General features: G+C 66.8%; 52 protein-coding genes and 2 pseudogenes (1 of these 54 cut by a window edge). 24 read left to right on the top strand and 30 right to left on the bottom strand.

Annotated features, from left to right (window positions below; all coding sequences use genetic code 11):
• The first annotated feature begins 60 nt into the window (after positions 1-60).
• The 4 genes from ABD115_RS05760 to ABD115_RS05745 are packed head-to-tail and all read left to right on the top strand — an operon-like array spanning position 61 to position 4,183.
• On the top strand, positions 61-1,446 hold the full coding sequence (locus ABD115_RS05760) for a branched-chain amino acid ABC transporter permease (protein WP_343959126.1): 1,386 nt from the start codon (positions 61-63) through the stop codon (positions 1,444-1,446).
• 4 nt (positions 1,447-1,450) lie between these two features.
• Entirely contained in the window at positions 1,451-2,437 is a 987-nt protein-coding gene (locus ABD115_RS05755) for a branched-chain amino acid ABC transporter permease (protein WP_343959124.1), read from the top strand.
• Positions 2,430-3,362, top strand: a complete 933-nt coding sequence (locus ABD115_RS05750; RefSeq protein ID WP_343959122.1) for an ABC transporter ATP-binding protein — start codon at positions 2,430-2,432, stop codon at positions 3,360-3,362. The genes ABD115_RS05755 and ABD115_RS05750 overlap by 8 nt, the downstream gene beginning before the upstream one ends.
• Positions 3,359-4,183 (top strand): ABC transporter ATP-binding protein, encoded by an 825-nt coding sequence (locus ABD115_RS05745; RefSeq protein WP_343959120.1) that lies wholly within the window; start codon positions 3,359-3,361, stop codon positions 4,181-4,183. The genes ABD115_RS05750 and ABD115_RS05745 overlap by 4 nt, the downstream gene beginning before the upstream one ends.
• A gap of 128 nt (positions 4,184-4,311) precedes the next feature.
• Here the strand turns inward: ABD115_RS05745 and ABD115_RS05740 are convergent, their stop codons facing one another.
• The 3 genes from ABD115_RS05740 to ABD115_RS05730 all read right to left on the bottom strand — a co-directional run bounded on the left by ABD115_RS05740 (position 4,312) and on the right by ABD115_RS05730 (position 10,260).
• Entirely contained in the window at positions 4,312-5,574 is a 1,263-nt protein-coding gene (locus tag ABD115_RS05740; protein ID WP_343959118.1) for an ABC transporter substrate-binding protein, read from the bottom strand.
• 160 nt (positions 5,575-5,734) lie between these two features.
• Complete coding sequence (locus ABD115_RS05735) at positions 5,735-9,496, bottom strand: AAA family ATPase (RefSeq protein ID WP_343959116.1); 3,762 nt, start codon at positions 9,494-9,496, stop codon at positions 5,735-5,737.
• 113 nt (positions 9,497-9,609) lie between these two features.
• A complete protein-coding gene (locus ABD115_RS05730) occupies positions 9,610-10,260 on the bottom strand; it encodes a hypothetical protein (RefSeq protein WP_343959114.1) in 651 nt (216 codons plus the stop codon).
• A 334-nt stretch (positions 10,261-10,594) separates the two neighbouring features.
• Between ABD115_RS05730 and ABD115_RS05725 the strand changes: the two genes are divergently transcribed.
• Complete coding sequence (locus ABD115_RS05725) at positions 10,595-12,088, top strand: MFS transporter (RefSeq protein ID WP_343959112.1); 1,494 nt, start codon at positions 10,595-10,597, stop codon at positions 12,086-12,088.
• Between the two features lie 4 nt (positions 12,089-12,092).
• Entirely contained in the window at positions 12,093-12,947 is an 855-nt protein-coding gene (locus tag ABD115_RS05720) for a helix-turn-helix domain-containing protein (RefSeq protein WP_343959110.1), read from the top strand.
• A gap of 77 nt (positions 12,948-13,024) precedes the next feature.
• Here the strand turns inward: ABD115_RS05720 and ABD115_RS05715 are convergent, their stop codons facing one another.
• The 3 genes from ABD115_RS05715 to ABD115_RS05705 all read right to left on the bottom strand — a co-directional run bounded on the left by ABD115_RS05715 (position 13,025) and on the right by ABD115_RS05705 (position 17,884).
• Entirely contained in the window at positions 13,025-16,678 is a 3,654-nt protein-coding gene (locus tag ABD115_RS05715) for an efflux RND transporter permease subunit (protein WP_343959108.1), read from the bottom strand.
• Positions 16,679-16,792: 114 nt separating this feature from the next.
• On the bottom strand, positions 16,793-17,179 hold the full coding sequence (locus tag ABD115_RS05710) for a DUF4260 family protein (protein ID WP_343959106.1): 387 nt from the start codon (positions 17,177-17,179) through the stop codon (positions 16,793-16,795).
• A gap of 144 nt (positions 17,180-17,323) precedes the next feature.
• Complete coding sequence (locus tag ABD115_RS05705) at positions 17,324-17,884, bottom strand: OsmC family protein (RefSeq protein WP_343959104.1); 561 nt, start codon at positions 17,882-17,884, stop codon at positions 17,324-17,326.
• Between the two features lie 192 nt (positions 17,885-18,076).
• Here ABD115_RS05705 and ABD115_RS05700 point away from each other — a divergent pair, with 192 nt between their 5' ends.
• The 4 genes from ABD115_RS05700 (at position 18,077) to ABD115_RS05685 (ending at position 21,046) form a co-directional block, all read left to right on the top strand.
• Positions 18,077-18,829, top strand: coding sequence for an alpha/beta fold hydrolase (locus ABD115_RS05700; protein WP_343959102.1), 753 nt, complete (start codon positions 18,077-18,079; stop codon positions 18,827-18,829).
• Positions 18,826-19,791 (top strand): HAD family hydrolase, encoded by a 966-nt coding sequence (locus ABD115_RS05695; protein WP_343959100.1) that lies wholly within the window; start codon positions 18,826-18,828, stop codon positions 19,789-19,791. The genes ABD115_RS05700 and ABD115_RS05695 overlap by 4 nt, the downstream gene beginning before the upstream one ends.
• A gap of 131 nt (positions 19,792-19,922) precedes the next feature.
• Positions 19,923-20,537, top strand: coding sequence for a GNAT family N-acetyltransferase (locus ABD115_RS05690; RefSeq protein WP_343959098.1), 615 nt, complete (start codon positions 19,923-19,925; stop codon positions 20,535-20,537).
• A gap of 35 nt (positions 20,538-20,572) precedes the next feature.
• Complete coding sequence (locus tag ABD115_RS05685; RefSeq protein ID WP_343959096.1) at positions 20,573-21,046, top strand: GNAT family acetyltransferase; 474 nt, start codon at positions 20,573-20,575, stop codon at positions 21,044-21,046.
• A 30-nt stretch (positions 21,047-21,076) separates the two neighbouring features.
• Here the strand turns inward: ABD115_RS05685 and ABD115_RS05680 are convergent, their stop codons facing one another.
• Entirely contained in the window at positions 21,077-21,541 is a 465-nt protein-coding gene (locus tag ABD115_RS05680; RefSeq protein ID WP_343959094.1) for a MepB family protein, read from the bottom strand.
• A 155-nt stretch (positions 21,542-21,696) separates the two neighbouring features.
• Here ABD115_RS05680 and ABD115_RS05675 point away from each other — a divergent pair, with 155 nt between their 5' ends.
• Both ABD115_RS05675 and ABD115_RS05670 read left to right on the top strand, forming a co-directional pair.
• Positions 21,697-22,344, top strand: a complete 648-nt coding sequence (locus ABD115_RS05675) for an ArsR/SmtB family transcription factor (RefSeq protein ID WP_343959092.1) — start codon at positions 21,697-21,699, stop codon at positions 22,342-22,344.
• Positions 22,341-23,588 (top strand): MFS transporter, encoded by a 1,248-nt coding sequence (locus tag ABD115_RS05670; protein WP_343959090.1) that lies wholly within the window; start codon positions 22,341-22,343, stop codon positions 23,586-23,588. Before ABD115_RS05675 ends, ABD115_RS05670 begins: the two co-directional genes overlap by 4 nt.
• Positions 23,589-23,658: 70 nt before the next feature.
• Here the strand turns inward: ABD115_RS05670 and ABD115_RS05665 are convergent, their stop codons facing one another.
• The gene (locus ABD115_RS05665; protein WP_343959088.1) at positions 23,659-24,288 is read right to left on the bottom strand and encodes a GyrI-like domain-containing protein; all 630 of its coding nucleotides are present in this window, start codon (positions 24,286-24,288) and stop codon (positions 23,659-23,661) included.
• A gap of 29 nt (positions 24,289-24,317) precedes the next feature.
• Complete coding sequence (locus ABD115_RS05660; protein ID WP_343959086.1) at positions 24,318-24,941, bottom strand: DUF1648 domain-containing protein; 624 nt, start codon at positions 24,939-24,941, stop codon at positions 24,318-24,320.
• Between the two features lie 78 nt (positions 24,942-25,019).
• Here ABD115_RS05660 and ABD115_RS05655 point away from each other — a divergent pair, with 78 nt between their 5' ends.
• Complete coding sequence (locus ABD115_RS05655) at positions 25,020-25,790, top strand: DNA methyltransferase (protein ID WP_343959084.1); 771 nt, start codon at positions 25,020-25,022, stop codon at positions 25,788-25,790.
• A 61-nt stretch (positions 25,791-25,851) separates the two neighbouring features.
• Here ABD115_RS05655 and ABD115_RS05650 read toward each other — a convergent pair whose 3' ends face one another.
• Positions 25,852-26,022, bottom strand: a complete 171-nt coding sequence (locus tag ABD115_RS05650) for a hypothetical protein (protein ID WP_343959081.1) — start codon at positions 26,020-26,022, stop codon at positions 25,852-25,854.
• A gap of 175 nt (positions 26,023-26,197) precedes the next feature.
• On the opposite strand from ABD115_RS05650, the gene ABD115_RS05645 reads away from it, so the two are divergent.
• A complete protein-coding gene (locus ABD115_RS05645) occupies positions 26,198-26,506 on the top strand; it encodes a chorismate mutase (protein WP_343959079.1) in 309 nt (102 codons plus the stop codon).
• On the opposite strand, the gene ABD115_RS05640 is transcribed toward ABD115_RS05645, so the two are convergent.
• From ABD115_RS05640 to ABD115_RS05630, 3 genes are all read right to left on the bottom strand, one after another.
• A complete protein-coding gene (locus ABD115_RS05640; protein WP_343959076.1) occupies positions 26,503-27,021 on the bottom strand; it encodes a mycothiol transferase in 519 nt (172 codons plus the stop codon). The genes ABD115_RS05645 and ABD115_RS05640 overlap by 4 nt on opposite strands.
• 50 nt (positions 27,022-27,071) lie before the next feature.
• The gene (locus tag ABD115_RS05635; RefSeq protein WP_343959074.1) at positions 27,072-27,233 is read right to left on the bottom strand and encodes a hypothetical protein; all 162 of its coding nucleotides are present in this window, start codon (positions 27,231-27,233) and stop codon (positions 27,072-27,074) included.
• Positions 27,234-27,359: 126 nt separating this feature from the next.
• The gene (locus ABD115_RS05630; RefSeq protein WP_343959072.1) at positions 27,360-28,952 is read right to left on the bottom strand and encodes an isocitrate lyase; all 1,593 of its coding nucleotides are present in this window, start codon (positions 28,950-28,952) and stop codon (positions 27,360-27,362) included.
• A 293-nt stretch (positions 28,953-29,245) separates the two neighbouring features.
• Here ABD115_RS05630 and ABD115_RS05625 point away from each other — a divergent pair, with 293 nt between their 5' ends.
• Together ABD115_RS05625 and ABD115_RS05620 are read left to right on the top strand one after the other, a co-directional pair.
• Positions 29,246-29,749: a hypothetical protein gene (locus ABD115_RS05625; RefSeq protein ID WP_343959069.1), complete on the top strand. Its 504-nt coding sequence runs from the start codon at positions 29,246-29,248 to the stop codon at positions 29,747-29,749.
• A gap of 69 nt (positions 29,750-29,818) precedes the next feature.
• Positions 29,819-30,181 (top strand): iron chaperone, encoded by a 363-nt coding sequence (locus ABD115_RS05620; protein WP_343959067.1) that lies wholly within the window; start codon positions 29,819-29,821, stop codon positions 30,179-30,181.
• A gap of 54 nt (positions 30,182-30,235) precedes the next feature.
• On the opposite strand, the gene ABD115_RS05615 is transcribed toward ABD115_RS05620, so the two are convergent.
• A complete protein-coding gene (locus ABD115_RS05615; protein ID WP_343959065.1) occupies positions 30,236-30,880 on the bottom strand; it encodes a hypothetical protein in 645 nt (214 codons plus the stop codon).
• A gap of 367 nt (positions 30,881-31,247) precedes the next feature.
• Here ABD115_RS05615 and ABD115_RS05610 point away from each other — a divergent pair, with 367 nt between their 5' ends.
• On the top strand, positions 31,248-32,501 hold the full coding sequence (locus ABD115_RS05610) for a Fic family protein (protein ID WP_343959063.1): 1,254 nt from the start codon (positions 31,248-31,250) through the stop codon (positions 32,499-32,501).
• A gap of 67 nt (positions 32,502-32,568) precedes the next feature.
• On the opposite strand, the gene ABD115_RS05605 is transcribed toward ABD115_RS05610, so the two are convergent.
• Together ABD115_RS05605 and ABD115_RS05600 are read right to left on the bottom strand one after the other, a co-directional pair.
• A complete protein-coding gene (locus tag ABD115_RS05605) occupies positions 32,569-33,351 on the bottom strand; it encodes a GNAT family N-acetyltransferase (RefSeq protein WP_343959061.1) in 783 nt (260 codons plus the stop codon).
• Between the two features lie 28 nt (positions 33,352-33,379).
• Positions 33,380-33,802 (bottom strand): hypothetical protein, encoded by a 423-nt coding sequence (locus ABD115_RS05600; RefSeq protein ID WP_343959059.1) that lies wholly within the window; start codon positions 33,800-33,802, stop codon positions 33,380-33,382.
• Here ABD115_RS05600 and ABD115_RS05595 point away from each other — a divergent pair.
• Positions 33,781-35,034, top strand: a pseudogene (locus ABD115_RS05595) (class I adenylate-forming enzyme family protein); the annotation flags it as partial. The gene ABD115_RS05600 and the pseudogene ABD115_RS05595 overlap by 22 nt on opposite strands.
• A complete protein-coding gene (locus ABD115_RS16600) occupies positions 34,983-35,270 on the top strand; it encodes an AMP-binding enzyme (protein WP_382403223.1) in 288 nt (95 codons plus the stop codon). The pseudogene ABD115_RS05595 and the gene ABD115_RS16600, both read left to right, overlap by 52 nt.
• Positions 35,271-35,298: 28 nt before the next feature.
• Here the strand turns inward: ABD115_RS16600 and ABD115_RS05590 are convergent, their stop codons facing one another.
• Positions 35,299-37,365, bottom strand: a complete 2,067-nt coding sequence (locus tag ABD115_RS05590) for a hypothetical protein (RefSeq protein ID WP_343959055.1) — start codon at positions 37,363-37,365, stop codon at positions 35,299-35,301.
• Between the two features lie 385 nt (positions 37,366-37,750).
• On the opposite strand from ABD115_RS05590, the gene ABD115_RS05585 reads away from it, so the two are divergent.
• Positions 37,751-38,938, top strand: coding sequence for a Cmx/CmrA family chloramphenicol efflux MFS transporter (locus tag ABD115_RS05585; RefSeq protein WP_343959053.1), 1,188 nt, complete (start codon positions 37,751-37,753; stop codon positions 38,936-38,938).
• 34 nt (positions 38,939-38,972) lie between these two features.
• On the opposite strand, the pseudogene ABD115_RS05580 reads toward ABD115_RS05585, so the two are convergent.
• From ABD115_RS05580 to ABD115_RS05570, 3 genes and pseudogenes are all read right to left on the bottom strand, one after another.
• Positions 38,973-39,108: pseudogene (locus ABD115_RS05580) on the bottom strand (zinc finger domain-containing protein); the annotation flags it as partial.
• Between the two features lie 376 nt (positions 39,109-39,484).
• Positions 39,485-41,437, bottom strand: a complete 1,953-nt coding sequence (locus ABD115_RS05575; protein WP_343959051.1) for an InlB B-repeat-containing protein — start codon at positions 41,435-41,437, stop codon at positions 39,485-39,487.
• 143 nt (positions 41,438-41,580) lie between these two features.
• Entirely contained in the window at positions 41,581-42,141 is a 561-nt protein-coding gene (locus ABD115_RS05570; protein ID WP_343959049.1) for a TetR/AcrR family transcriptional regulator, read from the bottom strand.
• A 357-nt stretch (positions 42,142-42,498) separates the two neighbouring features.
• On the opposite strand from ABD115_RS05570, the gene ABD115_RS05565 reads away from it, so the two are divergent.
• The 3 genes from ABD115_RS05565 to ABD115_RS05555 all read left to right on the top strand — a co-directional run bounded on the left by ABD115_RS05565 (position 42,499) and on the right by ABD115_RS05555 (position 46,227).
• Positions 42,499-43,605 (top strand): glycosyltransferase, encoded by a 1,107-nt coding sequence (locus tag ABD115_RS05565; RefSeq protein WP_343959047.1) that lies wholly within the window; start codon positions 42,499-42,501, stop codon positions 43,603-43,605.
• 101 nt (positions 43,606-43,706) lie between these two features.
• Positions 43,707-45,704: an InlB B-repeat-containing protein gene (locus ABD115_RS05560; RefSeq protein WP_343959044.1), complete on the top strand. Its 1,998-nt coding sequence runs from the start codon at positions 43,707-43,709 to the stop codon at positions 45,702-45,704.
• Between the two features lie 289 nt (positions 45,705-45,993).
• Positions 45,994-46,227 (top strand): HNH endonuclease, encoded by a 234-nt coding sequence (locus tag ABD115_RS05555; protein ID WP_343959042.1) that lies wholly within the window; start codon positions 45,994-45,996, stop codon positions 46,225-46,227.
• A gap of 49 nt (positions 46,228-46,276) precedes the next feature.
• Here ABD115_RS05555 and mutM read toward each other — a convergent pair whose 3' ends face one another.
• From mutM to ABD115_RS05505, 10 genes are all read right to left on the bottom strand, one after another.
• Positions 46,277-47,287 carry a bifunctional DNA-formamidopyrimidine glycosylase/DNA-(apurinic or apyrimidinic site) lyase gene (mutM, locus tag ABD115_RS05550; protein ID WP_343959040.1) on the bottom strand — a complete coding sequence of 337 codons (1,011 nt, stop codon included), beginning with the start codon at positions 47,285-47,287 and terminating at the stop codon, positions 46,277-46,279.
• A gap of 2 nt (positions 47,288-47,289) precedes the next feature.
• Entirely contained in the window at positions 47,290-47,967 is a 678-nt protein-coding gene (gene rnc, locus ABD115_RS05545) for a ribonuclease III (RefSeq protein WP_343959860.1), read from the bottom strand.
• A gap of 123 nt (positions 47,968-48,090) precedes the next feature.
• On the bottom strand, positions 48,091-48,294 hold the full coding sequence (rpmF, locus tag ABD115_RS05540) for a 50S ribosomal protein L32 (RefSeq protein WP_343959038.1): 204 nt from the start codon (positions 48,292-48,294) through the stop codon (positions 48,091-48,093).
• 13 nt (positions 48,295-48,307) lie between these two features.
• Positions 48,308-48,853: a YceD family protein gene (locus ABD115_RS05535; RefSeq protein ID WP_343959036.1), complete on the bottom strand. Its 546-nt coding sequence runs from the start codon at positions 48,851-48,853 to the stop codon at positions 48,308-48,310.
• The gene (gene coaD, locus ABD115_RS05530) at positions 48,853-49,347 is read right to left on the bottom strand and encodes a pantetheine-phosphate adenylyltransferase (RefSeq protein ID WP_343959033.1); all 495 of its coding nucleotides are present in this window, start codon (positions 49,345-49,347) and stop codon (positions 48,853-48,855) included. Before coaD ends, ABD115_RS05535 begins: the two co-directional genes overlap by 1 nt.
• Before the next feature lie 34 nt (positions 49,348-49,381).
• Positions 49,382-50,131, bottom strand: coding sequence for a response regulator (locus tag ABD115_RS05525; RefSeq protein ID WP_343959031.1), 750 nt, complete (start codon positions 50,129-50,131; stop codon positions 49,382-49,384).
• Positions 50,128-51,471 (bottom strand): sensor histidine kinase, encoded by a 1,344-nt coding sequence (locus tag ABD115_RS05520; protein ID WP_343959029.1) that lies wholly within the window; start codon positions 51,469-51,471, stop codon positions 50,128-50,130. The genes ABD115_RS05525 and ABD115_RS05520 overlap by 4 nt, the downstream gene beginning before the upstream one ends.
• 134 nt (positions 51,472-51,605) lie before the next feature.
• Positions 51,606-52,475 (bottom strand): ABC-2 transporter permease, encoded by an 870-nt coding sequence (locus ABD115_RS05515; RefSeq protein ID WP_343959027.1) that lies wholly within the window; start codon positions 52,473-52,475, stop codon positions 51,606-51,608.
• 44 nt (positions 52,476-52,519) lie between these two features.
• Complete coding sequence (locus tag ABD115_RS05510; RefSeq protein ID WP_343959025.1) at positions 52,520-53,434, bottom strand: ABC transporter ATP-binding protein; 915 nt, start codon at positions 53,432-53,434, stop codon at positions 52,520-52,522.
• A 157-nt stretch (positions 53,435-53,591) separates the two neighbouring features.
• A complete protein-coding gene (locus ABD115_RS05505; RefSeq protein ID WP_343959023.1) occupies positions 53,592-55,793 on the bottom strand; it encodes an ATP-dependent DNA helicase RecG in 2,202 nt (733 codons plus the stop codon).
• A 270-nt stretch (positions 55,794-56,063) separates the two neighbouring features.
• Here ABD115_RS05505 and ABD115_RS05500 point away from each other — a divergent pair, with 270 nt between their 5' ends.
• A protein-coding gene (locus tag ABD115_RS05500; protein ID WP_343959021.1) for a tyrosine-protein phosphatase crosses the window boundary here: on the top strand, positions 56,064-56,552 show its 5' portion. 453 nt of this gene lie beyond the right edge of the window; the window shows 489 of its 942 coding nt (coding positions 1-489); its start codon is at positions 56,064-56,066; the stop codon falls past the right edge of the window.

Here is a 56,552-nt window from a genome sequence, read left to right as displayed (position 1 = left end):
CGCAACGCGCGGACCAATGGAGGTCACGTGAACCATCTAACCCCCCACAGGCGCATACCCATGCGCACCCCCGCGCTAGCGCTTCTCGCCCTCATCCTGGGCTTTTTTGCGCTTTCGTTTCAGGCCCTCCCCGCTCAGGCAGCGGATTGCACGCCAGACGCCACAACCGGCTGCGTGCAGGGCATCATTAAGTCAACGACGGGCGAGCCAGTCGTTGGAGCAGCCCTTGAGCTCACCGGAAAGGGCGCGAAGCAGCAGACCACGACCGATGACAACGGCCGCTGGGTCTTCCCCGTGACAAGCGCCGGCAGCTACACCGTCACTCTCGACGTCGACACGCTGCCCGAGGGCCAGTTCGCGAAGTCAACAACCGAGCGCACCGTGCAGGCCACCCTCTTCCAGTCGATGAGCGCGCTCTTCCCACTCACCGACGACCCCGCGGCGGCGGCCTCCCCAGGCGGCGGTTCCGAGGCCCCCGACAGCGGCGCGAGCGACGACGCCGACGAGGGTACCGACGGCGGCACCGAGGCCACGCCAGAGACGAAGCCGAGCGCCTCGAACAGCTTCTCGTGGCCACGGTTCTGGCAGCAGGCGGCCTCCGGGCTGCGCATGGGCCTGCTCCTCGCGCTCGGCGCGGTCGGGCTGTCGCTCGTGTTCGGCACGACGGGCCTGTCAAACTTCGCCCACGCCGAGATGCTCTCCCTCGGCGGCATCCTCGCATTCCTGTCGATGCAAATCACCGGGAACATCTGGGTGTCTGGGGTGATCGTCGTCGCGGTCATGGCGGCAGTCGGCTGGTTCCAAGACGCGGTGCTGTGGAAACCGCTGCGGAAGAAACGACTCAGCCTCACGCAGATGATGATCGTCTCAATCGGGTTCTCGATCGTGCTGCAGAACATCTTCCAGTTCTTCTTCGGCGCGAACATTCTTCGCATCGACCCCTCCACACCAAAGACGGTCACGCTGCTCGGGGTCACGCTCACCGTGCAGTCATACATTGCGATGGGCATCGCGCTCGTCGCGATTATTGCGGTCGCGCTGGTGATGAAGTACACCCGGTTCGGCAGGGCAACGCGCGCGGTCGCCGACAATCGCCCACTCGCCGAGGCGTCTGGCATCGATGTGGATCGCGTGATTCGCTCCGTCTGGACGGTTGGGGTCGCGCTTGCTGGCCTGTCAGGCATGCTGCTTGGGCTCGTGCTCAACGGCATCGCGTGGAACACCGGCTGGCACTACCTGCTGCTCCTGTTCGCGGCGGTGATTCTCGGCGGCATCGGCACGACCTTCGGCGCGATCGTCGGCGCGATGATCATCGGCCTCGTCATCGAGATGGCGAACATCTGGCTGCCGGGCGACCTCAAGCACGCCGCGGCCCTGCTCATTCTTATTGTGGTGTTGCTGGTGAGGCCGCAGGGCCTCTTCGGGCGCAAGGAACGGATCGGATAACGCCATGGATTTTTGGACCGGACTCCTGCAGGCAATGCTGCAGACTGCGCTCTCTCCCGTCACCGCGGCCTTCGTGATCGCCGCGATCGGGCTCAACATTCACTTCGGCTTCACCGGCCTGATGAACATCGGCCAGGCCGGTTTCATGCTCGTCGGTGGCTACGGCTTCGTCATCTCGGTCATGAACGGGGTCGGGCTGTTCCCGGCGCTGCTCATCTCGATGGCCGCCTCGGCTGCGTTCGCGCTGTTGCTCGGCATTCCGACTGTGAAGCTTCGGGGCGACTACCTCGCGATCGTCACAATCGGCGCCGCCGAGATTCTTCGCATGACCGCGCGGCTCGCCGGCCTCAGCCACATCACCGGCGGCCCGAGCGGCATTCAGAGCACCCGCTTCCGCGAGCAGTTCAATGCGCTGTCGCCGCTGCCCGAGGGCCGCACCACCTTCTTGGGGCTCGACTACTTCAACACTGGGGTTGACGATTGGTGGTCGCGCATCGTTGCGTGGGCTTTCGTTGGGCTGTTCTTGCTCATCACCTGGCTGCTCATTCGCAGCCCCTGGGGGCGCGTGCTCAAGGGTATTCGTGAAGACGAGGATGCGGTGCGCAGCCTTGGCAAGAGCCCGTTCTCGTACAAGCTGCAGGCACTCATCATCGGCGGCGTCATGGGCGGGTTCGGCGGCATCATCATGTCGCTGCCCGCGACGATCAACCCCGACGGCATGTCACGTGCAACCACGTTCAACCTGTGGATGATTCTGCTGCTCGGCGGCGCCGCGACAATTCTCGGGCCGCTGCTCGGGGCGATCTTGTTCTTCGTCGTACGCCTCGTCATCACGAGCGTCGCCTCGCAGTACGTGCCAGCGAGCATTCTCAACGCGCAGCAGGCCGAGATTCTCGCGTGGATTCTCATCGGCTTCATGCTCATGCTGCTCGTGATATTTAGACCGCAGGGCATCCTCGGCAACAAGAAGGAGTTGGCGTTCAATGACTAGCTACCCCTACGACCGCGCCGCGCTCCGCGCGAGCCTCGCTGGCCTCGAGCAGCGGCCCGGCGTCGCCAAACCAGACCCGATTCTCGTCGCCGACAACGTGGTGCGGCGCTTCGGAGGCATGACCGCCGTCGACGTCGATCACCTCGAGGTGCAGCGCGGCGCGATCACCGCCCTCATCGGCCCGAACGGAGCGGGGAAGACGACCTTCTTCAACCTGCTCACTGGCTTCGATCGGCCGACACCGGCGACGGGTCGCGAGCGAGCGAGCTGGTCGTTCGAGGGCCGCTCATTCAGCCGCACGAGCGCGACCAGGGTCGCACGCTCGGGCATGATCCGCACGTTCCAGCTCACGAAGGCGCTCACGCGCATGTCGGTGCTCGACAACATGCTCATCGGGGCTGCCAACCAGCCGGGTGAGAACCTCTTCGTCGGGCTCGTGAGGCCCCTGTGGGCGAAGCGTGAGCGTGAGAACGTCGAGCGAGCTGAAGAGCTGCTGCGCAGGTTCAAACTCGACAAGAAGCGTGACGACATGGCCGGCGGCCTCTCGGGCGGTCAGAAGAAGCTTCTCGAGATGGCTCGAGCGCTGATGTCAAACCCGTCGATGATTATGCTCGACGAGCCCATGGCCGGCGTGAACCCCGCGCTCACGCAGAGCCTGCTCGAGCACATCGAGTCCCTGCGAGACGAGGGCACGACCGTGCTGTTCGTTGAGCACGACATGCACATGGTGCGCCACATCTCTGACTGGGTCGTCGTGATGGCCCAGGGCAAGATCATCGCTGAGGGGCTCCCAGAAGACGTCATGGGCAGCCGCGCCGTGATCGACGCTTACCTTGGCGCCCATCACGACCAAGATCTCGGTGATGTGATCAACACAGAGATGATGCGAACCATTGAGGCCGAAATCGAGGAGGAAGCGCGATGACCCCCACCCCAGCCAACGGCGGCCAGGCGCTCGCCGGCCCAGCGCTGTCAGACGAGGTTGTGCTCGAGGCAACCGACCTCGTCGCCGGGTACCTGCCGGGCATCAACATCTTGAACGGGTGCAACATCACGGCGCACCGCGGCGAACTCGTCGGCATCATCGGGCCAAACGGCTCAGGCAAATCGACACTGCTGAAGTCGCTGTTTGGTCTCGTCGACATTCGCGCCGGGTCCGTCGTGCTCGGCGGCGAAGACGTCACCAAGGCGAAAACGACAGAGCTCGTGCGCAAGGGCGTCGGCTTCGTGCCGCAGACCAACAACGTGTTTCAGACGCTCTCTATCGAGGAGAACCTGCAGATGGGCCTCTTTTTGAAGCCGAAGCGCTTCGCGAGCAGGGTGGCAGAGATCTGGGATCTCTTTCCGATGCTGGCTGATCGCCGAAAGCAGCTCGCAGGCTCGCTCTCGGGCGGCGAGAGACAGTCGGTCGCTATGGCGCGCGCGCTCATGACCGAGCCGAGCGTGCTGCTGCTCGACGAGCCGAGCGCCGGCCTCTCCCCCGTGCGCCAGGACGAGACCTTCATTCGCACCCGCCAGATCAACCAAACTGGGGTGACCATCGTGATGGTCGAGCAGAACGCGAGGCGCTGCCTGCAGATCTGCGACCGAGCATACGTGTTGGATCAGGGCACGAACGCTCACCAGGGCACCGGCAGGGATCTCGCGAACGACCCGAAGGTCATCGAGCTCTACCTCGGCACGCTCGCAACCGACGTCGAGGCGAACACCGCCACCAATCGGGTGGTGCTGCCGGGCGACGCCTAGGCGCTTGGGCCCGGGCACACACCGGGCCCAAGCGTCAGCGAATGCACCGCCTCACCGTCTACCAGCCTTCGCACGAAAAGTGACCCCGGCTCCAATTTGGAGCCGGGGCCACTTGCTCGCGCGAGGGGTTAGCCCTCGATTTCGCCGACCGCGACCGGCGTGTTTGTCGCGTCGAAGCGATAGATGCCGATGAGCGCCGATGAGGGCTCGTTCTTATCGGTCAGCGGGCCGCTGCCAGCGCGGCCCTCGTAGTGAATCTCCTTGCCGTCTTCGAGCAGGGCGAGGCAGTCAGCGTAGGTGCTGCACGTCTCTCCACCGTCGGCGCCGGAGACTGCCCGCAGGTTCGCGACAATCGTCTCGGTGTCGGTGCCGCCGCCCTTCTGCGCGGCCAGCGCGACGAGCATCACGGCGTCGTACGACTCGGGCGCGAAGTTCGTGCTCTGGGTCGCAGTGCTGTCGGCAGCGACAAGCGACTCGAGGAAGTCGCCCTCAGACGCGCGGCCGGGCGTCGTGCCCTGCGCACCCTCGAGCAGCCCGGCGTCGAACTCCTCGTACGGCACGGTGTTGCCGTCGACGAGGTAGAGCTTCGAGAGATCGAAGTTCTGTGCCGCGAGCTCCGGGATGATCTGCTTTGCCTCTTCGTAGCTGACGATGGCGATCGCGTCGGGCTTCTTCGAGAGCACCGCGGTGACCTCGGAGGTGAAGCTCGTCTGCCCCTCGGGGAACTCCTCGCCAGAGCCCTTCGCGCCGTATACGAGCTCGGCGCCGGCCTCTTCGAGCGTCTCTTGGAAGTTGTCGCGCAGGCCAATGCCGTAGTCGTTGTTCTGCGCAAGCATCGCAACGGTCGTGTTGCCGTCTTTCAGCACGAGGTTGCCGAGGGCGCGGCCCTGAATGATATCGGAGGCGATGGTGCGGAAGTACAGGTCGTTGATCCCAGACATCGCGATGCCCGTGTTCGAGGGCGACCCCATGAGAATGCCGGCCTCGGTGAGCCGCGGCATCGCAGCGTTCGAGTTGCCGGTGCCCATCGCACCGAGCACGAATGCCGGGTCTGCCTTGATGATGTCGTCGACGCTCTTGTTCATGATTGTCGGGTCAGAAGCATCGTGCTCGTTGCCCTCGACGACGAGTTCGACGTCTTGCCCGAGCACGCCGCCCGCGGCGTTGATCTCTTCCATCGCAAGCTTCACCGCGGCACGCGGGCCAAAGATGAGGTGAGCGAGGGTGCCGGTCTGTGGCAGCAGCGTGCCGATCTTCAGTGCCCCGCTGTCTCCGCCGCCGCTGCCGGCATCGGGAGCGGGCTCGGCGCTTGTCGAACACGCTGACAGAACGAGTGCCGCACCTGCCATGAGCGCGACAGCTCCCGCAGTTTTCTTGGAGTAAACCTTCATTGGTTACGCCTTTCCATACAGATTGATACGCCCCTCCGTTGGAGCAGTACTTTCGTAGCGTATCGGGGAGTGAGAATCTCATGGGCGCTTCACGGTCGCCCGAGATAGATTCGTTAGATTGCGGGCGCGGATGCCGAGCTGCTCCGCGCGGCGTGCGCGCCTAGCTCTCTGAGCCTAACCGCTGCCCGACGACCGCCGAGATGCCATCCTTGCGCATTGACACGCCGTAGAGCGCGTCGGCGATCTCCATAGTGCGCTTCTGGTGGGTAATCACGATGAGCTGCGACGTTTCGCGCAACCGTTCGAACACCTGCAGCAGTCGCCCGAGGTTCGCGTCGTCGAGCGCCGCCTCAACCTCGTCCATGATGTAGAACGGGCTCGGCCTCGCTTGGAAAATGGCGACGAGCAGCGCGACCGCCGCGAGCGATCGCTCGCCGCCCGAAAGCAACGACAGCCGCTCGACCTTCTTGCCAGCGGGCCGCACTGCGATATCGATGCCGGTCGCGAGCAGGTCGTCGGGGTTGGTGAGCGAGATCTCGCCGGCCCCACCGGGGAAGAGAATCGGGAAGACCTCGGCGAACGCTGCGCGCGTGTCTTCGAACGCGGCGGCGAAGATGCCCTGCATGTGCTCGTCGAGCTCCTCGATGATCTGTCGAAGGTCTGAGCGCGTCTTCGTGAGGTCGCCAAGCTGCTCGACGAGGAACTTATGGCGCTGCTCAAGCGCCGCGAACTCCTCGAGCGCGAGCGGGTTGATGCGCCCGAGCTCGGTGAGCCGGCGCTCTGCCTGGGCGAGCCGCTTCTCTTGCTCCGCCCGCACATAGGGAATCGTTGGCTGCTCGGGCGCGGCTTCGCCGGCGCCAGCACCGTCACCGCCGTCGCCTCCGGCACCGTCGCCGCCGGCACCGTCGCCCTCGCCCGCACCGTCACCCTCGCCCGCACTGTCAACCAGGCCGAGCTCGGCGGCGAGCTGCTCTTCGAGGGTGAGCTCCCGCGTGCCGTCAACCCGCGCTTCGCGCACCGGCTCGCCGACTACCGGGGCCCCGCTCACCCGAGCCGCATTCACCGGCGCCTCACCGACCGGAATTCCCACCTCGGGCCCGTACTCGGCCACCAGCACGTCTTCGACGAGCCCGAGCTCGTTGCCCGCGCGCTCGAGCAGTGACGACAGCTGCAGTTTGCGCTCGTAGCTCTTCAGTTCGGCCCCGTGCACGAGCTCGGTCAGCGATTGCAGCCGCGCGCGCACGTCGGCCTCTTCCGAGCGCAGCAGCGTGAGCTCCTGGCTGTTGCGCGCCCGCTCCTGCTCGGCCGCGGCCTGCTGCGTGCGCGCCTCAGACAGCGAGCGGTCGCAGGCGTCGAGAATGCCGGGCAGTGCCTCTGCCACCCGCTCTGCCCGAGCGACCTGACGGGAGCGCAGCACCGCCCGCCTCGCTGCCTCCTCGGCGGCAATCCGCTCGGCCTCGAACTGCGCAGCAACCGCGTCGCCGCGGGCGTCGGCCGCCCGCGCGCGCTCCTTCGCGGTCTCGAACGATAGCCTGGCTTCGACCTCGAGTGAGCGGGCACGGTCGACCTCGGCGGCCAGGCCGTCGCGTTGGCTCGCGTCGAGAATGGGCCGCGGCCTCCCCTCAGCCTCGGCGAGGGCGCGCTGTGCACGGGCAGCGTCATCGGCGGCCTCGTCTTCCGACCCTGTCACCCCGGCGAGCGCGGTCGCGGCGCGCTCTGCCTCGGCTCGAGTCGCCTCGGCGCGCACCACGAGCTGCTGCCGTCGCCTGGCGTGCTCGGCGAGCCGGGCGTCGGCCTCGCGCAGCTCTGTGTAGGCGGCACGGCTCTCGCCCTTGAGCCGCGCGACGAGCTCACGCTGATCGGCCACCGCTGCGGCCGCTGCCTCGATCTCGCCCTCGATCTGCGCGAGCCGAGCCCTGGCCTCGGTGAGGTCGGCGGTGAGCTCGATGCGCGAGGGCGCGAGGCCCGACCCGCCCGACAGCGTGTGCTCGGTGAGCACGTCGCCCGCCGCGGTCACGATCGTGAACCCGCCGCCAGGGTACGCCTCGCGCAGGGCCTTGGCGCCGAGCACTGCGGCCTCAAGGTCTGCGGCGACGAAGCTGCGCGCGAGCAGGCCGCGCACGCCCAACGGCGCGTCGAGCAAGATCTCGGGGACGCTCACGAGGCCGGCCAGGGCGACAGCAGATGCGGATCCGCCACCCGCGCCGCCCGCCCCGCCCGTCGAGCGCGCGATGACCGCCCGCAGGCGACCGAGGTCGCGATCGCGAGCGTCTGCGACGGCAGCGCCGGCGACCGCATCGCTCTCGACAAGCAGGGCATCGGCGAACGTGCCGAGCGCTGCCCCGACGGCAGCCTCGTAGCCCTCGCGCACGCGAACGTGGTCGGCCACCCTGCCGAGCACCCCCTGGGGCGAGCTCGCGAGCAGCTCCCCCGAGGCATCGCGCTGGTCGAGCGAGCGGGCGAGCGCGCTTGCCCTGGCCTCGAGGCCAGCGGCCTCTTGCTCGAGTGCGTGCAGCGAACTGCGCAGCTCGTCGACGCGCTGATCTGCCACCGATTCGCGCTCCTGGGCGGCGCGGTAGGCCCCGTCGAGGCCGCCCTCGGGCAGCTCCGCCGCCGCGCTCTCGGCCTCGAACGCCGCGAGCTCGGCCTGCGCGTCGCCGGCGCGGGTCTCCGCCTGCGCGAGCGCCTGCGTGCGGCGCTCGAGCTCGGCAGCGATCGTCGACCGTTTTTGCTCCGCCGCGTCGACGCGCCCACGCAGCGCCGAGAGCTCGAGGTCGTGCCGCGACACGAGCTCCGCCTGCGCCTGAATCTGCTCGTCGATCGCGTCGAGCGCCTGCTGCGCGCGCCGCGTCGCGTGTTCCGCGGCGCGCCAGGCGTCCTCGCGCTCGGGAATGACGCCCGCGAGCTCGTTCGCCTCCTCGCGGGCCTCGTCGACCGCTGCCCGGCTCGTGAGCGGCGCCTGATCGGGGGTCTCTGACTGGGTCGCTAGGAAGGTGAGCCGCTGCTGCGCCTGCGCGTACAGCCCGCGCAGCTTCGACTGCGCGCCCTCGAGCGCGAGCGTGACCCGGCGCGCGGCGTCGAGCTCGTCGCCCAGCTGCTCCTGCTCGAGCCGCTCGATGCGCAGTTGCTTCTGCTCGACCTGCTCCTGCAGCACGATGCGCTCGGAGTGCCGCACCGACTCGTCTTTCGCGAGGCTCGCGAGTTCGGTGCGCAGGCGCGTCACGTCGTCGGCGAGCAGTCGCGCCTTCGCGTCGCGCACGTTCGCCGCGATGGTCTGCGCCTGCCTGGCAACCTCGGCCTGGCGCCCGAGCGGCTTGAGCTGCCGCCTGATCTCGCCCGCGAGGTCGTTCAGTCGCGTGAGGTTGGTCTCCATCGCGTCGAGCTTGCGAAGGGTGCGCTCCTTGCGCCTGCGGTGTTTGAGAATGCCGGCGGCCTCCTCGATGAAGCCGCGGCGATCTTCTGGAGTCGCGCGCAGCACCGTGTCGAGCTGCCCCTGGCCGACGATAACGTGCATCTCGCGGCCGAGGCCCGAATCGCTGAGCAGCTCCTGCACGTCGAGCAGCCGGCACGACTCCCCGTTAATCGCGTACTCGCTCGAGCCGTTGCGAAACAGGATGCGGCTGATTGTCACCTCTGTGTACTCGATCGGCAGCGCGCCATCTGAGTTGTCGATTGTGAGGCGCACCTCCGCGCGGCCGAGCGGGCCGCGTGTCGAGGTGCCGGCGAAGATCACGTCTTCCATCTTGCCGCCGCGCAGCGTCTTCGCCCCCTGCTCCCCCATCACCCAGGCGAGCGCGTCGACGACGTTCGACTTGCCGGAGCCGTTCGGCCCAACAATCGCGGTGACGCCCGGCTCGAACTGGAAGGTGGTTGGCTGCGCGAACGACTTGAAGCCGCGAAGGGTCAGGCTTTTGAGATGCACACCGTGTCCTTCCCGTTATCGCAAAGCTCGCGCAGACTATTCCCACACACTACCGGGTGGGTGCCCCTGGGCCCCATACCCCGCGCCGCGCCGCCAAGCTGCTGGAACCTTGGCTACGCGGCACCGTTCGCCCGAGCGAGCGTTCCTGCGATTGCCAGCGCGGCAAGCACAGCGGCGACACCAATCGCAACGACGTATACCCAGCGCGCGCGAGCGCTCAGCGACGCGAGTGCTAAGCCGTAGCCGAAAGAAGAGATGGCAAAGACTCGAAGCAGCCCGTCGAGCATCGCGCGCAGGCTATGCGCGACGGCTTCGGCGCACCCGACGGCTGTGCCACCGGTGCCACACTCACCGGCGGCGAACTGCCCGAGGGTCGCACTGAGCGCGGGCAACCATATGAGTGCGTCGAACAACGCAGCAACTGCGACGGCGCACCCGCCGAACACGAGGGCCTGCGCGACCGGGCCAAAGCGCACGAGCCAGCGCTGCAGCACTGCGGCGAGCGCGGTGTAGTACAGCGTCGGCAGCGCGAGCGACACGATGAGGGAGCTCAGGCCGGGGCGAAAATAGCCATTGTGCAGCCACTGCCACACGATGAGGTGGTTCAGCGCCTGCCAGATCACTACCGCGACGAGTGTGAAGAGTGCGATTCGCCAGAGCCGACCCCACAGCGGGCGCTGCCGCCATTTGCCCGCGATCGGGCTTGCTCCTATGGGCGGCAGCTTGGGGGTGGCGGATGCTGCAGCTCCGCGGGTGGAGTTCATACGCTTACCCTAACCGGCGCCACTCGCCCAGCGAGGCCTCCGCGCCGCCAGCCGAGACCACGTGCATCGCAGTGAGCCCTACCCTTGCATCCGAACACCACCGCCTGCATCGCAGGGCAAGGGGGTGTTCTCGGAGGCAAGGGTAGGGCTCACGGAGGGCAGGCCCGGGCCGGGCCGGGGCCGGGCAGGCGGGGCCGAGCCGGGGCCGGGCCAGGGCCGGGCCAGGGCCGGGCCAGGGCCGGGCAGGCGGGGCCGAGCCGGGGCCGGGGCCGGGCAGGCGGGCCACGGGCCCCGGGCTTGACTGTGCCGCGACGGCACAGTCTTCGATGGGTGCATGACACGACACACCCTCGCGTATTTTGGCTCCTACTGCCTCTCACTACTCGGCAATGGCATCGCCTCGGTGCTATTCCCGCTACTCGTCCTCGCAAAGACCGGTGACGTGCTCGCCGCTGGTATCGTCGCCACCGCTACCACGGGCGTCGGCGCCGTCATCGGCGTCTTCGCGGGCGTCGTTGTAGATCGTTTCAATCGCCGCACTGTCTCGATCATCAGCGACACGTTATCCGCGTTATCGGTCGCGGCGCTTCCCGTCGTCGACGCGGTGTGGGGGCTCAGCCTCACCTGGTTTATCGCACTCGGGGTGTTGGGGGCGTTTGGAGACGTGCCGGGGCTCACGGCGCGCGAGAGCATGCTGCCACGACTGGTCGCGCACCAGCGCGCGCGGTCGGGAGCACTCGATCGCCTGGTGGGCGCGCGTGAGGCGCTGAGCGGCGTGCTCCTAATTGTGGGCCCGGGGCTCGGTGGGCTCATCGTGTGGCTGGCCGGCGTAAGTTCAGCGGCGATGTGGATCACCGCCGGCACCAGCCTCGCGGCCGCCCTGGTGACGCTCACGCTTCCGCGCGACATCGGCACCGTGCTCGCGAGCACCGCCGGGCAGGGCACCGCCGGGCAGGGCACCGCCGGGCAGGGCACCGCCGGGCAGGGCACCGCCGGGCAGGGCACCGCCGGGCAGGGCACCGCCGGGCAGGGCACTACCGTGCGGAGCGCCCATCCAGTGGCCGCCGCTGACCTGGCGCAGCGCCGGGGCGCCGCTGGCGTCGTTCGCGACCTGCTCGATGGGTGGAGGTTCCTTTTCGGGCACCGGCTGGTGCTCGGCGCCACGGCGCTCTCGGCGCTCTCTGTCGTTGCGCTCACCGCGCTGCAGGTCGTCATTCTCCCTGCGTACTTCACAGAGGTTGACCTCCCGAGCCTCACCGGGCTCGTGATCTTCGGCATCGCACTCGGCAGCATCATTGGTGCGGGTGTGTACACGGCCACCGTTGGCCGCGTCTCGCGGCGCACGTGGTTCATCGTGGGTGTTGCCGGCTCTGTGATCGGCTTTCTCGCGCTCGGCAGCCTCGCCTCGCCGTGGGTCGTGCTCGCCGCGACGGTGTGGATCGGGCTCACGAACGGCCCGTTCTCGGCACTCATGGGCGTTGTACAGATCGAGGCAATCCCCAACGGGCTGCGCGGCAGGGTGCTCAGCGCCCAGAACGCGGTCATGCTCGGGGCTCCGGCGATACTCCTCACGCCGATCGCCGCGCTTGCCTCAGGTTTCGGCCTCGTCGCCGCCGGTCTCGCAGTGGGGGCGCTCGTCACGCTGGCAATGCTCGCTGCGCTCGTTGCCCCGGCGTTCCGTTCGCTCGATGCGGTCTCACCGGGTGACCCATCTGCCCCACAGGGCAGCCCCTCGGCTCCACAGGGTAGTCTCCCCGTAGCGCAAGGCTCTCCTCCCACGGGGCACCCATCTTCGCCTTCGCCGCAACCGCCGACCACGGAGGTGTAACCCCATGCCTTGGAGCACACGGGAGCTCGCAGAGCTCGCCGGGGTGAGTCTCCGCGCGATCCGCCACTGGCACGATCTCGGCCTGCTGCCCGACCCCGCTCGCCTCTCGAACGGGTACAAGCAGTACACCGGGCAGCATCTCGTGCTCGTGCTGCGCATCAAGCGGCTCACCGGGCTTGGGTTTGGGCTCGACCGGGTGGCAGAGATGCTTCGGCCCGAGCTGACGAGTACTCACGAAACAGATCGCCACACTGCGCAGGGCAACGGCGCAGATCGCAGCGCGGCTGCCCTCGCCCTGCTCGCCGATCTGCGCGGTGAGCTCGACGCGCGTATCGCCGAGCTGACCGCGGTGCGCGCCGAGGTCGACACGCTCTTGCTCGGCAGCAGCCCGCTCGATCTCGCGCCGCCGGCTGCCGCGGTGTACGGCGCCCTACTGGGTGGGCAGTCGGCGCCCGACCGGGTTGTGACGACCGCGGCGGGCACCGCAGACGGAGCATACGCTGCGCGGGTGAACCGCGACCTCGCTATCTTGCTCGGGCACCTCACCCCCGCGCACTACATCGCGACCATCGCCGAGACGATTGCCGACCTGCCCGCCGAGATGCACCGTCTCGAGCGTGAGGTGATGCGTCTCCCGGCGAACGCGAGCGCCGCCGAGGTCGCTCGACTGGCGACCGAACTCGCCGCGGCGATGCGCACGTTCATCACAGAGCACCCCAACCACGCAGCGCTCTCTGAGATCGAGTCGGGCGCTGCGCTCGATGTGCCGCTCGTCACCGAGCTCGCGTTCGAGGCGCTCAACACAGCCCAACAACAGGTCATGACGCGCGTCATGGCTGCGCTCGCTGACCTCGCCTGAGCCGACCGGGGTGGGCAGACTCGGGCTGAGCGTTCTCTGACCGGAGCACCCTCAGCCGTCGTCTTCCCCTGGCCCTGCTAGTCGCCGCTGCGCTCGGGCTTGGCGCTGTCGCCCAGACCGAGTACCTCGGTGATGTCCTCCGCTCCGCCGATTGCACCATCAGTCGTGCCACCAGCGAGCTTGTCGGCCCGATCCGCCTCGCGCTGCGCGCGCTTTGCGGCCCGTTTTTCGACCTTGCGCTCGCGCCTGCGCTCGACGAGCGTGTAGAGCACCGGCACGAGGATGAGCGTGAGCAGCGTCGAGGATACGAGCCCGCCGATGACGACGATAGCGAGCGGGCGCGAGATGAACACGCCGCCGCCGGTGAGTCCGAGCGACATCGGCACGAGCGCGAAGATTGTCGCGGCTGCGGTCATGAGGATCGGCCGGAGCCTGAGCCTCGTGCCGTGCTCGACGGCCTCGTCGAGGCTCGCGCCGCTCTCGCGTAGCCTATTGATGAGGTCCATGAGCACGATCGCGTTGGTTACGACGATGCCGATGAGCATGAGCAGCCCGATGAGCGCCGGCAGCCCGAGCGGCACGCCGGTGATGAGCAGCCCGAGAATCGCACCGGTCGCCGCGAACGGGATCGAGATGAGCAGCACGAGCGGCCCGCGGAAGTTGCGGAACGTCGCGACCATCACGAGCAGCACGAGCATGATCGCCGCGAGCATCGCGACACCCAGCTGGCCAAACGCCTCGTCTTGCTGGGCGCTCACTCCCCCCAGCTGGAAGCTGACGCCGGCAGGCAGGTCGGTCGTGGCGATCGCCCTGTCGACCGCGCGGTTCGCCGCGTCGAGCTGACCGGTCTTCGGAGTCACCGAGAGCACGACCTGGCGTTCGCCGTCTTCACGAACGATCACGGGGGCGGTTTGCTCCTCGGTCACCGTGGCGATCTCCGAGAGCTTGAGCGCAGTGCCCGTGACCTCGGTCGCGGCCTTCGTCTCGGCCTCGGCCGCCTGCTGGTCGACGAGCTGCTGCGCCATGTCGCTCTGGCTCTGCCTGAGGGCTGCGATCTGCTCGTCGATGCCAGCGATGCCGCTCTGGGCACCGGCGATTGCGCTCTGAATGCCAGCGAGCATCTCTGCGCGCTCCTGCTCGGCCTGCTGCTTGCCTACCTCGGTCGGGTCGAGGGGCGGGTACGGCGTTACCGGCTGCGCGGAGAGCTCAGCCAACTGGGCGTTGAGCTCACCGAGCTGCTGCACGAGCTCGGCGCGCTGGTTGCCGGCCTCCCAGATCTGATTGCTGAGCTCGGCGTTGCCCTTGAGGCGCGCGGCCTCGGCTTCAGCCTCGGCCTTCTGCTGCAGCGCATCGCCGGCGGCCTTCTGCGCCGCGGCGGTCTGCTGCGGGGTCACCGGGAGGAGAAGGTCGCCGAGATTTGCGGCGGTGTACTCGGTGCCCGGGGTGCGCAGCACGATGTCGCGCTCCGAGCCCGCGAACATGAGCCTGCCGATCGTCTCGCCCTGCATCGCGTTCTGAATCGCCTTCGCAACAGCCGCGCGGTCGAAGCCGAGGCGCGTGGCCTTCGCCTCGTCGAGCTCGATCCGCAGGATCGGCTGCTCGCCCTTGATGTCGCTGTACACGCTCTGCACGCCTTTGGCGTCGCCGAGCTCCTTCTCGAGCAGCTCGCTCGCCTCGCGCAGCGCCGCGGGGTCGTTGCCGCGAATCTGCAGCGCGATGCCGCCCCCGCCTGCGTCGCCAACGAACGCGTCTTGCGTCTCGAGTCGCGTCTCGCCGGCGTCGTCGAGCCCGTCGAGCGCTTTCTGCACGGCGCCGCTCACGGCGTCGACGTTTGCGCCGTCGGCGAGTTGCAGGCTGTACGAGATCGTCGGCTGCCCCTCGCCGCCGACCGGGATCGTCGTCATCACGTCGCGCACGCCAGGCACCTTGCCGACCGCGCGTTCAACAGGCTCTGCCTCGGCGACGAGGTCGGTGGCGCCCTCCTTCGGGGTCTGGGTGAGCTGCAGGCTCTCCTGCCCCGTCGAGCCGAGGAAGTCGGTCTTGAGCAGCGTCGTCATGCCGAGCGTCACGACGAGGATGAGCGCTGAGCTCACGAGCGTGATCACGGGGTGGCGTCGGGTCGCAGACAGCGCAGGCATGATCGCGCGCTGCAGCTTGTCTGGCGCGGTGTGGATCTCGTCGAGCTCTGACGGCACGTGGTCTGGGTCGGTAGCAGCACCGTCGTCAGCGGCACCGTCGGCGCCTGCCACACCGTGCGCACGCTTCGGCGGCTTCTGCATGAACCAGAACGCGAGCACTGGCACGATCGTGAGCGCGACGAGGAGCGACGCGAGCAGCGCAATCGACACGGTGATCGCGAACGGCCGGAACAGCTGCCCGGCCATGCCAGACACGAACGCGATCGGGAGGAACACGGCGACGGTCGTGAGCGTCGAAGCGGTGATTGCGCCAGCGACCTGGCGCACCGACGCGACGACGCCCTCGATCGTGAGCGGGCCGGTGCCGCGCCTTCTACTGATGTTCTCGATCACCACGATCGAGTCGTCGACGACGCGGCCGATCGCGATCGTGAGCGCGCCGAGCGTGAGAATGTTCAGGGTGTTGTCGCTCACCTGCAACCCGATGAGGGTGATGAGCAGCGACAGCGGGATCGACACCGCCGCGATGATCGTCGACCGCCACGACGCGAGGAACGCGAGAATCACGAGCACCGCAAACGCGAGGCCGAGGCCGCCCTCAACGGCGAGGTCGTGGATCGACTGCTCGATGAACGGCGCCTGGTCGAAGATCGTGACGAACTCGGCTTTCAGGCCGGGGGCCTGCCGGTCGAGCTCCTCGGTGACCGCGTGCGAGATCTGCACGACGTTCGCGCCGCGCGCAGGCATGATCTGGAGCGTGAGCGCCGGGTTGCCGTTCACCCGCGAGATCGTCTGCGACGGGATCGTCTCGGTGCGCACGTCGGCGAAGTCAGAGACGCGCACGACGCCGTCTTCGGCGGCGATCGGCAGTGCGCCAATCTCCTCGACAGTGCTGAGCGCGGTGCCAACGGTGACCGGGATCGATCCGCCATCGCCATCAACCTGGCCGGCAGGCAGGCTCGCGCCGTTCGCCTGGAGCGCCGCCTGCACGAGGGCCGGCTCCACCTTCAGCTTCGCGACATCGGCTGGCCGCAGATCCACAACGATCTGCTGCTCCTCGCGGCCAGATAGCACCGCCTTCTGCACACCTGGGAGCGCCTGAAGCGCCGGCACGACGCGCTGCTCGAGCGCATCGCCGAACTCGGTCTCATCGCCGGAGGTGCCCGCGCTGAGCATCATCGCTGGCATGTCGTCTGCGCCGCCCGAGAAGACCTCGGCCTGCGCGCCGCTCGGGAAGCTCGGCTTCAGCGCGTCGAGCGTTGAACGGATCGTGCGCACCGTCTCGTCGGCGTCTTCATCGAACGGCCACTCGACCATGATGTTCGCGTAGCCGCTCGATGTGTCGGAGCTCACGCGGGTGACGCCAGGCACCGACTTCAGCGCCTGCTCGGTCGGCTCGGTGACCGCCTTCACGAGCTCCTCGGGCGCGAGCCCGTCAGCCTGCACCGAGACATACGCCATCGGCACCTTCATCGACGGCATGAGCTCTTGCTTGAGCGCCCCCATCGACACGATGCCGAGGACAGCGACCGCGAGGGTCACCAACCCCACTATCAAGCGGTTTTTCAAACTGAGACGGGTGAGCGGGGTCATAGCGCCTTTCAGGCAGGGTCGGACTCACGTACCGATCCAGTCTGGCGTTTGAGCTACCCGCCCCGCGTCATACCCTGGTACGACGCCCGTCCACCCACGGGATGATCTTTCGCGCTACGTCACCGGGATGATGCTGCCATCGGTGTCGCGCCTGCCGAAACCGAGCGCACGATCCGCCGCGATATGCACGAACCAGGCGAGGCCAGCGAGGCCGACCGCCCACACGCCGCCCTCCATGCCGCCCGTCGCGAGAAACAGCGCGACCCCGGCCGCGAGCACCGCGACCGCAATGCCCGCGTGATGCATCGTGTTGTAAAACGCGACGCGCTCGGGCTTCAGCACCCCAGGGGTTGCGAACGCTCCGATGAGTGCGACGTCGGGCAGAATCGCGAACACCACTGCGACTGCCACGGCAGGCCACCCGAACCACACGCACCACAGCACGGTGATGACGAGCCAGAGCAGGGCGCTCATGCCCCAGGTCACACGCGAATATCCCATACCGCAATGCTATTGGGTGGCGGTCGAGAAACACCCGCGGGGCGTGTGAGCGGGGCGGATCAGCGGGCTACGCCGCGAGCTGAGGCCGCTTCTTGGCTACGCCGGTGGCCCCGCTGCCCGGCGGCCCGCCGGGCAGCCACTCAGTTACGCCTTGCTCACCGTGACTGCAACCGGCGTCGGGTTCGCGAACAGGTCGTAGACCGGGCAGTTGATGTCGACCGCGTCGCGCAGCGCCTCATAGCGCTCCTGCGTCTCGGGGCCGGTGAGTTCGACGTGCAGGCGGATCGCGCTGAACCCAGGGCGCACCGCGTCGTCTTTGCCGAGCAGCCTGGCCGCGTCGAGGTCGCCCTCAGCCGTAACGTTGATGTCGTCGACTGCGATGCCGAGCGCCTGCGCGTAGAGCCGGTAGACGACAACCTGGCAGCCGATCAGCGCACCGAGGGCGTAGTCGACGGGGCTCGCGGCGACGTCATCGCCAGCGAGCGCAGCTGGCTCATCGATGACGAACTCGTGCCGGCCTGCGCGCACGCGCGTTGCGACGCCGCCCTCGCCGCGCCCCTCGGCCCGGTAGGTAAGCTTCGACGAATCGCGGTTCGCGTCGATGCGGGCGCCCCAAGCGGAGCCGGCGGCCGTCAGTCGCTCGGCGCGCTCCTCAGCGCTGATCTCGGGAATGGTGGTTGTTGGCTGTGCGGTGAGAGTAGTCATGCTCGTCACGCTACCCATGCGTGCGCGATGCCGCACCCGCACGCGACACACACCGACACGCGGCGTTACATGGCGTCATATCAGCGTCATATCAGCGTCGAGATCGACCCTCGCGCTTGCCACGCAGCGCAAGGTATGCGTTGCTGCTCCCACCGGCGTGTGGTGGTAGGGCCGCTGCTAAGATTTTTCAACATGAACACTATGATTTCGGGGACCGGATCAGACGTGCTCTTCCTGCACGGCGGCGGGGTCTCCGGGTGGATGTGGCGGCCCGTTATGAACCAGCTCGCCGGCGCCGTGCGGGCTATCGTGCCCGACTTGCCCGGTCACGGCACGAGCGGCTCGATCGACTACGTCAGCCATTCAGACACCGTCGCACGCCTTGCCGAGCTCATTCGTGACCGCGCACCGCGCGGCGCGATCGTCGTCGGGTTCTCGCTCGGCGGCCAGCTCGCGATTCGACTCGCGTCAGAGCATGCCGACCTCGTGCGCGGCGCGCTCATCGTCAGCGCCGAGACCAAGCCGGCGCCAGCGCAGGGGGCGACCCTCGCCCTGCTGAAGCTCACCGCACCGCTCGCGAAGCAGGAGTGGTTCGCGAAGCTGCAGGCGAAGCAGCTCGGGGTACCGGGGGCGTACCTGCCCCAGTACATTCGCGACAGCCGGGCAATGAGCGTCGAAACGCTGCTCGCGAGCGTCGGCGAGAACATTTCATTCACGCTCCCAGCCGCGTGGTCGGCGTTCACCGGCCCCGCCGGCATCGTCGTCGGGGCCGGCGAGCGCAAGCTCATGCACGAGTCGGCCAGACTTACGCACGCGGCGCTCCCCCACAGCACCCTCACCGTCGCCGAGGCGGCCGATCACGACGCGCCGTTCACCAAGCCGAAGCTCATTGCCGACCACATTCGCCAGATTCTCGGGCAGCTCGAGCCGAAGCACGCGGCGTGACAGCGCGCACGCCCGGGCAGGGGCCCACACACGTCTACTTCGATTTCTTCGGCACCCTCGTCGACTACGACCCCTCGGTGCACCCGCACGAGCGCAATGCTCCCCACGAGTTCGCGCTGCGTGCGGGCTTCGACGTCGACGGCGCCACCGCGAGCGTGCTCTGGGGCCAGGCTTGGGCTGAGCTCGACGGCGCGGCCGAACGCTCCGGGCGCGAGTGCTCGATGCACGAGATCGCGGCACACTATGCGGAGGTGCTTGGCGAGGTTGGAGCGGAGGCCGCGACTGGCGGCACTCCGGGAGCCGGCGACCCCGGTCGCACTGCCGCGGCGGCGCGTGCTGGCGCGGCGGCGCGTGCTGGCGCGGCGACGGGTGCTGGCGCGGCGACGGGTGCTGGCGCGGCGGCGGGTGCTGGCGCGGCCGTTGCGCCTGCGAGCGGGGTCGACGAGCGCGAGCTCGACCGTCTGGTAACGGAGTACCTCGATGCCTGGACGGCGAACATTCGCCTCGCCGATGGGGCGCTCGCCTGCCTGAAAGACCTCGCTCGCGACCACACCCTTGCGGTAGTCAGCAATACCCACAACGCCGAGCTTGTTCCGCGAATGCTTCGACGCTTCGGCATCGACCACTTCTTTACCGATGTCGTCACATCGATCGATGTCGGTTGGCGCAAGCCGAGACCCGAGATCTTCTTCGCCGCCCTCGACACGCACGGCATCGACACCGGTAGCGCGGTGTTCGTCGGCGACAACTGGGCGGCCGATATCGAGGGGCCGCGCGAGATTGGGATGCGGGCGATCTACGTCGGTGCCCCAACAGCGGGCCGGTTCCCCGTGCCGCTTGTCGAGGTGCCGCCCCTCGTGCGCAATGGCCCCGGCTCCCCCGCTTCCGCCTCCGCCTCCGCCTCTGCCTCCGCCTCCGTCCCCGCTCAATATGGCACCAGTTGTCGTTATGACCGCCCCTAAACGACAACTAGTGCCATATTGCCTGGGAGGGCCTAGCTCGCCGGGCTTCTGGCCCAGGAACAGGAACAGGAATACGGCTACACCACGGGCGCCGCGGCCAAACCCAGCACCGACTCTGCGAAACTGGACAGATGATCTTGCAGACACCCCGCCTCACGCTCAGAGAGCTAACGTCTGCCGACCTACCGGCGTTGCGCGAAATTCTGCAAGACGATGAGACGATGACGGCCTACGAGGGTGCGTTTGACGACGCCATGGTCGAGGCCTGGTTCGCCCGCATGCGCGAGCGCTACGCCACCGACGGCTTCGGGCTCTGGGCTGTCACGCTGCGCGACACCGACACCGACGCTCACACCGACACCGACACTCACACCAACACCGACACCGACACTCACACCAACACCGACACCGACACCGCGATCGGGGGCATCGCAGCCGGCGACACCATGATCGGCCAGTGTGGGCTCACGCGGCAGCACATTCTCGGCGAAGACGTGATCGAGGTGGGCTACCTCTTCAATCGCGCGCACTGGCACCTGGGGTACGCCGCGGAGGCCGCCGCAGCCTGCCGCGACTACGCGTTCAACACTCTCGGTGTCGACCGCGTGTACGCGCAGATCCGAGACACGAATCTTGCCTCGATGAACGTCGCGATTCGTCTCGGCATGACGGTGCGCGGTCGGTTCAGCAAGCACTATCGCGGCGTCGAGATGCCGCACCTGGCATTCGCCGTCGACCGCCAGTAGACCGGCCGACACTGGCGAGCCGGTAGCGTAGGCGCATGGAGCACTCGACCGGCTACGCGATCCGCCAGTTTCTCGCCAGCGACACCGAAGCTGCCGTCGCACTGTGGGAGGCGTGCGGTCTAACCAGGCCATGGAACGACCCTCGCGCCGACATCGCGCGCAGCCTTGGTGCGCAGCCGGAGCTGTTTCTCGTCGCCACCACCGTCGACGACGCCGACTCCGCCGCTTCCTCGCCAGCTGTCATCGGCACGGTCATGGGCGGCTACGACGGCCACCGCGGCTGGATGTACTACCTCGCGACCTCGCCGGAGCATCGGGGCCTCGGCCTCGGCCGCGCGCTCGTGCACGAGATCGAGCGCAAGCTCGAGGCCCTCGGCTGCCCGAAGGCGCAGCTCATGGTGCGCGCGGAAAACGCTGCGGCAATCGGCTTTTACACCGAGCTCGGCTACGAAACGAACGACGTGCTGGTGCTCGGCAAGCGCCTCATCACAGACACGCCGCGGCCCTAGCAGGCGCTAGGCCAGGCGCTAGGCCAGGCACTAGGCCAGGCGCGTGAAAGCTGCAGCTTGGGCGCGCTGCGTGCGCTGCGCCTGCGTGTTCAGGCCTACGCACCAGCTCGGGTAGACCCGAAACCCGCGCTTGCCCGGCTTTGCAGCAGACCGCACGATTCCCTGCTCCACTAGCATGCGTTCGGAGAATCGGAACACCCCGCGCAGCGTCTCACCGCTTAGCGTCGGTTCGTCGACGAGCACCAGCAGGCCGGCGACTCCCCCACCCTCGGCGAAGGGCCGCGTCTGGCCGTCGGGGCCGCGCTCCCAGACGGCGAGGAATGCACCGGGCTTCGTTGGTGTCACGCGCGCGGTGCGGATGCGCCAGAGCTCACCGCCCAACCTCACGAGCCCCGACTCGTAATCGCTGTTCTGCTCCTCACCCCAGGGCCCCTCGGCGGCGGGCGCGCCCGCTCCGAGACCTGCGATGTACCGCTCAAAGCTCAAGAATCCCACCGTGGAATCGTAGCGCGACGCGGTACCGCGCTGGTGACGCGGGCGGATCCGCACCCCTGCCGCTGCCGCTGCCCCTCCCTCTCCCGGTGCCGGTGCGCAAGAATAATTTCCACAATGACTCTTGCGCAATTTGTCTTGTGTAATATTCTGGTGTCATGACCGAGCAGCCAAACCTCCACAGCGCCGCCCACATGCGCGTGCTCGCGCACCCGACCCGACTGAAGCTCCTCGCGCTCCTCCGCGAGCACGGCCCGCAGACCGCAGCGCACCTCGCCCGCTACGTCGACGAGGCACCAGGGTCGCTGAGCTACCACCTGAGGAAGCTCGCTGGCGCCTCGTTCATCGAGGAGGCCCCCGAACTCGGCACGGACGCACGTCAGCGCTGGTGGCGCGCCACCCACGCCACAACGGCCTGGGACACGACGGCGTTCGCGCGCGACCCCGAGAAGCTCACGGCCCAAAAAGATATGTATCGCGCGCTCGGGCAGGCCTACGCGCAGCGGCTCTCCGATTACATCGATTCGACCGCCGAGCTGCCCGACGAATGGCTCGAGGCGGGCTTCACCTCCGACCGGAGCCTGCGACTCACCCCCGGGCAGCTGCGCGAGATGGGCGCGGAGCTCGAGGCGTTACAGCAGCGCTGGCTTGCGGCGAGCGCTGCGAACCGCGCAAGTGCTACCAGCGACACCGGCACCGCCAGCGACACCGGCACCGGCACCGCGAGCGACACCAATGGCATCAGCGACACCAGCATCGAAGCCGCTGAGGTCTTCTTCCTCGTCCAGGGCTACAAGCAGCCGTGACACCGCGAGCAGCTCTCCCCTGGCGCAGCCATGCACTGCCGCTGCAGGCGCTGCTTGCGAGCCACGCGCTTTCGCGAACGGGAAACGTCGTCACGGTCTTCGCGATCCCCTTCGCGGTGATGAACACCGGCGGCGGCGCCCTGCAGGTAGGCCTCGCGGCGGCCGCCACTACCGCACCGGTCGTTCTCGGCGCCACGTTCGGCGGGGCGCTCATCGATCGCGTCGGCCACATTCGTTCATCGGCGCTGGCAGACGTTATCAGCGGGGCAACACTCGTGCTCATCCCCGTGCTCGCCGGCCTAGGCGCCCTACCGTTCCCCGCTCTGCTCGCCCTCGTCTTTCTTGGCGGCCTGTTTGATGCCCCGGGCGAGACGGCACGGCGCGTACTGCTGCCTGCGTTGTCGCAGCGCGCGGGCCTACCCATCGAGCGCGCTATCGGGTTTCTCGACGGCACGAGCAGGCTGTCGACGCTGCTTGGTGCGCCGCTCGCTGGCGTTCTCGTCGCGACCCTCGGCCCCTACCCCGCGCTCTACGCGACAGCGGGCGCGTTCGCGGTATCAGCCCTCATTACAGCGCTGCTCGTGCGGCTTCCCGCCGCAGCGATCCCCGCACCAAGTGGGCAGGGGTACTGGCAAGATTTGCGAGCGGGGTTTCGGTTCGTTGCCCAGGATCCGCTACTCGTGCGAATCGTTGCGCTCGTTCTCCTCACGAACGCCCTCGATGCTGCCCGGTCTGGCACACTGATGCCACTGTACGCTGCCGAATCTCTCGGTGGATCCGCCCCGCTCGGCGCGATCGTCGGCGCGTTCGGTGCCGCCGCGCTCGCCGGCACCGTCGGCTTCGGCTTTGTCGCCCACAGGCTCCCCCGCAGAGTGCCGTTCGCGATCTGTTTCAGCGTTGCGGGCGCGTTCGCGCTTGCCCCGGCGCTCGGGTTCCAGGTTCCCGGCATGATCGCCGCGGCGATCGTGTGCGGGCTCGCCGCCGGTGCGATCAACCCCATTCTTGGCGCGGCGCAGTTCGAACGTGTCCCCCAGGAGCTGCGAGGCCGGGTCCTCGGGCTCGTTACCGCCGGCGCCTGGGCGGGCATGCCGATCGGCAGCATCCTCGGCGGAGTCGGCGCCGATCTCCTCGGCACGCGGGGTGCGCTCGCGGTCATCGGGGGTATCTACGTCGCGGCAACGCTCACGCCGCTGCTTGGTGGGGCGTGGCGGCTTATGGAGCGCCCCGGGCAGGCTATGGGATAGCGGGGCCTGTCGGTGCGGCTCGTTCCGGGCCGTTGGCCCGACCGGCCGAGCGCGGCTGACTCGCGGGCTGTTACTCGCGTGCGACCGACTGCCGCAGCACCGTGCGCAGCCTCTCTGGAACGACCCGCCGCGCATCGCTGAGGTAGATCTCGTGGTGCTTGCCGCGCATCTGCATCCCGCGTTCGGGGATGAACTCCTCGTGCAGTCGCTGCAGCACCGGCCCCTCGTCATCGTAGGAACCAACGTGAAGGGTCTGCACGCACTCCCCCTCGGCGAGCCTCTCGAGTCGAACGTCTGCGAGCCGCGCGGGCGCATCCCTCTCACCGACGAGCGCGATAGTGTCGGCGACCATCGCCTCGTCGATCCACTCCGGCACCATAATCATCATCGTCCAGTCCCACTGCGACTTGTCGCGCGCCTCGGTGAACGATGCCATGTCTGCCGCCCACCACAGGCCCTCGAGTGGCGGCACGACATAGTCGCGCCCGAGCTCTTTCTTGCTCGCGAACTTCAGCTTGAATGCGACCGGGTAGAGCGCCTCGAGGGCCGCCTGATACTCGGCGCTCGTGTTCGGGTCGCCGTGGCCATCGATCATGAGGTACTGCAGTTCGGGCACATCAACGACACGGAACACGCCTCGCTTGGCCTGGTAGCTGTCGAGGCTCTTCTTGAAGTCAATCTTCTCGGTCGTGCTGGTCATGGCGGGCTCCTCGGAGGTGCGGGCTTTGGTCAACGTGCGGCGACAATCAGTCGCGAGACGCCGACACCGGTCGCCGCGAGCATCGCGACTAGGCACAGCATAACCGGCACTCCCATATTCAACGCGCTGGTCGATGACAGCACGAACAGCGGGAAGGGCGTGGCCACCGAGAGCGTCACCCACACCAACATGCGCTCGCCCTCGCGGTACACGGTCTGGGCGTTGTCGGGCGTCACTTCGAAGGGGTAGCTGAAAACCTGCGGCGCCCTGGACAGCCAAACCATCGCCACGACGACCATGGAGAACACACCACCGAGCACCAGCAGCACACTCTTCGGCCCCCACCCGTCGGTCGTGCCCGACATGTTGAAGTGCACCGGAACCACTTCGGGTAGCCCCCGATAGCTCGCGAGTAGCCCGACCCAGCCGACCACGGTCACCGCGATCGCGGCGCGGCGAAGCCACACCGTCACCGGCCCCGTCTGGAACTCCCGCGCCGGCCGACGGCCTGAAACACCTGCTGCGGGGGCGGTGGGAACCGACTGAGTCGCCACAGGCTTTGCCGCTGCAGAACTTGTCGCAGCAGAGCCGCCGTCAGGGCCGCCGTCAGGGCCGCCGTCACGAGCGGGATCTGGAGCAGAATCGGTGGACACGACCTCACCATAACACCAAAAGCCCCACACCTGTAGCACAAGGGGTGGCTCCCACCACCGGCGGGTTACACTGCGTGTGTGGGCAACACTGATAGCGCGGGCTCCACCAGCAGCGCGAGTACGGTCATCACACCCCCCAGTGGGGCACTGCGGCTCGGCAGCGACAGCCAGGTCTCCCCGCTCGATACCCGGCTGTTTGCGTTGCACGCGACGTTCGAGGCGGAGCGCCCAACCGGCGCCGAGGAAGACGTGCACATGGTCGTGTCGCTCGTCGATCACGTGATTGAGCGCTGCAGCGCGCCTGGCGAGCTTGTCTTTGACCCGTTTGCGGGGTTCGGCACAACAATCACCCGAGCCGTCACTCTCAGGCGGGCGGCGATCGGCATCGAGTTGCTCCCCGAGCGTGTTGAGCAGCTACAGCGCAGCGTACCCGGCGCCAACGTGATCGAGGGCGACGCGCGCGAGCTGCTGCGCCTCGTGCGTTCTCACACGCCTGCCGGCGTCGAAGCCACCGTCGATCTCGTGCTCACGTCGCCGCCGTATATGACCGCGGAGCATCACGACGCGGATCCGCTGACCGCGTACGAACGCGACGGCGGGAACTACGACCGCTATCTCCACGAGCTCGGTCTCGTCGCTAGGCAGTGCGCGCTGCTTGTGCGCCCCGGCGGTTACGTCGTTTGGAACGTCGCCGACATCCACCACGCCGGCGCGACAACCCCGCTCATCGAAGACTGCGCGCGGGTACTGAACCAGCACCTGGACTACGTCGGAACGACGGAGGTTCAGTGGGACTCGTACCCACACGATCTTGTCGCCGACGCCCTGCTGGTGTTCCGTCGGGGGTAGCAGCTATCGGCTACGTTGACAGCCCCGCCGAGCACGGCCCTACCAAGCCCTGATCGGTCGCCTATTGCGAGCCGGCGCGCTTCGCGCGTCGCCCCATGAGCGAGATCACGCCTATCAGGCACGCCGTCAGCACCACGCCCACCAATAACACGTTCACGGCCAGCATGATCCAGTCGTAGTGGGTGACGATGGGATCGTGCCACGCGCGCGTCCAATTGAAGTCGATGGTCACGGGAAACCTCACCGGGTCATACCGCCAGCCAGCCCGGGCGGATCGAAGCCGCGCGCGCGGACTCGTCAGGCTGACGTTCCGGCCGCACCGGCTGCCCATGACCACTCATCAGGCAAGCATATTCCCACCAGCCCCTTGACCGCCGAGCCCAGGGCGAACCCGGTACGCTAACGCAATGACCACTCGTAAGCACGCTACCCCCTCGCTCGCGGCAATTCGTGAGCGGATCGACGGCATCGACGCGGAGCTCGTGGAACTCATTGCGGAACGTCAGCGCTGGGTGGTCGCGGCAGGGACACACAAGACCGACGACGCGTCCGTGCGCGCGCCAGCTCGCGTCGAACAGGTGATCGCGAAGGTGCGAGGCCTCGCAGTCGAAGCGGGGGCTTCCCCGGAGGTCGTCGAGCACACCTACCGGGCGATGATCTCCGCGTTCATCAATCTCGAGCTTGCCGAGGTCACCGCGCGCACACGGGCAGACTAGCGCGTTTCGAACGCGTCGGCGCCCATCCCCGCAACATAGGTCGCTTGAGCGACGTGTTCGAGAGCGTCGGCAGAGATACTCACGAGCCGCACACCGAGCGTCACTACTGGGTCCCAGTTCTCGTCGACGACGCGGTCTAGCTCCGTCTCGCTGAGCGATGCAATGTACGCAACCTGCGCGTCAACGACCGCAGCCAGGTGTTCGACGAGCAGGTCGGCATCGTGCACGACAATGGCCCGCGCCTGCTCCGGCGTGTGCCCATAGCCGAGGTCGCCCGGTTCCACCTTCAGCCCGAAACGCTCGGCGTAGCCGGCTGCTGTCCACACTGATTCCTTCCCGGTGAGCGCGGCGAGCTGCACGTCGATCTCCCGGGCTGCATGCCAGAGGAGCCAGGCGATCGAGTTGTCGTGGTGCGGGTGCGCGCCAAGGAGTTCGGGAGTGAGCTTCCCGCGCAGCATTTCTGCTGCCTGTTGTGGGCGACGGGCGAGGTCAATGAGCACTGCTGTTGCATCCATGCCCGCAACCCTATGCCCGGGGGCTGACATCCACCAGGGCGGGATGGCCGTCAGTCTGCGAGCGTGCAGCCGCCCGCTTCAACGATGAGCCGCATGGTGGGGTTGAGCTCGTCGGTCTCACCGGCGACCGTGCAGTAGTCGGCCGCATCGATTTCGGTCTGGCCGAGCGGCACGTCTTCAATCACGATCGTCGTTCCGCTTTCGAGCGTCACGCTCTCGTAGATTTCACCGCCAACGCTTCAGCAGACCCGCACAACACAAACGGGGGCCCGGCGTGAGCCGAACCCCCGTGTGCGGGAAATTTGTTCGTCTGTGCGGGATTCAGCCCGGGAGACGGTTTAGAACTGGTTCATCGTGTTGTCTTTACCACCCGCCTTCAGCGCTGCGTCGCCTGCAAAGTACTCCTTGTGGTTGTCGCCGATGTCGCTGCCGGCCATGTTCTGGTGCTTCACCGTCGCGATGCCCTGGCGGATCTCCTCGCGCTGCACGTCGCGAACGTAGGTGAGCATGCCCTCGTCACCGAAGTAGCCCTTCGCGAGGTTGTCGGTCGACAGCGCCGCAGTGTGGTAGGTCGGAAGGGTGATGAGGTGGTGGAAGATGCCTGCGCGGGCCGAGCCGTCCTTCTGGAAGGTGCGGATCTTCTCGTCGGCGAGGGTTGCGAGCTCGGTGCCGTCGTACTCAACTGCCATAAGCTTGTCGCGGTCGTACGCCGACACGTCCTTGCCCTCTTCTGCGAGCTGATCGAACGCCTGCTGGCGGAAGTTCAGCGTCCAGTTGAACGACGGGCTGTTGTTGTAGACGAGCTTCGCGTTCGGGATGACCTCGCGGATGCGGTCGACCATGCCGGCGATCTGCTCGACGTGCGGCTTCTCGGTCTCGATCCAGAGCAGGTCAGCGCCGTTCTGCAGCGAGGTGATGCAGTCGAGCACGCAGCGGTCCTCGCCGGTGCCTGAGCGGAACTGGTAGAGGTTCGACGCGAGGCGCTTCGGGCGCAGCAGCTTGCCGTCGCGCTTGATGACGACGTCGCCGTTGCCGAGCTGATCTTCCGAGATCTCTTCAACGTCGAGGAATGAGTTGTACTGGTCGCCGAGGTCACCCGGGGTGTTCGTGACGGCGAGCTTCTGCGTGAGGCCTGCGCCGAGCGAGTCGGTGCGGGCAACGATCACGCCGTTGTCGATGCCGAGCTCGAGGAACGCGTAGCGGACTGCGTTGATCTTCGCGAGGAAGTCCTCGTGCGGCACGGTGACCTTGCCATCCTGGTGACCGCACTGCTTCTCGTCGGAGACCTGGTTCTCGATCTGGATCGCGCAGGCACCTGCCTCGATCATCTTCTTCGCGAGCAGGTAGGTTGCCTCGGGGTTACCGAAACCGGCGTCGATGTCGGCGATGATCGGCACGACGTGGGTCTCGAAGTTGTCGATCTGCGACTGCACGAACTCGACGGCGGTCTCGTCGCCGGCGACCCGCGCGTCGTCGAGCTGGGTGAAGAGCAGGTCGAGCTCGCGGGCATCGGCCTGGCGCAAGAAGGTGTAGAGCTCCTCGATGAGGGCCGGCACCGAGGTCTTCTCGTGCATCGACTGGTCGGGCAGCGGGCCGAACTCCGAGCGGAGTGCCGCGACCATCCACCCCGAGAGGTACAGGTAGCGCTTGTTCGTGGTCTTCAGGTGCTTCTTGATCGAGATCAGCTTCTGCTGGCCGATGAAGCCGTGCCAGACGCCGAGCGACTGCGTGTAGACCGACGAGTCGACGTCGTACTCGGCCATGTCGGTGCGCATGATGTCGGCGGTGTACTGAGCGATCTCCAGGCCGGTCTTGAAGCGGTTCTGGGCGCGCATCCGAGCGACGTACTCAGGGTTGATCTGCTCCCAGCTCGCGCCGTGCTCTGCCTTGAGCGCCTCTACTGCCTCGAGATCGTCTTTGAATGCAGTCATCGTGACTCCTTTGTAGTGTGTGCCAGACCACTCACGCTGTGATCTTTCTGGGCTACTTCTCACTCTGCACCCTCGCCAGCACCCGAGTTGCACATTTGCGGGGGGAAATATTGCCGTATTTCTGCTTGCCAGAATAACCGCGCCCTCGCACGTCTCACTCGCGCCGTCCGGCGCCCGTAGACTGATGAGCAGCGACTTCCGCCCCAGAACGCCCGCACCCGGCCCGCACGGCCACCCCGCGAGCTCAGGCAGTGCGTGCGGAGTCCCCCACCCTTCTTCCCAAACGGAGCGTGATGCAGCGCCAAGATTCACCACAACGAAGCCAATCGGCGGCATTCACGCACACCGAGCGCGCCCGCGGCACGGCACTCGTCGGCCCGCTCGTCGCGCTGGGGGTCGCGGCGGCCTTTGTCGCAGTAATCCTCCTCGCGACCGAGTCGTGGGCGACGTGGATCGCTCTCGCCGCGATCCTCCTCCTTGGAGCGTGGTACGCGTGGGGAGCACGCATCGCCGTCACCGTTGATGACGAATCTGTGCGGCTTCGCGCACCGCTGTACAGCCGTGAGATCCCGCTGTCTGCGCTGTCTTCGGTCATCGTGGCTCCAGATGACGGGATGAACCCCGGGTCGCTCAACTGGCCGGCGGTTCCTGTTCGCGAGGGAGCGACGAGGCTCATCCGCCTGAACCTCGGAGGCGGCGCGGCGGTGACGTGCCGCACCCAAGACGGGTCAGGCGTACAGCTCGTTGTGCGCGACCTGGCTGCCGCCGAGCGGATCGCCGACACGCTTCGCCGCTGACTCCCATCCCAGCCGCCCCGAGGGTATTCGGCAGGGTCACGCCCGCGAATCCTCCACTATGCTCGCGATATGGCTGAGAAAGCGAAGACTGTCGAGGAATACCTGGCCCGGCTTGACCCCTCGTACCGCGCGGAGCTCGAGCGGATCCGTGCACTGGTGAAGGAACTCGTGCCCGGCCTCGAGGAGACCGTGAGCTATGGGATGCCGACACTGAAGCACCGAGGCCGCGCACTCGTCTATTTCACCGCGTCAAAGAAGCACCTGAGCTTCTACCCTTCGTCGTGGGCCATCGCAGAGCTGCGTGAGCGACTCTCCGGCTACAAGACCACGGAACACGCGATCCAGTTCACTCCCGAGACCGCGCTCGCCACCGACCTCATCGAGGACCTGGTGCGCGTGCACGTGCGGGAGATCGAGGCCGACCGGCAGTGACGGGGCCACCTGCGCCTGCACTCGCAGCAAGCGCTTCGTCGAAACTTCAGCAGCTCACCTGTTGATGACGAGGCGCGGTGTCGGAATCTCAGCGCCGGGTGTCACGTCGAATAGGAATGCGATGCCGTCGCTCATGAAATTCGCCGCAGTCAGCGATGATTCGTGCACCTGTGCGTAGCTTTCGCCCGGGCGGTGAGCCTGCTCCGAAGCGACGTGCGCGGCAAGCGCGCCCCCCGGTTCTTGCGCCGTGACCCAATTGTCGATCTGAAACAGCAGCGCCCGCTCCCCCTCGGGTTCAGCGCTCGGCCCGTTGCCCGTCCAGTATGGGGCGCCGCCTGCCTTCGTGAGCCTGGCCGAGTCGAAGTCGTGACCGCTCTGAATCTCCTCGGGCAGATCCCAGAACCGATCTGGGTCGTCGATCGCGGCAGCCTGCTCAGCAGTGAGCCTGTCGTCCGAGCGTTCCCAGCCGGCAACCCAGAGCCGTGGAAGCACGGGAGATGCGTTCGGCGCGGCCGGGGGCGGCACCGCATCATCGCCCGAGATCTCACCCGCGCTCAGCAGCAGCGTCCGGTTCGCCACGTCGTCCGGCTCCCAGAAACTGCATCCATCGTCGCCCTCGCACTTGAACACGAGGAGCACGTGACCGTCAGGGATTCGCGGGAGCCACGGCCCCGCAGCCAACTGCAAGAGCAGTGTCATGGGCTCGTCGCACTCCCCACAGATCGGCCAACGCTCAGCGGACAGCCCGACAGGCACTCCCCCAAAACGGCTCCCAGGGCGAGCAGCGGCAGGGGGTGTGATCGTCCATCGCGGCGTCCAAATCTCCATGCCCAGAATCTAGCAGCGGATGCGCGAACGACGTGCGCCCGGCGTCAAATACCCACGCACGCTCCACCGCGTCACACCTCGTGCACGTTATCGTCGAGCAGCGCAACAAAGCTCCCCGCAAGCACCCGCACCATTCCCCTGGTGTCGTGATCCAAGGCCCGCTTTGCACCCCGGCAAAGTGAGGGCAAATGCACACCTTACCAACACTTTCTCACTCAAGTGTTGGTACAGTTGCACCATGCGCACGGATACACAGGACACGACCGGGGGTGCCTACCCTCCAGTCGCCGTTCCCGCGCTCGAGTACGAGACGCTGAGCTGGATCCCACGAGCTCCCGAACGCTACAGTCGCGCTGAGACCGCGCGACAGACCGGTGCATACCGGGCCGCAGTTCCGCCATCGATCGCGAATAGGCGCTTCGACTTTTCGGCGCCGATCGCGGCCGATATGGAGGATGCGGCCCGCGCACTCACCGAATTCGATCACTACTCGCGACTTCGGTTGGGCGCACAATCCCCCGCGCTCGGGCCGATGTCAGCAGTCCTGCTGCGCACCGAGTCTGCCTCGAGCAGCCAAATCGAGCACCTCACGACATCGGCCAAACAGCTCGCCCTCGCCGAAATCGCTGAAAGCGACAAGCACAATGCGAGGCTCGTTGTCGGCAATGTGCGCGCAATGGAGGCAGCCCTCCGATTGGCCGACAGCCTCGACACCGAGTCGATTCTCAGCATGCATCGCGAACTACTCAGCAGAGATGCCCTGCTGTCTGCGCACGCTGGCCGCCTCCGCGAAGAAGCTGTGTGGATCGGCGGAGACAACGCAGGCCCCATCGGTGCCGAATTCGTCGCACCGCACCACAGCCACCTCCCGGCTTCCTTGGACGACCTGGTGACGTTCATTCGGCGCACCGATCTCCCCGCGCTGGCTCAGGTGGCGATCGCTCACGCGCAGTTCGAAACTCTTCACCCGTTCGTTGACGGCAACGGCAGAACGGGGCGCGCCCTGTCGCACGCAATGCTTCGGAGCCTTGGCCTGGCGACCCACGCAACGGTACCGCTCTCGGCTGGGCTGCTCGTCGACACGTCCAGTTACTTTGCAGCGCTCACGAACTACCGAGCTGGCGACGCCGGGCCCATTATGCGTCGCTTTGCCGACGCAGCACGCTTCGCGGCAGCCACGGGTCGAGACCTCCTCGATGCCCTTGCGCTCGAGCTCGAGCGGTCACGCGAGCTGCTCGCCGGAGTGAGAAAGCAGTCTGCTGCATGGAAAGTACTGCCGCAGCTGGTGGGCCAACCGGTCGTGAATCTTCGGTACCTGCGAGACACGCTCAATCTTCAGGAAATGACCGCGCTTCGCGCGCTCAACACGCTCGCCGAGCGAGAAGTACTCACCGAGCGCTCGGGGAGAGCACGCAATCGCGTCTGGGAGCACCGCGGGTTCCTCGGGGCTCTCGACAGCTACGGTAGTGTGATCCGCCGAGCTTCGCGCTAGCAGACGACGCTGCAGCGCACAGACTGCATCGACTGGCGCACGCATCCGTTCAGCGAAGCGGGTGCGGTCAGCGCAGCTCGCGAGCCGGGCGCTCCCACTCCCACGGCACAGTCTCGGTGACTTTCACAAGCCCCGAGCGCTCGAGGATGGGGCGCGAATCCTCCGTCGAGTCCGAGTGGATCCAGCGCACCCCGCGCGCCATCGCCGACCGCACTCTCGCCGCGGTGAGGGCCCGGTAGATGCCCCGCCCACGGTACTCGGGGAGCGTCGCACCACCCCAGATGCCGGCGAAGGCGGTGCCGGGGATGGGCGTGATGCGCCCGGCGCTCACAAACTGTCCGTCGACCTCAGCCGCCCAGAGCTCGATGCCCCCGCCCGCCGCCTGATCCGCGAGAATCTCGGCGAGCAGGCGCTCAGCGTACTGTTTTCCACCGAAGACCGCGTCTTGCACATCGAGGGCAGCGCGCATCTCCGCCGGCGCCGTGAGCCGGCGCACCGTGACCCCGACTGGTACCGGGGCCTCGCTCAGCGCCGCTGCCTCGCCGAGCATGACCGACTCAGCCTCACCCGCGACGAACCCCGCAGCCGACAGCGCGTTTTCAAGGCCCGGCGCATCGTCGTGCGAGCGCGCCTTCCACTCCGCGGTTGCGATCGCGGGCTCGGCAGCGAGCAGCCCGGCGACATCGGCAACCCGCGCCCCTGGGTCATCGAGGCCTTGGTAGGTGACGAACAGGTGATCGTCACCAAAGGTGGCGGCCCAGAGCGGGCCGATTCGTCTCACCGTGCTGGCGCCAAGCACCTCGGGTTCGGTGCGGAGTTCTGCGTCATAGAGCGCGAGGAGGTCGACCATCGGGCCAGCCTAGCGGTCGGCGTCAGAATTAGGGGCGACCCGAGCCCCGATCGCTCCCTCGCAATCCGATCCACACCCCCAAAAAGTACACCGCTACGGCGAGTACACCGGCAGACACGAACGACCCGACGCCAGGCCACAGCCGCTCGAACGCGGGGTACCCGACGAGCAACACGCCGACCGCTGCCGGAGCGGCCCAGGTCACCGCGAGCCCCGTCTTCGCGGCCACCAGCTGCGTGACGAAATGCCCGAGCACGAATGTGACGATCGCAGTGACCGCCGCATAGCCGACAGCACCCATCGACCAGCCGGCCACGCCATCTGCGTCCCAGTGCATCACCACGCCTGACGCTGGCACGGCAACCCAGCTCAGCCCTGCGGCGAGGAGCGCGATGCCAACCTCGAGCGGAATCGGGCTCCCGAGCGGCTGTGCAACGTCAGATTCACTCATGCGTTCAGCCTACTGCTGCGGCGGTGTCGGGCGGCCTGTCGAATTCGCAGACGACCACGAGCGCATTCCAACCCGCGCTCTCTATACTGCCAACAAACCAACACCTGCTGCCAATCGCGCGGCTCGCTCGCGCGTTCCCCGACAAGATCGCGCTCATCACCGACGACGCCGCCCTGAGTTACTCCGAGCTTAACCGGCGCGCAGCCGCTCTCGCCGCAAGCCTGTCGGCACGCGGGGTCGCACCGGGCGACCGCGTGTCGCTGCTCTCGCAGAACAGGTGGGAGTGGATCGTCAGCTACCACGCAGCCCTGCGGCTCGGAGCCGTGGTGAACCCGCTGAACGCGATGCTCACTGCCGACGAGTTCGAGTATGTGAGCGCCGATGCCGGGTCAAACGTGCTCATCGCGTCGACGGAGCACCTCGCGACGGTCGCCGCTTCGCTCCCCCGACTCGACTCCCTGAGGCTCGTCGTTGTGTTCGAGGCCACTGCGGGCGCCAGTACGAGCGGCGCCGCGCGCTCGGATGCGGCCTCCGGAACGATCGAGCACGTGCCCTTCTCTGAGCTGCTGCGCCCAGCGCAGCCCGAGTTCTCGCCGGTCGCGGCGGCACCAGACGAGCTCGCCTGCATCGCCTACACCTCGGGCACGACGGGCCGCCCCAAGGGCGCGATGCAGACGCAGCGCTCGCTGCTGCTGAACTGCGCCTACACCGCAACCATGCACGGGCGCTCTGCCGCTGACACCGTCGTCACCGCATTGCCCGCGACCCACGTCTACGGAAACATGGCAATTCACAGTGTGTTGCTTGTCGGCGGCACCGTCGTGCTCATGAGCCGGTTCGACGCGGGCCGGGCTCTTGCACTCATTGACCAGCACCGCGCGACGCTCATCGATGGCGTTCCGGCGATGTACGCGATGATGCTCGCCGACCCTGGGCTCGAAACGGCCGACCTCTCGACGCTCACTCGCAGCATTGTCGGGGGCCAGGTGATTGCACCCTCCGTGGTCGAGCGGCGGGAAGCACGAACCGGGGCACCGCTGATCGAGCTCTGGGGCATGACCGAGCTTTCCGGGCTCGGCACGACGCACGCGCAGCACGCGCCCAACGTGCACGGCTCGATCGGGGTAGCGCTACCGGGTGTGGAGGCGCGGGTCGCCGACGTTGCGGATCCGCGACGCACCTGCGCCGTCGACGAGCCGGGCGAGCTCGTGATTCGCGGCCCGATCGTCATGCAGGGCTACCACAACAACCCCGTTGCGACGGCCAAGGCGATCGACGACGAGGGCTGGCTGCACACCGGCGACGTCGTCACCCGGCCAGCGCCGACGAAGAAAGCGTTCTCGCTTACGCGCGCGAGCGCCTCTCGGCGTACAAGGTTCCCCGCCGCGCGATCCACTTCGTGAAAACCCTGCCAACGACGTCGAGCGGCAAGCTCATGCGGCGCGCGCTGCGCCCTGAGAGGCAGTAGCGACGACAGCTACACTGGGGCGGCCGGCTCAGTTGCGCAGCGAAGTGCTCCGCCGCCGTCGCGAGCAGATCAACAGCGCTGCTCCAGCGAGCAGCACCGCTCCCCCGAGGCTTGCGGCGAGTGCCGCAGCCTGAGCGTCAAACCCGGTCGCAGTCAGCACGCCGACTGAACCTGCACCCGGCTGATCTGGCGTGTGCCCCGTCGGCGTCTTCGTCGCAGGCTTCGGCGTCGGCGTCACCGACGCCGCGACGCTAAACGTCCCGCGGGTTGCCTCGCTCACCGCACCCCCAACAGCCTGCGTGACGCTCAGCTCGTGCTTGCCGGCTGCGAGCACGCCGGGCACTGCAACGCTCCACGCCCCGAGGCCCGAGCGTTCCCCTTCGCCGGCTCGCGCGACGACCTGCGCGAGCGCCTTGCCATCGAGCACGACCGCGACAGTTGCGCCCGGAACCGCGGTTCCGGTGATGTGCGTTGGCGACTCAGCGAGCTCGGCGCCGTCGTTCAGCCCGGTGACCGCTGGTGCCGCCGGAGCAACGGTGAAGCTCACGTCAGTTGTCGCTGAGCCGCCGTGAATCGACTGCGTCGCGGTGACCGTCGCCGCACCGTAGTCGACGCTCGTGGTGACCGACCAGGCCCCGTCTGCCGCGACGGTTGTCGACGCCGCTGCGCCGCCGGAGAGTGTGATTGTCGACGTCGGCTCCCCCGTGCCCGCGAAAGTCACGGGCTGACCAACGATTGTTGCGCCGTTCGCCGGGGCAGCAATGGCGGGCTGTGCGAGCAGCGCCGGGTCGACGGTGAGCGTGAAGGGCACCTCGTCGGAGCGGTTGAACCCCGCGTCTCGTGCCTGCAGCACGTATGAGACGGCACCGGCGGCTGTCGGCGCAGCGAAGCTCCACGTCCCGTCGCCGGCGATCGGAACGTCGAAGGTGCTCGCTGCTGTCGCGACGGTGAGCGTGAGCCCGGCACCGCCGGTGCCCCGCACGACCCCGCCTGGCGCAACGGCCGCCGCAGAAGTCACAGCGGGCTCCGCGAGATCGAGCATGACGGTGTACCCGGGCGTGAGGCGCAGGCCGTTTTCTAGGTCGGTCGCGAAGCTAAACTCCTCGCTTCCCCCTGAGAGCACACCCACCGCGGTCGTGCCGCGCATGTACGCGCCGCCCGAGTCGCCCGGCCTGCTGACGGCGTCTGTCCAGAAGCCGTACACCCAGTGACAGCCAGCTGGCACAGGGTCGACGACTTCGCAGACCCGCGCCCACGACTTGTCTTCGACCACCGTTTCGGCGTCATCGGCCTGCACCGTGCCATTGGCGACACCTGTCGATCGGCCGCTTCGGGTGATGCTGTCGCCCACTTTGGCCGTACCAACGGCGGTCACCGGCGTTCCCGAAAGCGAGAGGTCTTCGGTAGACCAGCTGCCCCAGTCAGTCACCATGGGGAGTGGCCTGAGCTCGCCATTGGTTACGTCGATCACCGCGATATCGGTGCTGTCAAGGTCACCCTCGGCGCCATCAAGGCCCGCGGGCCCGCCCCATTGGGAGAAGCCCATGGTGCCGACCGGGTCGATCAGCGTGGGGGTATAGGCCGGCTCGCGGCCCGGAAAAAACGGTGCGTCGTCTTTGCTGGGGAGCGTGCGGTCGATCACGCTGCCTGTTGGCCCGCAGTGCCCTGCGGTGATGATCGCGGGGGTGCCTGTGGCAGACCATCCGCTGAATCCGAAGGAACACACGCTCATGCGATTGACCGCGTAGCCCGCACCGCCAACGACATCGTTCATGGCGTGGGCCAACACGGCCGGCCTGTCTGCGATCACGACGTTCTCGTAGCCGGCAAGCTGTGAGACAGTCCCCTCGGCCAGTGTGCCCGCAACAGCCGCAACGACGATATTGCCCTCGCCGTCTTGGCTGACGGCTGTCACTGCCTGATCGGCGGCAATGAGACCCCCGACGAACTCCTGGTAGCCGGCGTCGTCGGTTGGCGCGTATCCCGCCCCCGTGTCTGTTGCGAAGGCAGCGGGCGCAGCCAACAGGCTCCCCACGAGCATCGAAGCCACAGCGGCTCCGGCCAGCACGCTGCCCATGCGCAGTCTCTTCTCCATTGAAAGCTCTCCGATGTTTCTTGATGCTTCGTTGCACCGCGCATACCAAGCCCGAACGCATAGAAACACTAATCCTATACTGATAGCCAACACCCTGCATAGGCCCACTGTCGAAGGATGTCGACTACTGAGCTAACCACTACTTGTGAGCTGGCTGTCGACGCTCCTGGCACGGGGCATCGAGGAGCGGCTATAGTGAGCAGCATGTCGAGCCCTGAATCGGACACTCAGGGGCTTTCGGTCACGCCGTCAGCCCCTCACCTCCACTGAATCATAATTCTGCTGCTGATTGCACATCGCGCAGCACGACATTCGGGTGTCGCCTAGGGCGCTGACCGCAGTGACGAGACGTTCTTGTTCGTACTCTCACTTCGGAGCTATTTCGATGCCCTTCGCTCTCTATCTGCTCGCCCTGGTGATCTTCGCCATGGGCACTTCTGAATTCATGCTCGCCGGCCTCGTGCCCGACATCGCCACCCACTTCGGCGTCTCCGTTGGAACGGCGGGCCTGCTCACATCGGCCTTCGCCGCGGGTATGCTTCTCGGCGCACCCACGATGGCCGCGCTCACCCGTCGCCTGCCCACAAAAGCTACTCTTCTGGGCTGCGTGCTTGTATTCGGTCTCGCCCATGTTGCGGGGGCCCTTACACCCGACTTCACTGTGCTGTTCATCACGCGCGTGGTCGCCGCGATCATGAACGCGGGTTTTCTCGCGGTCGCGCTGGGCGCAGCGACAAAGCTCGTGGCACCGGGCGCCACAGGCCGAGCCGTGGCGGTGCTACTCGCAGGTACCACTGTGGCGACCGTAGCTGGCGTTCCCGCGGGCGCGCTACTCGGCACCGCACTCGGTTGGCAGTCGACCTTCTGGGCGATCGCAGCCCTCTGCGTACCCGCCGCAATCGGAATCGCAGCGGGCCTCACCACCCGAGCTGACGAATCACCGACAGCGGAAGCGTCGGCGCCGTCGCTGCGAACGGAGCTGGCGCAACTTGCCTCCCCGCGGCTCTTTCTGACCATGACTCTCGCTGCGTTGGTGAATGCTGGCACATTCGCGATGCTGACCTTTCTTGCGCCGATAGTGACAGACGCCGCCGGTCTGAGCCAGTGGTGGGTGCCGGTGGCACTGGTGCTCTTCGGAGTCGGTTCTTTCATCGGCGTCACTGCTGCTGGCCGGCTCTCGGATACTCGGCCCCGCCTCGTCATCGTGGCCGGTGGGAGCATTCTCCTGTTCGGGTGGGTCGCGTTGGCGGTCTTCGCCACTCAACCCGTCGCACTGCTGGGGATCGTGTTCGTTCAGGGCGTCTTGGGGTTCGCTATTGGGAGCACGCTGATCACGCGCGTGCTCTATGCTGCGACGGGAGCACCCACTATGGCGGGGTCGTACGCGACCGCAGCGCTGAACATGGGGGCGGCGGTAGGCCCCGTTCTCGCCGCAGCTTCGCTTGGCTCGGTGCCCGGCGCGCTAGGGCCTGTTTGGGTGGCCGTCATCACGACAGCAGCGGCGCTGCTCATCGCCGCGCCAGTTCTTCGCCTGATCGCTCCAGCGAAGGGCAAGATAAGCACGCAGAGCTAAAGCTCAGCATTCAGGGCCGGGCTCTTCGCTCCCTTCACCGGCGCCGCTGACACCGCGGGCAGAAGTGGCTCGACCGCCCACCGAACGGCACGCGCTTGATGGGGCCACCGCAGCGCGGGCAGGCCTCTCCCCCCTCGCCCGTAGGCGTTGAGCGAGTGCGCAAAATAACCCCACTATCCTCGTCTTATACATTCATCTTTCCGATAGGCCATCCCCTCGTTTCCACTATTCCAGTCTAGAAACTCTTGATAAAACAGGAAAAGACGGGAACCGGAATAAGTATCCGGAGAGTTCGACCGGAGGAAGCCACGAGCGCTGCAGCCCTCCAGCTTTTCGTTGGGATCCGATACGCGATTAGATGACAGATTGACCTGCCCTACAGCTTGGCTTCAGCTCAGAGTAGCTCGCCCTGCCCTTCTTGAAAGACTCACCCAGATGCCGCGCCTTTATTCACCAGAATTCCGTGCGCGCGCAATCTCGCTCGTCCGCGAGGACCTACAGGTCAATCAAACCTTCAGCAGACCCTGTCGCCGTTTTCACGAGCTCCTATCGCGCGCGTTTCTGCTTGAAGCGTCGAAGCGCGATGCTACTGAGCCCTGCTGCGAGGAGCAGTAAGGCAGCAAGGGGAAGCCACGGGTCGAATACGCCACCCGTTGTGGGAAGCATAGCTGTGCCCGGTGGGGTCACTGCGGGCGGCACTTCAACGGCAGCCTTGTCCCACCCGGCGTAGAGAGTAACGTGCCCAGTCACAGGAGAAGTAAAGTCGTAGGCCTCGGTAGCGTCCTCTTCGGCGTACCATCCGGTGAAAGCATATCCGTCACGGGTGGGATCGGCCGGGGCGGTTGCAGGCTCGCCGTATTTGACCTTCACCGGGGCGACGGTGGTGCCTGCGCCAGTGTCGAAGGTGATCGTGTACTCGTTGATTTCCCACCCCGCATAGAGAGTGGCGTTCTCGTTCACGGCCGTGGTGAAGTCGTAGGGAACGGTCGCGGCGGCATCGGTGTGCCAGCCGGTAAATTCGTACCCGTCACGGGTCGGTTCAGCCGGCGCGGGGACAGGATCCCCCTCGTTCACAGTGACTGCGGTAACCACGGTGCCACCTACACTTTCGAAGGTGACCGTGTACTCGTTGATCGCCCACCCGGCATAGAGGGTGACGTCCCACGTGACGGGAGCATCGAAGTCGTAGGCGTCTGTAGCAGCTGCGTCGGTGTACCAGCCGGTGAACGTGTACCCGTCGCGGGTGGGATCTGCTGGTGCGGTAGCGCGATCGCCATGTTCGACCGTGACCGGGGCAATCGTGTTGCCTTCGTCGGTGTCGAAGGTGACACTATAGGTGCTGATCGTCCACCCTGCGTAGAGCGTGAGGTCCGCGGTGACGGGGGCTTCGAAGTCGTAGGCGTCGGTAGCGTCTTCATCTGTGTACCAGCCGGTAAAAGTATATCCGGCACGGGTCGGGCCAGTCGGTTCGGTGGCGGGGTCGCTTTCGTTCACAGTTGCTGCGGCAACCGGGCTTCCCCCGGCACTGTCGAAGGTTACCGTGTACACGTTGATCATGGGCTGGGTGCTGTATCCGTGCCACAGAGGGGTCGTGTAACCGCCCGGCGTGACTGAAACATCATATTCGTACGGGTAGTATACGACCAGCCCGACTGGATCCCCCAGAGAAGGGGTGGGCGATTCGGTAGCAACGATGCTAGTAGGTGCCGCCCCCGTGAACGTCACTTCTGTTAAACCGGCGTTGGACGCGAACGCGGAGGCGCCGATGCTGGTGACGGCGTCACCGAAGGCGACCTGGGTGAGCCTATTATGAGCGAACGCGGAATCCCCGATGGAGGTGACGGCGTCACCGAAGGCGACCTGGGTGAGCCTATTATGAGCGAACGCATAGGCACCAATGGAGGTGACAGCGTCACCGATGGTGACCTGAGCGAGCTGATTGAATTCGAACGCGGAGGGGCCGATGGTGGTGACGGCGTCACCGAGGGTGACCTGGGTGAGTGGATTATAAGCGAAAGCGGAGTTGCCGATGCTGGTGACTGCGTCACCGAGGGTGACCTGGGTGAGCCCATTACCGTAGAACGCGACGGTGCCGATGGTGGTAACTGCGTCACCGAAGGTGACTTGGGTGAGCCGATTATAAACGAACGCGGAATCGCCGATGGTGGTGACGTTGTTTCCGATGGTGACTTCGGTGAGTTGACTGTTGTAGAACGCATACTTTCCGATAGCGGTGACGCGGTAGCTGGTGCCGCCGATGGTGACGGTGTCGGGGATGGTGACGCTGCGCCCGCCCGTGGAGGTGTAACCGGTGATGGTGGCACCGGCGGAGACATTCGTGTCATCAGCGACGTAGGTGATCCCGTCAACGGTGGTGGTGACCTCGGCGGCGTGGGCCGGGCTCGCGGTAACGAGCAGGCCCACGGTAGCCAGGATCACAGTCACGGCCAGCGCGAGGAGTCGTGTCAGTCGGGGTGACGTCCCTGCGTGTGTATTCATCAGAAAGTCTCTCATTCGTTGTGTTCGCATTGAGCAACGATGCTCGATAGTCACTGCTGCTGCGCTCCGGCAGTTCAGGCTCGAAGGTGATCGCCGTGCCGGGAATCGGTGACCGGATCAATTCCTACGCGTTTGGAGATATGTCATGTGCAGGTGAGGGGTATTGAGCTCGCAAGCCATGCTTCATAGTCAGGTTGGGTCCATCCCGCGCCGAGCACAAGCTGGTTGTACCCCTCGGGTGAGAGCATGAACGAGATTGCGTCCGCGGTCGTTTCTCGCGATCGGTTGGTCTGCGTGAGTCCGCGGCGGCGCAGTTCGTCGACGAGTACGAGGATGTCTGCGCGGCGTCGTTGTTGCAGTCCGTCAAGGTCTTCGCGCAGGAGTGCATCGGAGGCGGCCGCTGACAGAAGCGTCGTCCAGAGCAAGCTGCTTCGTCGGTTCGATTCCGCTACAAAATGCACGATGCCAGCCAGATAGCGGGTGTTGTCAATCTCAGCAGTGATTTCGGCGACCGGGCCGTGATCGGCGAGCGACGCAATGTCATCGCTCCCGGCAAAGCTGTGCGTGAATGCATTCAGCAAGAGGCGACGTTTGGGGCCGACAAGCTTCACTGTCTCCACAGAGACGTCTGCTGCGTGCGCAATGTCAACTAAAGCGGTGCCGGTGTAGCCCTTGGCGGTAAACAGGTCGGCTGCGGCATCCAAGATTCGGGATCGCGTCGCGGCGGCTTGATTTGCGCGTACCTCGGAGTGATATCTGCGAGTTTGGTGCCGTGGCTCCTGAGCAACCATATTGACTTGCCTCCAAGGGTAGTTAATACTGTGATGTCAGACACCATACCTTGGTCTGCCTCCTATCGAAAGTCACGCATGAGCTCGTTCTTGATCTGCAGCACCCCGGTTCATGGCCATGTAACGCCGTTGCTCACGGTTTCGCGGTATCTCGTACAGCAGGGGCATCGGGTGCGTTTCTTGACCGGGCAGCGGTACGCGGAAGCTGTCCGGGGCACGGGGGCTGAGTTTCTGGCACTCCCTGCCACAGCGGATTATGACGACACCGACATGAATGTCGCATTCCCCGGGCGGGTAGGGAAAACCGGGGTGGCGGCGATTCGCTGGGACGTGAGCAACATTTTTCTGGCTCCCGCACCTGCCCAGATTCGTGCGGTGGATGACGCGATCGTGCAAGAACCAGTCGACGCGATCCTGGTGGAGAACATGTTCATTGGTGCGGTGGGCTTGCTTACGCGACCTCGCGCGGAGCGCCCTGCGGTGGTGAGCCTCGGGATCATCCCGCTGGGAGTGGAAAGCCGTGACACTGCCCCTTTTGGCCTGGGGATCCTACCAAAACCTGGCATGCTGGGCCGGGTGCGCAACGCCATACTTGTTGTACTCACGAAGAACATCATCTTTGGTGGGGTGCAGAAACAGGCCGAGCAGATGATGCGAGAGGCGACCGGACAGAAGCTCGACGGGTTTTTCATGTCGGGCGCATCGAAGGCTGACGCGATTGTGCAGTTCACCGTTCCAGGTTTTGAATACACACGAGGCGACCTGCCAGACACGGTGCACTTCGTGGGCCCGATGTCTCGCGCGACGAAGAATGACGGCCCGTTACCTGAGTGGTGGTCTGAGCTTGATGGATCACGGCCGGTGGTGCACGTGAGTCAGGGCACGATCGCGAACACGGACTACGACGAACTCATCACCCCGACCATGACGGCACTCGCGGATGACGATGTACTCGTTGTCGTCAGCACGGGCGGGCGGCCGGTTTCGACGCTACCGTCTCCGCTGCCACAGAACGTGCGGGTGGCTGAGTACCTGCCACACGACAAACTGCTGCCTCTCACTGACGTGTATGTGAGTAACGGCGGGTATGGCGGCGTGCATTACGCGCTCGAACACGGGGTACCTCTTGTGGTCGCGGGCGCGACCGAAGACAAAGCCGAGGTTGCTGCACGTGTGGAATGGACGGGCGCTGGCGTGCGTCTACAAACGAACCGGCCCACACCTGAGCAAGTGGGAGCGGCGGTGCGACGGGTGCTCGTTGCCCCGAGTTATTCCGAACAAAGCAAGGCGATTGGTGCTGAGATTTCCGCATCGAGCGGGCTCGCGGGACTGGAGACAGTGCTGGAATCACTGTTGCTGAAAACCCTGCGGGAGTGAGCGTGCGCGCGGGAGTCTTTCTGACTCGAGGCCGAGCCCCCAAATGGATACTTTCTGGAAAAGGTTGTTGAACGATGATGCGAGCAGGCATAAACACCACAATGACACGCGACAAATCGAGACTACATCGGTGGGAAACCCTGCTCATCGCAGTGTTTCTTGCTGCGGCGGCCCTAATGGTGGCCGGGCCGAGTGCGGCACACGCAGCCCACACCCCGGAGACCACCATCCCCGTCGGCCGTTCCCCGGCCGCGGTGGCGGTGTCCCCGGACGGGGCCAGGGCGTATGTCACCAACTTTGGAAGTGGCACGGTATCGGTGATCGACACGGCCACGAACACGGTAACCGAGACCGTCGCAGTCGGCCGCGACCCGTCTTCGGTGGCGGTGTCCCCGGACGGGGCCAGGGCGTATGTCGCCAACTCCAGGGGTAGCACGATGTCGGTGATCGACACGGCCACGAACACCGTTACCGGGACCGTCACCGTCGGCGTCAACCCGTCCTCGGTGGCAGTGTCCCCGGACGGGGCCAGGGCGTATGTCACCAACTATGCAAATGACACGGTGTCGGTGATCGACACGACCACGAACACGGTAACCGAGACCGTCACTGTCGGCTTCAACCCGTCCTCGGTGGCGGTGTCCCCGGACGGGGCCAGGGCGTATGTCACCCACTATTGGGGTTCCACGGTATCGGTAATCGACACGGCCACGAACACAGTAACCGAGACCGTCGACGTCGGCTACAACGCGATCTCGGTGGCGGTGTCCCCGGACGGGGCCAGGGCGTATGTCACCAACTTTGGAAGTGGCACGGTGTCGGTGATCGACACGGCCACGAACACGGTAACCGAGACCGTCATCGTCGGCAACTACCCGTCCTCGGTGACGGTGTCCCCGAGCGGGACCTCGGTGTATGTCACCAACCAGCAGGATGGCTCGGTGTCGGTATTGCGTGAGGCCGCCGCAACCCACACCGTGACGTTTGATTCCAACGGTGGTGCCGGCACAATGACAGCGCAGTCGGCGAACGCGTCGACACCGCTCACGCCTGGCACGTTCACGCGTGAGGGGTACGCCTTCACGGGATGGAACACCGTGGTGGGTGGTATCGGCACGTCATATGCGGATGGTGCAGATTATGCGTTCACCGCGGATGCGACCTTGTACGCACAGTGGGCGGCGGTCGAGTACACGATCAGTTACGATCTGGCCGGCGGCACAGCGGGTACACCGGCGAACCCAGTGAACTATACGATCGAGTCCGCACCGGTCACGTTGACAGCACCTGCACGGGACGGGTATACGTTCACTGGGTGGACCGGTACCGGGCTGACCGAACCCACCAGGTCAGCGACGATCCCGACCGGCTCCACCGGCGACCAAACCTTCACCGCCACCTGGGAGGTAAACCCGGCCACGACTCTGGTGATTTCGGGCCCGGCCACGGTCACGGAACAGGACACGAATCCGTTCACGGTCGAAGCATTTGACGCGCACGGTGTTTCCCTGGGCGATGTCACCGCAGAGGTGACATTCGCTGGTGCAGACGTAACTGGTGCTGACGTCACGTTCCCCATCGATTACACCTTCGCCGGTCAGACGGTCACGCGGACGCTGACCGCGATGTTGGGCAGTGACCCATCCGTCACGGGCACCCTGGATGTGCAGGTGGTCTCCGCGGTCACCGGGATCACGATTACAGCGCCCGAGACTGTAATGCAGGGTGACACAATCACCGTCCAGGTAACCGCCACCGGAGCCAACGGCCCGCTGGGAGACGCGACCGCGTACGCAGTGATCACCTCCAACGTGTCCGCTGACGTAGTTGATGGGGCGGAGGTGTCCTTCCCGACCGCGAGCCCCCACACCCTCACCGCGACCCTGGGGGATCTGACCGCCACCCACACCATTGACGTCACACCACCGGCCACTGTCACCCCCACCCCGAAACCAGCCGAACCGACCACGCCGGTCACACCTAGCGGGCTACCGGCCACCGGCGCAGGCCTCCACGGGGGCGTGTTGGCTACGGCGGGGCTGCTGCTCGCACTTGGTGCGGCGCTCACCCTTACGACCTACCGACGACGCCACCACTAGAGGCACAGGGCGTGAAGGCATCTCGGGCGCGCTCGCTCTCGGAGATGCCTTCACTGATACCTGCTATGTATTAGCTCTTGCCAGTTCCAGAGCATCAGCAGACCCTCACTATGTCGCGGAGATTCGCGGCCAGGGCGAATTCGAGCTGGGCGCGTCGTCCACCGGGCAGTGCGCATACCTCGCAAGCTTCGAGAACACCTCGGACTGGAACCGCCAGCGCGACCGCAACCGAGCCGAGTGCGCACCCCGCGTCCACAACGCATCGCTGCAGGTTGTGCGTAACGCGAGCGTGGATTGTATCAAGTACCTGAAGACTGTAGACATCGACCTGACTACTCCTACGCTAGACGCGCTATCCGAGACGCTCGTGCAGAAGAGTCGCTCGGCAAAGTCGACTGCCGGTCAGCGGCCGTTCATGACCGCCCGACTGTGCGGCTCGATCAAAGACCGCAGCGAGCCCAAGAACCTCCAGACGCTGTGCTGGCGCTGCAACCGCACCAAGGGTGCGAAGATTCCCGCATAATACCGCGTCCATCAATACGAGCACCTCGCAAAAAGAGGGCCCTCGCCCGTCAGGTGTTCGGCGCCGATGGCCGCCGCTGACACCGCGGGCAGAAGTGGCTCGACCGCCCACCGAACGGCACGCGCTTGATGGGGCCACCGCAGCGCGGGCAGGCCTCTCCCCCGCGCCCGTAGGCGTTGAGCGAGTGCGCAAAATAACCCGCCTGCCCGTTCACGTTCACGTACTGCTCGTCGAAGCTCGTGCCGCCCTCGGCGAGCGCCTGCGCGAACACCTCGCGCATGTGGTGCAGCAGCGAAGCAGCGCGCCGCTGGGTGAGCGAGGAGCCAGGGGCCTCGGGGTGCACGCGGGCGCGCCAGAGCGTTTCGTCTGCGTAGATGTTGCCGACGCCGCTCACGAGCCGCTGGTCGAGCAACAGCTTTTTTGCCCCGACGCCGCGCGAGCGAATCGCAGCCACGAACGCCCCGTCGTCGAAGTGCTCGTCGAGCGGGTCGCGCGCGATGTGCGCGGCCTGCTGCGGGATCGCGCCTAGCGGCGCAGTGGGCGTGAGCGCGTCGAGCGCGAGCGAGCCGAAGAGCCGCTGGTCTGCAAAGTCGAGCCTGAGCTCGCCGTGCTCGGGGTGCTCGATCCAGGTACGAATGCGCACGTGCCGGTCGTCGGCCGCGTCAGTCGCTCGCAACAGCAGCTGCCCGCTCATGCCGAGGTGCGCGAGCAGCGCGGTGCCGGCAGTCGGCGCGGTGCCTGGCGCGAGCGAGGCGGCTGCGCCGGGAGAGACAGGGGCGCTGCCGGGCGGATCCGCGAGCGGAATCCACATGAACTTTCCCCGTCTCAGGGGCGCCTGAAGCGTCTGCCCGGTGAGCCGGCGCTCAAAGTCTGAGGCGCGGCTGCGACCCGTCTCGGCCGACAGCGTGCGGCCGTGCCCGCCAAGCCCGGGCTGCTCGCCGAGCGGGGTGTGGCGCTTCAGGGCGCGCGGATCCATCACCTCGACGGCGAGCACCCTCGCACCGGTGACGGCCGGCGCAAGCCCGGCGCGCACCACCTCAACTTCGGGCAGCTCGGGCACCGTTAGCGCCCCGCGGAGTTGCCGCCGCGGCGCGCGCCGCGCGGCGCACGCCGCGCGCGGGCCTGGCGCAGCTGCGTCACCGCGTCGCGGGCGGCCGCGAGCTCGGCAACCTTCTTGCTCGTGCCCTCGCCGCGGCCGGTGACCTCGCCGAGCTGCACCGACGAGGTGAAGACGCGCGCGTGGTCTGGGCCGGTGCCGACGGTGTCGTAGCCGGGGTGCGGCATGCCGCGCGCCGCCGCCTCCTTCTGCAGCGCCGTCTTCGGGTCGAGCGCCTCTGAGAAGCGCTCGGGGTCGTCGAAGAGCGGCGCGATCAGCTGCAGCACGAACTCAGACGCGGTCACCGAGTCGGTCGAGAGAAACACCGCGCCGATCACGGCCTCGACGGTGTCGGCAAGAATCGAGTCTTTGTCGCGCCCGCCGGTCTGCTCCTCGCCCTTGCCGAGCTTGAGCGCAGCCCCGAGCCCGAGGCCGCGCGCGACCTCGGCGAGCGCCACGGTCGACACGAGCGCCGCGCGCCGCTTGGCGAGCTCGCCCTCGGTGAGGTCTGGGTGCTCGGTATAGAGCTTCACCGTGACCGCCTGGCCGAGAATCGAGTCGCCGAGAAACTCCAGGCGCTCGTTGTGCGGGGCCGCCCCGTGCTCGTACGCCCACGATCGATGGGTCAGTGCGAGCTCGAGCAGCCCCGGCTCAACCGCAACGTCGAACGCGTGAAGAAAGCCGCCTGGCGCGCCCTGAGGCTCGCCCGACGGCTCTCCGTGTTCGTGTCGCGGGAGTGAGTGATCATTCCCCGTCACGGGTAAGTCTTACGCGTCAGCTACGCGGCGACCCTTGTATTCGAGGAACAGAGCGTTGCCCTGCGAATCCTCGACCACGCGGGCACGGTGCGGGAGGCTGTACACGGTCTTGCCGTTCTCGACAGTCTTGACGAGGGTGGGTACCGAAGCCTTCCACGCCGAACGGCGGTGGCGGGTGTTCGAACGCGACATCTTGCGCTTGGGAACAGCCATGATGCTCTCTTTCCTAGTTACTCTCAGATTCGGGCACACCCGAACCAGATGATTCTACAGCCTTGAATTCAGCCAGTGCCGCCCAACGCGGATCTACATCCACATTAGTCGCCATCGCAGCCTCGGCATCGCGGGGCTCGCCGGACTCGGGATCGAGCCCCGGACAGTCCGGTCGACACACAGGCTGGAACGGCAGTGCAAGCACTACCGCGTCTCGGAGCGGGGGTTCAAGATCCACGTGATCACCGTGAACCCCATACTCGTCGGCCTCCGTAGGAGTATACGCGAAAAGTTCCTGAAATTCGACTTGAAACGGCGCGGTGAACGCTTCGAGGCACCGACCGCACTCCGCGTGCATCGTCGAGCGTGCCGTCGCCGAGACAAGAATGCCCTCGTGCACCGACTCGAGGCGCAGGTCGAGGGTGAGCTTCTCGCCCTCGGGAATCGCCGCGAGCGCCTCGCCGAAGCGGTCAGGCACCACAATGTCGAGCTGACGCTCGCGCATCTCGCCGGGGCGATTCATGATGTCGCGAACGCTCTCCTGGTAGAAGCGGGCCATTATGCGGGCCTCGTCGTCGCGAGGAAGCGCGCCACAGCGGCGGGCACGTACGGGCTCACATCGCCGCCGAGCGACGACACCTGCCGCACGAGCGTGCTCGACACGTGCGCGTGCGATGGCTCGGGCAGCATGAAGACAGTCTCGACGTTCGCGAGGCTGCGATTCATCAGCACCATCGGCGTTTCGTAGGCGACGTCGAGCTGCGAGCGAATGCCCTTCACGAGCACCGACGCACCGACCTCCGTGCAGTAGTCGACGAGCAACCCCATCGACCACGACGCGACGGTGACGTTGTCGGGGGTCTCTGGGTCTTCGTCAAGCGACTGCTGAATGAGCGACATGCGCTCCGAGATCGGCAGCATCGCCGACTTGCCTGGGTTATGGACGACTAGTACGTGGATCTCGTCGAAGACCGCTGCGGCGCGGCGAATCACGTCGAGATGCCCGAGGGTGATCGGGTCGAACGACCCGGGAACCACTGCGATTTTGCTCATACCCCTACAGTACGCGGTTGCGGTGAAAGATGCCCTACAGACCGTGCTGCTTTGCAAAGATTACGGCGTGTACGCGGTCACGCAGCTGCAGTTTCGACAGCACGCGCCCGACGTGGGTCTTTACCGTCGATTCGGAAAGGAAGAGTTCAGCGCCGATCTCGCTGTTGTTCTTGCCGTCGGAGATCAACCGCAGCACGTCGAGTTCGCGCTCCGTGAGTTCGCTGAGCTCGGGGGCGACAGGCGCGTTCTCGCCGCCCGCTCCCCCGCTGCCCGCGGCCCCCGCAGCCCCGGGAGCGCCAGGAGCGGCAAATAGCGTCGCCGGCGCCGCGGATCCGCCCTCGCGCATCCGCTCGAGCATGCGAGCGGTCACGGCCGGCGCCATCGCTGCGTCACCGCTCGCGACTCGGCGGATCGCGTCGACGAGCTCGGTGGGCCGCGCGTCTTTGAGCAGAAACCCGCTCGCCCCGGCCTGAATCGCCCCGATCGCGTACTCGTCAAGGTCGAAGGTGGTGAGCACGAGCACGCGGGTCGCCGGGAACTCGGCGACGATTCGCTTCGTTGCCTCGATGCCGTTCATGCCTGGCATGCGCACGTCCATCAGCACAACGTCGCAGCCTCCGCCCTCGCCCGACAGTCTGGCGAGCTCCGCGAGCGCGGCTCCCCCGTCGCCCGCCTCGGCGACGACCCGCATATCGGGCTCCGAAAGCAGCACGAGCCTGAAACCAGTGCGAATGAGTTCTTGGTCGTCGACCAGCATGATGCTGACGGTGTGTGAATCGCTCACGATTGCCCCTCCTGATGATGAATCGCGCCACGCTGGTGCGCGGGGAAGAATGCGGAAAGCTGCCAGCCCTGGCCTCCCGGCACGCGCCCGGAGTCGATCGTGCCGCCGAACACACGTACGCGCTCGGCGAGCCCGGCGAGCCCGCGCCCCGAGCCGACCCCGGTCTTTGGCCCGACGGTGTTCGGCGGGCGCCCGAAGTCGCGCACCGTCACCTCGATGCCCGCGGCAGTGCTTCGCAGCGTGACCTCGGCGCGGGCACCAACGCCCGCATAGCGCAGCACGTTCGTGAGCCCCTCCTGCACCACCCGGAAGATCGCGAGGCCCTGCAGGCGGTCGCTCAGGGCACCGACGTCGCTTTCGAGCGAAACCTCGAGGCCAGCATCTTCGAAACCGCGCACGAGGCTCGGAATGTCGTCGATGCTCGGCTGCGGTGCCATGTCTGCTGCCTCGCTCATCTGCAGCGCTCCGAGCAGTCTGCGCATCTCGGTAAGCGCCGTGCGCCCGGTTTCTGCGCTGCGCTGCATCGCGTTCGCGGCCTCTTTTGGCGCGGTCTCGACTGCCCGCGCGCCACCCTCCGAGAGCGCGATCATCACGGAGACGGAGTGCGCGACGATGTCGTGGATCTCGCGGGCGATTCGCGACCGCTCCTCAGCCACGGCAAGCTGCGCGAGCTGGTCGCGCTCGCGCGCAAGCTGGTGCGCGCGGTCGATAATTGCCTGCAGGTAGCGGCGGCGGTTACCCAGGTTGATGCCGATGAGCAGCACGGCGAGCGACCAGATCGCGTCGAGCACGATTACGCCGATGACCCCGCGCCCCTGCGGGCTTTCCCCGAAGGCCGAGGCGATCGGCGGAATGTAGGTGCCGAGAATGCTGCCACCCACCGCGATCGCGTAGGCGATCCACCCCGTTCGCACGTCGCGGTACACCGGCACGGCGTACAGCAGGAACCAGCTCGCGACCGCGTTGGCCACGATGAGCGGCCCGCCGTCGCCGAACAGCGACAGCGTGACGATGATGAGCCCAACGAGCGGCGCCCGGCGCCTGAAGATGAGCGCGACCGTGCCCGCGGCGAGCCTGAGCGACAGCACCACCGCATACGCAGCCGTCCCGACGACGTTCCCGGCTCCCCCGACACCGGCGAGGGCACCGTCACCCCCGCCTGCGCTGCCCTCGTACAGGTGCGCGAAAATGTCGACGAGCGCGAGCGGCACCGCGCCGATGAGATAGCAGACGAGAATCGCCATGTCGATGACGCGCGGGTGCGCGGCAACCCAGCGGCGGATCGCGCCGGGAGGGTTCGGCAAGAACGCCTCAGACGTGGCGCGTGCTGTTTCACTCATCGACCGACCCCCAATCACAGTCTCAACACTAGCGGCGGCCAACGGGAAAGCCCCCGCTGGCCGCCACACTATCGCGCTCGCCCGGGGCGATCTGGCTCGCCCCGCGCGATCGCGCTCGCCCCGCGCGATCGGGCCTACTTGGCGTCGCGCGCTTTCAGCACGACGAGCCCGAGCGCGGTCGGCACCGCAGCCCACAGCACGATCGCGAGCATTCCGACCCAGTAGCCCGGGTCGACGCTCATCGCCGTGTCACCCATGCTCAGCGTGCTGCCGAGCGACATAGGCAGGTATTGAGCCACCGTTGGCACCCATTCCCAACCCGTCATCGAGAGAAACTGCAGGCCGATCGGCAGCACGAAGATGAGGCCCGCGACGAGCGAGATGCCGCCGGCGGTGGATCGCAGCACCGCCGCAAACCCGAAGCCGAGCAGTGAGATGCACACGAGATAGACGATGGCGCCGAGCGCGCCGGTGAGCACCGTCGCGGAGAACAGCTGCGCCGCGGCTGGCGGCAGGAATGCAATCCCAATGGCGAGGCCGATCGCAACAAGCACCAGCGCGGTCACCGCGGCGATCACCGCGAGCACGAGGGCCTTGCCGAAGTACATCGGGGTGCGCCTCGGCACGGCCGCGAGGCTGGAGAGAATCATGCCGCTGGAGTACTCGCTCGAGATCACGAACACCCCGAGCACGCCGAAGATCAGCGCGAGAAATGGCGAAGCGAAGGTCGAGACCGTCAGCAGATAGCTCTGCAGCGCGTCGACGGGCAGCGCGGCCGGGTCGAGCCCCTCGTAGGAGTACGAGCTCTTCATTGCCCACGCGCTCAGCAGGCTGAGCCCGGCGCTCGCGAGCAGAGTGATGAGCAGCGTGATGCGAATCGAACGCAGCGAGCTCAGCTTGATGCGCTCAGATTTCACGACGCCGCCGAAGCTCAGGCGCGGCGCCCTTCCGGTGCCGGCGAACGTTTGCCTGGCGGTTTCAGGTGAGTATTGTGCAGAAGTCATTTCGGTTCCAGTTTCTGGGAAGATCGTCGTGGTCGCTTCGCTGGCTAACCAGCCGCGTACTCGAGTTCGTCGCGGGTGAGCTGCAGGTAGGCATCTTCGAGGCTCCCCGTCACCGGGGTGAGCTCGTGCAACACGATGCCGTTGCGCGCCGCGATCTCACCAATCTCAGCCGCAGCGAGGCCCGCGGCCGAGAAGCCCGCCCCGTCGCCGCGGTCGAGCGGTTGCAGGTCGATGCCCTCGCGGCCCGTCATCACGAGCGACGCGAGCTCGGCGGCCTGCGGGCTGCGCACGGTGACGCGGGCAGTGCCGTTGCCGACGAAGTCGGAGATCGGGGCGTCTGCGACAACCCGGCCGCGGCCGAGCACGATGACGTGATCGGCCGTCTGAGCCATCTCGCTCATGAGGTGACTCGACAGCAGCACCGTGCGGCCCTGGCTCGCGAGGTGGCGCAGCAGGTTGCGCACCCAGAGCACCCCGTCGGGGTCGAGCCCGTTCACGGGCTCGTCAAGAATGAGCACCTTGGGGTCGCCGAGCAGCGCGGCCGCGATGCCCAGGCGCTGCCCCATGCCGAGAGAGAACCCGCCGACGCGCTTATTTGCAACAGACTCGAGGCCGGTGAGTTCGATCACCTCGTTCACCCGCTTGTCCGAGATGCCGTGCGTCGCAGCGAGCGCCCGCAGGTGGCTGCGCGCGCTGCGCCCCGGGTGCACACCCTTCGCGTCGAGCAGCACGCCGATCTCGGCGAGCGGGGCCCGCAGCCCCGAGTAGCGCTCGCCGTTGACGGTGACGGTGCCCGCGCTCGGCTTGTCGAGCCCGACCATGAGCCGCATGCTCGTCGACTTCCCCGCCCCGTTCGGCCCGAGGAAGCCGGTGACCTGGCCGGGCTTGATGGTGAAGCTGACGTTGTCGACAGCCTTCTTCACACCGTAGTGCTTGGTGAGCCCGCGAGCCTCAATCATGGTGTCTCCTTATTCGAGAGGGGTGAGCGTATGCCTTCAGCCTAGAAAACTCCCGCTTCGAACGTATCCCACTTGAGTATCAACGCCGTGGTACCTGGGTACCGTTCCGCGGTCGCGCGAGCGACCGATACGGCACGAACCGGGGCGGCAGGCGCTGCTACGACTTCGCGAGGTTCTCGAGGTGCTGCTCTTCGCGCGCGATAACCGCCGCGAGCGATGGGTGCGCACCGAGCCCCGGATCCGTATCGAGGAGCGCACCCGCGAGCTCGCGCGCGTGCGCGATGAGTTCGCCGTCGTGAGTGACGCGCAGCAGCTTGAGCGTCGAGCGGCCACCCGACTGCGCGGTGCCGAGGATGTCGCCCTCGCGCCGCAGCTCGAGGTCGATCTCGGCGAGCGCGAAGCCATCGCTCGTGTTCGCAACGGCCTCGATGCGCTCACGCGCGATCGACCCCTGCTCGGCGACGCTCATGAGGAGGCACAGGCCAGCGTGCTGGCCGCGCCCCACGCGCCCGCGCAGCTGGTGCAGCTGAGACACCCCGAACCGGTCGGCGTCGCGCACGATCATGATCGAGGCGTTCGGCACGTTCACGCCCACTTCGATGACCGTGGTCGCGACGAGCACGTGAATCGACCCAGCCGCGAACTCGCTCATCACCCGGTCTTTCTCGGGGCCGGGCATGTTGCCGGTGAGCGCCTCAACTCGAAAGCCTGCGAACTGCGGCATCGCGCGCATCTCGGCCACCGTGTCGGTGACATTTGCGAGCGGGCGCTTGGGCGGCTGCGCACCGCCAGGGGCGATCATCTCGGTGGTTTCGGCCTCGGCGAACTCGCCCTCTTCGAGGCTCGGGGCTGCGCCACCCGAAATCGCGGGGCACACCACGTAGACCTGCCTGCCGGCGGCGATGTCTTCGGCCGCGCGCTCCCACACCCGAGCCGCTCGCCTCGGCATCTCAATCTCGGGCACCACGAAGGTCTCGATGCCCTGCCTGCCTGGCGGCAGCTCGCGAATCGTCAGCGTTTCGAGGTCGCCAAAGGCGGTGAGCGCGACCGTGCGCGGAATCGGCGTCGCGGTCATCGCGAGCACGTGCGGCTGCGACCCCTTCTGCCTGAGGGCCTCGCGCTGATCGACCCCGAAGCGATGCTGCTCATCGACGATCGTGAGGCCGAGGTCGTAAAACGTCACGCCGTCGCTCATCAGCGCGTGCGTGCCAACGGCGATGCGGGCGTTGCCAGAGGCGAGCGACAGCAGCGCCCGACGCCGCTCGGATGCAGGCATGCGCCCAGTGACGAGCACCGGGTTCAGGTGCGCCGCGAGCTCGGGCCCGAGCGTCTCGACGACCGAGCGAAAGTGCTGCGCAGCGAGCACCTCAGTCGGCGCGAGCAGCGCGCTCTGCCCGCCCGACTCGGCGACCTGCAGCATCGCGCGCAGCGCGACGAGGGTTTTGCCCGAACCGACCTCGCCCTGCAGCAGGCGGTGCATCGGGTGCGGCTCGGCGAGCTCGCTCGCGATAACGGAGCCGACCTGCACCTGGTCGCCGGTGAGCGCGAACGGCAGCGAGGCGTCGAACCGCTCGAGCAGCGCGCCAGGCGGGCGCGGTGTGCTCGGCTCGGCAGCCTGCTGGCGGCGCCGGTAGAGCAGTGCGAGCTGCAGGTCGAACGCCTCACGAAACTTCAGGCTGCGCTGCGCCTGGCGCCAGTCGGAGTCGTTGCGCGGCCGGTGGGCGGCCTCAAATGCCGCCCCGAGCGACAGCAGCCCCTCGGAGCGCACAAGCTCGTGCGGCAGCGGGTCAGGCACCTCTGACAGCGCGTCGAGCACCATCTCGACCGCCCGCTGCACTGTCCAGCTCGCGACCTGAGTCGTCGCGGGGTAGATCGGCACCGGAGTCTCGGCCCACGCCTTCGCCGCGGCCTCTTCGAGCTGGGCGCCGCCGGGAACCTCGTCGTCTGCATCGAAGAACTCGTAGTCGGGGTGCTGCAGCTGGTAGGCCCCGCGATACTCTGACACCTTGCCCGCGAAGATTCCCTGCCGCCCGGCGCGCAGGTCTTTCGCGCGAAACGCCTGGTTGAAGAACGTCAGCGTGAGCGTGCCAACACCATCGGTGATGCGCGCCTCGACGATCTGGCCTGGGCGGCGCTGCATGCGGCGCACCTGCACGTCGAGCACCTGAGCCACCACCGTCACCTGCTCGCCGACCGGTAGGCCCGTCAGCGGGGTGAGTTCGCCCCGCTTCGAATAGCGGCGCGGCAGGTGCTCGAGCAGCCCCAGCGCAGTCGTCATGCCGAAGGCCTTCTCAAGCGCTTTGGCGCTCTTGCCACCGATGATCCCGCTGAGCGGTGAGTCGAGGGTCACGGTCGCCATGCCTCAAGGCTAGCGCGCACCACCGACGTTGGGCGCGCTTTGCGGCTCGCGGGGTCGCTTGTCGGTTGCAAGTCGGCGCTTGCGCAGCAGCACCGCTTGCTGCCCGCCGCTTGAAACCCTGCTGCATGCCGTGCGCTGTCTGCTGTCTGCTGTCTGCTGTCTGCTGTCTGCTGTCTGCTGCCCGCTGCCCGCTGACTGCTGGCTGCTGACTGCTGACTGCTGACTGCTGTCCGCCTCCCGCCTAGCACCACCGCGCGGTACGCTGGAGGGGTGACTGAAACACTCGACCGCCGCGTTCCGCTCGCTACCGTGCCCAACATGCGCACCCTCGGCGGGCTTCCCGTCGCGGGCGGCGTCGTCGCTGACGGGCTCATCTTCCGCTCGGCAACCCTTGCTGCGGTGGCACCCGCCGACGGGGAGGCGCTGCTGGGCCTCGGGATCCGCCGCGTCGTCGATTTTCGCACCGAGGGCGAGCGCCGCAGCGCCCCCGATGTGCTGCCAGGCCGGGTCAGCGGAGTCGCCCTCGATGTGATGGGCGACCACGCGCGCGACCTGTCGGCGAGCCTCGCCCACCTTGGCCTGCCCGGCACGGGGTCTGGTGGCGCGGCTGGCGCCGGTGACGGCGGTGTTGTCGATGCTGGTGGCGGCGCTGATGCTGGCGCAGACGCCGGCTCGGGGGCGGGCTCTGACGCGGCCGTTTCACGCGAACAGCGGGATCTGATTCGGCAGCAGGTCTCCGAGGTGCTCGGCGAGGGCCGC

It is taken from the genome of Leucobacter albus (assembly GCF_039528015.1).
Classification (GTDB): Bacteria; Actinomycetota; Actinomycetes; order Actinomycetales; family Microbacteriaceae; genus Leucobacter; species Leucobacter albus.
This window is presented reverse-complemented; position numbering and strand designations above follow the sequence as displayed.

Bases quoted from the DNA above. Each gene is read 5' to 3' on its own strand.
- ABD115_RS05515 (WP_343959027.1), bottom strand. From the start codon at position 52,475: ATGACTTCTGCACAATACTCACCTGAAACCGCCAGGCAAACGTTCGCC.
- ABD115_RS05565 (WP_343959047.1), top strand. From the start codon at position 42,499: ATGAATGTCGCATTCCCCGGGCGGGTAGGGAAAACCGGGGTGGCGGCG.
- rpmF (WP_343959038.1), bottom strand. From the start codon at position 48,294: ATGGCTGTTCCCAAGCGCAAGATGTCGCGTTCGAACACCCGCCACCGC.
- ABD115_RS05750 (WP_343959122.1), top strand. From the start codon at position 2,430: ATGACTAGCTACCCCTACGACCGCGCCGCGCTCCGCGCGAGCCTCGCT.
- ABD115_RS05590 (WP_343959055.1), bottom strand. From the start codon at position 37,365: ATGGAGAAGAGACTGCGCATGGGCAGCGTGCTGGCCGGAGCCGCTGTG.
- ABD115_RS05505 (WP_343959023.1), bottom strand. From the start codon at position 55,793: ATGGCGACCGTGACCCTCGACTCACCGCTCAGCGGGATCATCGGTGGC.
- ABD115_RS05720 (WP_343959110.1), top strand. From the start codon at position 12,093: ATGCCTTGGAGCACACGGGAGCTCGCAGAGCTCGCCGGGGTGAGTCTC.
- ABD115_RS05535 (WP_343959036.1), bottom strand. From the start codon at position 48,853: ATGGCCCGCTTCTACCAGGAGAGCGTTCGCGACATCATGAATCGCCCC.
- ABD115_RS05510 (WP_343959025.1), bottom strand. From the start codon at position 53,434: ATGATTGAGGCTCGCGGGCTCACCAAGCACTACGGTGTGAAGAAGGCT.
- ABD115_RS05625 (WP_343959069.1), top strand. From the start codon at position 29,246: ATGCAGCGCCAAGATTCACCACAACGAAGCCAATCGGCGGCATTCACG.
- ABD115_RS05760 (WP_343959126.1), top strand. From the start codon at position 61: ATGCGCACCCCCGCGCTAGCGCTTCTCGCCCTCATCCTGGGCTTTTTT.
- ABD115_RS05630 (WP_343959072.1), bottom strand. From the start codon at position 28,952: ATGACTGCATTCAAAGACGATCTCGAGGCAGTAGAGGCGCTCAAGGCA.
- ABD115_RS05745 (WP_343959120.1), top strand. From the start codon at position 3,359: ATGACCCCCACCCCAGCCAACGGCGGCCAGGCGCTCGCCGGCCCAGCG.
- ABD115_RS05520 (WP_343959029.1), bottom strand. From the start codon at position 51,471: ATGAGTGAAACAGCACGCGCCACGTCTGAGGCGTTCTTGCCGAACCCT.
- ABD115_RS05585 (WP_343959053.1), top strand. From the start codon at position 37,751: ATGCCCTTCGCTCTCTATCTGCTCGCCCTGGTGATCTTCGCCATGGGC.
- ABD115_RS05575 (WP_343959051.1), bottom strand. From the start codon at position 41,437: ATGAATACACACGCAGGGACGTCACCCCGACTGACACGACTCCTCGCG.
- ABD115_RS05725 (WP_343959112.1), top strand. From the start codon at position 10,595: ATGACACGACACACCCTCGCGTATTTTGGCTCCTACTGCCTCTCACTA.
- coaD (WP_343959033.1), bottom strand. From the start codon at position 49,347: ATGAGCAAAATCGCAGTGGTTCCCGGGTCGTTCGACCCGATCACCCTC.
- ABD115_RS05685 (WP_343959096.1), top strand. From the start codon at position 20,573: ATGGAGCACTCGACCGGCTACGCGATCCGCCAGTTTCTCGCCAGCGAC.
- ABD115_RS05615 (WP_343959065.1), bottom strand. From the start codon at position 30,880: ATGACACTGCTCTTGCAGTTGGCTGCGGGGCCGTGGCTCCCGCGAATC.
- ABD115_RS05675 (WP_343959092.1), top strand. From the start codon at position 21,697: ATGACCGAGCAGCCAAACCTCCACAGCGCCGCCCACATGCGCGTGCTC.
- ABD115_RS05690 (WP_343959098.1), top strand. From the start codon at position 19,923: ATGATCTTGCAGACACCCCGCCTCACGCTCAGAGAGCTAACGTCTGCC.
- ABD115_RS05700 (WP_343959102.1), top strand. From the start codon at position 18,077: ATGAACACTATGATTTCGGGGACCGGATCAGACGTGCTCTTCCTGCAC.
- ABD115_RS05600 (WP_343959059.1), bottom strand. From the start codon at position 33,802: ATGAGTGAATCTGACGTTGCACAGCCGCTCGGGAGCCCGATTCCGCTC.
- ABD115_RS05620 (WP_343959067.1), top strand. From the start codon at position 29,819: ATGGCTGAGAAAGCGAAGACTGTCGAGGAATACCTGGCCCGGCTTGAC.
- ABD115_RS05640 (WP_343959076.1), bottom strand. From the start codon at position 27,021: ATGGATGCAACAGCAGTGCTCATTGACCTCGCCCGTCGCCCACAACAG.
- ABD115_RS05755 (WP_343959124.1), top strand. From the start codon at position 1,451: ATGGATTTTTGGACCGGACTCCTGCAGGCAATGCTGCAGACTGCGCTC.
- ABD115_RS05710 (WP_343959106.1), bottom strand. From the start codon at position 17,179: ATGGGATATTCGCGTGTGACCTGGGGCATGAGCGCCCTGCTCTGGCTC.
- ABD115_RS05560 (WP_343959044.1), top strand. From the start codon at position 43,707: ATGACACGCGACAAATCGAGACTACATCGGTGGGAAACCCTGCTCATC.
- ABD115_RS05730 (WP_343959114.1), bottom strand. From the start codon at position 10,260: ATGAACTCCACCCGCGGAGCTGCAGCATCCGCCACCCCCAAGCTGCCG.
- ABD115_RS05705 (WP_343959104.1), bottom strand. From the start codon at position 17,884: ATGACTACTCTCACCGCACAGCCAACAACCACCATTCCCGAGATCAGC.
- ABD115_RS05645 (WP_343959079.1), top strand. From the start codon at position 26,198: ATGACCACTCGTAAGCACGCTACCCCCTCGCTCGCGGCAATTCGTGAG.
- ABD115_RS05715 (WP_343959108.1), bottom strand. From the start codon at position 16,678: ATGACCCCGCTCACCCGTCTCAGTTTGAAAAACCGCTTGATAGTGGGG.
- ABD115_RS05740 (WP_343959118.1), bottom strand. From the start codon at position 5,574: ATGAAGGTTTACTCCAAGAAAACTGCGGGAGCTGTCGCGCTCATGGCA.
- ABD115_RS05665 (WP_343959088.1), bottom strand. From the start codon at position 24,288: ATGACCAGCACGACCGAGAAGATTGACTTCAAGAAGAGCCTCGACAGC.
- ABD115_RS05610 (WP_343959063.1), top strand. From the start codon at position 31,248: ATGCGCACGGATACACAGGACACGACCGGGGGTGCCTACCCTCCAGTC.
- ABD115_RS05605 (WP_343959061.1), bottom strand. From the start codon at position 33,351: ATGGTCGACCTCCTCGCGCTCTATGACGCAGAACTCCGCACCGAACCC.